At 70.2% G+C, this 57671-nt stretch carries 48 protein-coding genes and 2 pseudogenes (1 of these 50 running past the window's edge); 25 read left to right on the top strand and 25 right to left on the bottom strand.

Annotated features, from left to right (window positions below):
• From BSZ36_RS05440 to BSZ36_RS05415, 6 genes are all read left to right on the top strand, one after another.
• Positions 1 to 2266: the 3' portion of a DNA translocase FtsK gene (locus BSZ36_RS05440; RefSeq protein WP_094546772.1), read on the top strand. The gene continues 386 nt to the left of window position 1, outside the view; the window shows 2266 of its 2652 coding nt (coding positions 387–2652); its start codon lies beyond the left edge, outside the window; it ends in the stop codon at positions 2264 to 2266.
• A gap of 88 nt (positions 2267 to 2354) precedes the next feature.
• Positions 2355 to 3485, top strand: a complete 1131-nt coding sequence (locus tag BSZ36_RS05435; RefSeq protein ID WP_094546770.1) for a 5-(carboxyamino)imidazole ribonucleotide synthase — start codon at positions 2355 to 2357, stop codon at positions 3483 to 3485.
• A gap of 128 nt (positions 3486 to 3613) precedes the next feature.
• Positions 3614 to 4192, top strand: coding sequence for a LemA family protein (locus BSZ36_RS05430; protein WP_094546768.1), 579 nt, complete (start codon positions 3614 to 3616; stop codon positions 4190 to 4192).
• A gap of 63 nt (positions 4193 to 4255) precedes the next feature.
• Positions 4256 to 6268, top strand: a complete 2013-nt coding sequence (locus tag BSZ36_RS05425) for a M48 family metalloprotease (RefSeq protein WP_094546766.1) — start codon at positions 4256 to 4258, stop codon at positions 6266 to 6268.
• 79 nt (positions 6269 to 6347) lie between these two features.
• Positions 6348 to 6836, top strand: a complete 489-nt coding sequence (purE, locus tag BSZ36_RS05420) for a 5-(carboxyamino)imidazole ribonucleotide mutase (protein WP_094551179.1) — start codon at positions 6348 to 6350, stop codon at positions 6834 to 6836.
• A gap of 193 nt (positions 6837 to 7029) precedes the next feature.
• The gene (locus BSZ36_RS05415; RefSeq protein WP_094546764.1) at positions 7030 to 8073 is read left to right on the top strand and encodes an NADP-dependent oxidoreductase; all 1044 of its coding nucleotides are present in this window, start codon (positions 7030 to 7032) and stop codon (positions 8071 to 8073) included.
• Positions 8074 to 8169: 96 nt separating this feature from the next.
• On the opposite strand, the gene BSZ36_RS05410 is transcribed toward BSZ36_RS05415, so the two are convergent.
• From BSZ36_RS05410 to rfbB, 11 genes are all read right to left on the bottom strand, one after another.
• On the bottom strand, positions 8170 to 8373 hold the full coding sequence (locus BSZ36_RS05410) for a hypothetical protein (protein ID WP_094546762.1): 204 nt from the start codon (positions 8371 to 8373) through the stop codon (positions 8170 to 8172).
• A gap of 190 nt (positions 8374 to 8563) precedes the next feature.
• A complete protein-coding gene (locus BSZ36_RS05405; RefSeq protein ID WP_143536778.1) occupies positions 8564 to 8935 on the bottom strand; it encodes a hypothetical protein in 372 nt (123 codons plus the stop codon).
• 1647 nt (positions 8936 to 10582) lie between these two features.
• Positions 10583 to 11671 (bottom strand): non-hydrolyzing UDP-N-acetylglucosamine 2-epimerase, encoded by a 1089-nt coding sequence (wecB, locus tag BSZ36_RS05395; protein ID WP_094546756.1) that lies wholly within the window; start codon positions 11669 to 11671, stop codon positions 10583 to 10585.
• A 202-nt stretch (positions 11672 to 11873) separates the two neighbouring features.
• The gene (locus BSZ36_RS05390; RefSeq protein ID WP_094546754.1) at positions 11874 to 12449 is read right to left on the bottom strand and encodes a hypothetical protein; all 576 of its coding nucleotides are present in this window, start codon (positions 12447 to 12449) and stop codon (positions 11874 to 11876) included.
• A complete protein-coding gene (locus tag BSZ36_RS05385; protein ID WP_094546751.1) occupies positions 12446 to 13036 on the bottom strand; it encodes an archaeosortase/exosortase family protein in 591 nt (196 codons plus the stop codon). Before BSZ36_RS05385 ends, BSZ36_RS05390 begins: the two co-directional genes overlap by 4 nt.
• A gap of 21 nt (positions 13037 to 13057) precedes the next feature.
• Positions 13058 to 14215, bottom strand: coding sequence for a glycosyltransferase family 4 protein (locus tag BSZ36_RS05380; protein ID WP_094546749.1), 1158 nt, complete (start codon positions 14213 to 14215; stop codon positions 13058 to 13060).
• Positions 14216 to 14289: 74 nt separating this feature from the next.
• Positions 14290 to 15156, bottom strand: coding sequence for a sulfotransferase domain-containing protein (locus BSZ36_RS05375; RefSeq protein ID WP_143536776.1), 867 nt, complete (start codon positions 15154 to 15156; stop codon positions 14290 to 14292).
• A 77-nt stretch (positions 15157 to 15233) separates the two neighbouring features.
• Complete coding sequence (locus BSZ36_RS05370) at positions 15234 to 16406, bottom strand: glycosyltransferase family 4 protein (RefSeq protein ID WP_094546745.1); 1173 nt, start codon at positions 16404 to 16406, stop codon at positions 15234 to 15236.
• Positions 16399 to 17874, bottom strand: coding sequence for a lipopolysaccharide biosynthesis protein (locus tag BSZ36_RS05365; protein ID WP_281253137.1), 1476 nt, complete (start codon positions 17872 to 17874; stop codon positions 16399 to 16401). Before BSZ36_RS05365 ends, BSZ36_RS05370 begins: the two co-directional genes overlap by 8 nt.
• Before the next feature lie 121 nt (positions 17875 to 17995).
• On the bottom strand, positions 17996 to 18874 hold the full coding sequence (rfbA, locus tag BSZ36_RS05360) for a glucose-1-phosphate thymidylyltransferase RfbA (RefSeq protein ID WP_094546741.1): 879 nt from the start codon (positions 18872 to 18874) through the stop codon (positions 17996 to 17998).
• 26 nt (positions 18875 to 18900) lie between these two features.
• On the bottom strand, positions 18901 to 19956 hold the full coding sequence (gene rfbB / locus BSZ36_RS05355) for a dTDP-glucose 4,6-dehydratase (RefSeq protein WP_094546739.1): 1056 nt from the start codon (positions 19954 to 19956) through the stop codon (positions 18901 to 18903).
• Between the two features lie 101 nt (positions 19957 to 20057).
• On the opposite strand from rfbB, the gene BSZ36_RS05350 reads away from it, so the two are divergent.
• Positions 20058 to 20762, top strand: a complete 705-nt coding sequence (locus BSZ36_RS05350) for a metallophosphoesterase family protein (protein ID WP_094546737.1) — start codon at positions 20058 to 20060, stop codon at positions 20760 to 20762.
• A 172-nt stretch (positions 20763 to 20934) separates the two neighbouring features.
• Here the strand turns inward: BSZ36_RS05350 and BSZ36_RS05345 are convergent, their stop codons facing one another.
• The 3 genes from BSZ36_RS05345 to BSZ36_RS05340 form a co-directional block, all read right to left on the bottom strand.
• Entirely contained in the window at positions 20935 to 23151 is a 2217-nt protein-coding gene (locus BSZ36_RS05345) for a T9SS type A sorting domain-containing protein (protein WP_094546735.1), read from the bottom strand.
• A gap of 68 nt (positions 23152 to 23219) precedes the next feature.
• A complete protein-coding gene (locus BSZ36_RS20135) occupies positions 23220 to 23414 on the bottom strand; it encodes a PID-CTERM protein-sorting domain-containing protein (RefSeq protein ID WP_425442634.1) in 195 nt (64 codons plus the stop codon).
• A 230-nt stretch (positions 23415 to 23644) separates the two neighbouring features.
• Complete coding sequence (locus BSZ36_RS05340) at positions 23645 to 24883, bottom strand: BaiN/RdsA family NAD(P)/FAD-dependent oxidoreductase (RefSeq protein WP_094546733.1); 1239 nt, start codon at positions 24881 to 24883, stop codon at positions 23645 to 23647.
• Between the two features lie 117 nt (positions 24884 to 25000).
• Between BSZ36_RS05340 and BSZ36_RS05335 the strand changes: the two genes are divergently transcribed.
• Entirely contained in the window at positions 25001 to 27469 is a 2469-nt protein-coding gene (locus BSZ36_RS05335; protein WP_094546731.1) for a M14 metallopeptidase family protein, read from the top strand.
• A 216-nt stretch (positions 27470 to 27685) separates the two neighbouring features.
• Here the strand turns inward: BSZ36_RS05335 and BSZ36_RS05330 are convergent, their stop codons facing one another.
• The 4 genes from BSZ36_RS05330 to BSZ36_RS05315 form a co-directional block, all read right to left on the bottom strand.
• Positions 27686 to 29209: a M20/M25/M40 family metallo-hydrolase gene (locus BSZ36_RS05330; RefSeq protein ID WP_094546729.1), complete on the bottom strand. Its 1524-nt coding sequence runs from the start codon at positions 29207 to 29209 to the stop codon at positions 27686 to 27688.
• A 159-nt stretch (positions 29210 to 29368) separates the two neighbouring features.
• Positions 29369 to 31363, bottom strand: coding sequence for a heavy metal translocating P-type ATPase (locus tag BSZ36_RS05325; RefSeq protein WP_094546727.1), 1995 nt, complete (start codon positions 31361 to 31363; stop codon positions 29369 to 29371).
• On the bottom strand, positions 31360 to 32250 hold the full coding sequence (locus tag BSZ36_RS05320; RefSeq protein WP_094546725.1) for a universal stress protein: 891 nt from the start codon (positions 32248 to 32250) through the stop codon (positions 31360 to 31362). Before BSZ36_RS05320 ends, BSZ36_RS05325 begins: the two co-directional genes overlap by 4 nt.
• Positions 32247 to 33257, bottom strand: a complete 1011-nt coding sequence (locus BSZ36_RS05315) for an Acg family FMN-binding oxidoreductase (RefSeq protein ID WP_094546723.1) — start codon at positions 33255 to 33257, stop codon at positions 32247 to 32249. Before BSZ36_RS05315 ends, BSZ36_RS05320 begins: the two co-directional genes overlap by 4 nt.
• 224 nt (positions 33258 to 33481) lie before the next feature.
• Between BSZ36_RS05315 and BSZ36_RS05310 the strand changes: the two genes are divergently transcribed.
• From BSZ36_RS05310 to BSZ36_RS05280, 7 genes are all read left to right on the top strand, one after another.
• A complete protein-coding gene (locus BSZ36_RS05310) occupies positions 33482 to 34429 on the top strand; it encodes a universal stress protein (protein ID WP_094546721.1) in 948 nt (315 codons plus the stop codon).
• A 5-nt stretch (positions 34430 to 34434) separates the two neighbouring features.
• On the top strand, positions 34435 to 34938 hold the full coding sequence (locus BSZ36_RS05305; protein WP_143536775.1) for a hypothetical protein: 504 nt from the start codon (positions 34435 to 34437) through the stop codon (positions 34936 to 34938).
• A 4-nt stretch (positions 34939 to 34942) separates the two neighbouring features.
• Positions 34943 to 35875 carry a universal stress protein gene (locus BSZ36_RS05300; RefSeq protein ID WP_094546718.1) on the top strand — a complete coding sequence of 311 codons (933 nt, stop codon included), beginning with the start codon at positions 34943 to 34945 and terminating at the stop codon, positions 35873 to 35875.
• Complete coding sequence (locus tag BSZ36_RS05295; protein WP_094546716.1) at positions 35872 to 37062, top strand: universal stress protein; 1191 nt, start codon at positions 35872 to 35874, stop codon at positions 37060 to 37062. The genes BSZ36_RS05300 and BSZ36_RS05295 overlap by 4 nt, the downstream gene beginning before the upstream one ends.
• Positions 37063 to 37084: 22 nt before the next feature.
• The gene (locus BSZ36_RS05290) at positions 37085 to 38692 is read left to right on the top strand and encodes a sensor histidine kinase (protein ID WP_094546714.1); all 1608 of its coding nucleotides are present in this window, start codon (positions 37085 to 37087) and stop codon (positions 38690 to 38692) included.
• A gap of 1 nt (position 38693) precedes the next feature.
• Positions 38694 to 39359, top strand: coding sequence for a response regulator transcription factor (locus BSZ36_RS05285; RefSeq protein WP_094546712.1), 666 nt, complete (start codon positions 38694 to 38696; stop codon positions 39357 to 39359).
• Positions 39360 to 39496: 137 nt separating this feature from the next.
• The gene (locus tag BSZ36_RS05280; protein ID WP_094546710.1) at positions 39497 to 41281 is read left to right on the top strand and encodes a potassium/proton antiporter; all 1785 of its coding nucleotides are present in this window, start codon (positions 39497 to 39499) and stop codon (positions 41279 to 41281) included.
• 31 nt (positions 41282 to 41312) lie between these two features.
• On the opposite strand, the gene BSZ36_RS19660 is transcribed toward BSZ36_RS05280, so the two are convergent.
• Complete coding sequence (locus BSZ36_RS19660) at positions 41313 to 43238, bottom strand: adenylate/guanylate cyclase domain-containing protein (RefSeq protein WP_218827565.1); 1926 nt, start codon at positions 43236 to 43238, stop codon at positions 41313 to 41315.
• Between the two features lie 283 nt (positions 43239 to 43521).
• Positions 43522 to 44466 (bottom strand): annotated as a pseudogene (locus BSZ36_RS19825) (ligand-binding sensor domain-containing protein); the annotation flags it as partial.
• Positions 44467 to 44887: 421 nt separating this feature from the next.
• On the opposite strand from BSZ36_RS19825, the gene BSZ36_RS05270 reads away from it, so the two are divergent.
• Positions 44888 to 46012 (top strand): S8 family serine peptidase, encoded by a 1125-nt coding sequence (locus BSZ36_RS05270; RefSeq protein ID WP_179271032.1) that lies wholly within the window; start codon positions 44888 to 44890, stop codon positions 46010 to 46012.
• On the opposite strand, the gene BSZ36_RS05265 is transcribed toward BSZ36_RS05270, so the two are convergent.
• Genes BSZ36_RS05265 through BSZ36_RS19985 form a run of 3 tightly spaced genes read right to left on the bottom strand, consistent with a single transcriptional unit; the run spans position 45957 to position 46722 of the window.
• Positions 45957 to 46415 carry a group III truncated hemoglobin gene (locus BSZ36_RS05265; RefSeq protein WP_094546704.1) on the bottom strand — a complete coding sequence of 153 codons (459 nt, stop codon included), beginning with the start codon at positions 46413 to 46415 and terminating at the stop codon, positions 45957 to 45959. The two genes, BSZ36_RS05270 and BSZ36_RS05265, sit on opposite strands and share 56 nt — an antisense overlap.
• A gap of 3 nt (positions 46416 to 46418) precedes the next feature.
• Entirely contained in the window at positions 46419 to 46604 is a 186-nt protein-coding gene (locus tag BSZ36_RS19655) for a cupin domain-containing protein (protein WP_218827564.1), read from the bottom strand.
• Positions 46597 to 46722 (bottom strand): hypothetical protein, encoded by a 126-nt coding sequence (locus tag BSZ36_RS19985; RefSeq protein WP_281253136.1) that lies wholly within the window; start codon positions 46720 to 46722, stop codon positions 46597 to 46599. Before BSZ36_RS19985 ends, BSZ36_RS19655 begins: the two co-directional genes overlap by 8 nt.
• Positions 46723 to 46975: 253 nt before the next feature.
• On the opposite strand from BSZ36_RS19985, the gene ccoN reads away from it, so the two are divergent.
• The 9 genes from ccoN to BSZ36_RS05220 all read left to right on the top strand — a co-directional run bounded on the left by ccoN (position 46976) and on the right by BSZ36_RS05220 (position 56202).
• Positions 46976 to 48499, top strand: coding sequence for a cytochrome-c oxidase, cbb3-type subunit I (gene ccoN / locus BSZ36_RS05255; protein ID WP_094546702.1), 1524 nt, complete (start codon positions 46976 to 46978; stop codon positions 48497 to 48499).
• A gap of 215 nt (positions 48500 to 48714) precedes the next feature.
• The gene (ccoO, locus tag BSZ36_RS05250; RefSeq protein ID WP_094546700.1) at positions 48715 to 49527 is read left to right on the top strand and encodes a cytochrome-c oxidase, cbb3-type subunit II; all 813 of its coding nucleotides are present in this window, start codon (positions 48715 to 48717) and stop codon (positions 49525 to 49527) included.
• Position 49528: 1 nt separating this feature from the next.
• On the top strand, positions 49529 to 49774 hold the full coding sequence (locus BSZ36_RS05245; RefSeq protein ID WP_094546698.1) for a cbb3-type cytochrome oxidase subunit 3: 246 nt from the start codon (positions 49529 to 49531) through the stop codon (positions 49772 to 49774).
• 2 nt (positions 49775 to 49776) lie between these two features.
• Positions 49777 to 50421, top strand: a complete 645-nt coding sequence (locus tag BSZ36_RS05240) for a c-type cytochrome (protein ID WP_094546696.1) — start codon at positions 49777 to 49779, stop codon at positions 50419 to 50421.
• Positions 50422 to 50572: 151 nt separating this feature from the next.
• Positions 50573 to 52006, top strand: a complete 1434-nt coding sequence (gene ccoG / locus BSZ36_RS05235; protein ID WP_094546694.1) for a cytochrome c oxidase accessory protein CcoG — start codon at positions 50573 to 50575, stop codon at positions 52004 to 52006.
• A 221-nt stretch (positions 52007 to 52227) separates the two neighbouring features.
• Positions 52228 to 52389, top strand: coding sequence for a hypothetical protein (locus BSZ36_RS19260; protein WP_179271031.1), 162 nt, complete (start codon positions 52228 to 52230; stop codon positions 52387 to 52389).
• Positions 52390 to 52592: 203 nt separating this feature from the next.
• Entirely contained in the window at positions 52593 to 55010 is a 2418-nt protein-coding gene (locus tag BSZ36_RS05230; RefSeq protein ID WP_143536773.1) for a heavy metal translocating P-type ATPase, read from the top strand.
• Positions 55007 to 55162, top strand: coding sequence for a cbb3-type cytochrome oxidase assembly protein CcoS (gene ccoS / locus BSZ36_RS05225; protein WP_094546690.1), 156 nt, complete (start codon positions 55007 to 55009; stop codon positions 55160 to 55162). Before BSZ36_RS05230 ends, ccoS begins: the two co-directional genes overlap by 4 nt.
• The gene (locus BSZ36_RS05220) at positions 55159 to 56202 is read left to right on the top strand and encodes a hypothetical protein (protein ID WP_143536772.1); all 1044 of its coding nucleotides are present in this window, start codon (positions 55159 to 55161) and stop codon (positions 56200 to 56202) included. The genes ccoS and BSZ36_RS05220 overlap by 4 nt, the downstream gene beginning before the upstream one ends.
• Before the next feature lie 43 nt (positions 56203 to 56245).
• On the opposite strand, the gene BSZ36_RS05215 is transcribed toward BSZ36_RS05220, so the two are convergent.
• Both BSZ36_RS05215 and BSZ36_RS05210 read right to left on the bottom strand, forming a co-directional pair.
• Positions 56246 to 56944, bottom strand: coding sequence for a sulfite exporter TauE/SafE family protein (locus BSZ36_RS05215; protein ID WP_094546686.1), 699 nt, complete (start codon positions 56942 to 56944; stop codon positions 56246 to 56248).
• 155 nt (positions 56945 to 57099) lie between these two features.
• Positions 57100 to 57671: pseudogene (locus BSZ36_RS05210) on the bottom strand (hypothetical protein); the annotation flags it as partial.

The raw sequence follows: 57671 nt of genomic DNA, 5'->3' as shown, positions 1-57671 counted from the left end.
TGCAGGTGCGTTTTTCCTCGCCTGCCTCTTCGGGTGGATCGACGCCCGAGTGGACACGCCGTTGGACCTGTGGAGCGGCGCGCTTGGGACCGGCGTCGCGGGCTGGATCGAAGGTTTGGTAGGCCCCGTCGGGGCGTTTATCGTCCTCGCTGTCGCGGTCATCGTCGTCGTCCTGCTGGTGTACGACCGCGACATCCAGTCCTCGCTTGATCGCGCCGAGGGCGCCGTCGGCGGCATCACGGCGGGCCTGACGGGCACGTGGGCGTCCTACCGCGAGGGCGCGCAGGAGCGCAAGGAGCTCCGCGCCAAGGCCCGCGAGGAGCGCCAGAAAGAGCGCGAAGCCGCCCTCAAGGAGCGCCGCGAGTCCAAACCCAAACGGGAGCCCAAGCCGAAGCGCGAGCCCAAGCCTCTGGCGCCCGCTCGTGCCGCCACCCCTCCGCCCGCTCCCGAGCGCGAGGCCGCGCCTCCGCCAGAGGTCCCGCGGACGCAGACGCGCACCAGCGCGCCAGAGGCCGAGCCGCAGGACGTATCGGACCGCCTGTTCGCCAACGCGCAGCCGGTCGATGAGTCGCTGGTCGATGCGCTCGTGGGCGAGCAATTCGGCGCCGGAGCAGCCTCTGGCGAGGAGCCGCCGCTCAACGTCCACGGCCCCATTGAGGAGGAGACGGCCGACCTCGACGCCGCTGGCGGCGACGCCAGAGGTAAGGTGCGCCCGGACGAGCGCGAGTTCGCCTACGACTACCCGAGCATCGAACTGCTGGAGATGCCCGGCGAGGGCGCCGAGATCGACCTCGACGAGATCGAGGACAACAAGCAGATCCTGCTGGATAAGCTGGAGACGTACAACATCCAGATCAGCGAGATCGACGCCGTCGTGGGCCCCACGGTGACGCGCTACGAGCTGACGCCGGCCCCTGGCGTCAAGATCAGCCGCATCACGGCGCTGGAGAACGACCTCGCGATGGCGCTCGCCGCGGCAGGAATCCGCATCATCGCGCCGATCCCCGGCAAGAGCTCCATCGGCGTCGAGATCCCGAACCGGTCGCGCGAAATGGTGCGGCTCCGGCAGACGCTGGAAAAGAAGAAATTCCGCGACGCCGGCCGCGGCGGCGGCATGGCGCTGCCGGTCCCCATCGGCAAGACCATTGAGGGCGAGACGCACCTCATGGACCTTGCGAAGATGCCGCACTTGCTCATCGCGGGGGCCACAGGCTCGGGTAAGTCCGTTGGCCTCAACACGCTCATCATCGGGCTCCTCTACGCCAAGCACCCCGCGGACCTGAAGTTCGTGATGGTGGACCCGAAAAAGATCGAGCTCAACGGCTACGCCACGCTCCTCAACCACTTCGTGGCCATGCCCGAGGACGCCGAGGACCCGATCACGACCGACTTCGCGCAAGCGGCTGCGGTCCTCCGCTCCTGCGAGCGCGAGATGGAAATCCGCTACGACCTCCTGGCCGAGGCCGGCGTGCGCGGCATCGAGGAGTACAACAAAAAAGTGGCCGCTGGCGAGACGGCCGACCTCGGCAAAAAGCATCGGCACCTGCCGTACATCGTCGTCGTGGTGGACGAGCTGGCCGACTTGATGATGACGAGCGCGAAGGAGGTGGAAGCGCCGATTGCGCGTCTGGCCCAGATGGCCCGCGCCGTCGGCGTCCACCTCGTCCTCGCCACGCAGCGGCCATCGGTGGATGTCATCACGGGACTCATCAAGGCCAACTTCCCCAGCCGCATCGCCTACCAGACCTCGTCCAAGATCGACTCCCGTACGATCATCGACGGCGGCGGCGCCGAGCAGCTCGTCGGCAACGGCGACTGCCTCTACATGAACGGAAGCCGCATCATCCGCCTCCAGGGACCGTTCGTAAGCGTGGGCGAGGTGGAGCGCATCGCGGACTTTATCGGCGCGCAAGACGGCTCTGGCCCCTACCTCCTTCCACCGATGGAGCCCGGCTCGGACGCGCCAGAGGGCTCAGCCGGCGCCAACATCGACGACCGCGACGACCTGTTCGAGGACGCCGCCCGCGTCATCGTCCGCTCCCAGCAGGGCTCCGTCTCGCTTCTCCAGCGCAAGCTCTCGGTCGGCTACACGCGCGCCGCACGGCTCGTGGACCAGTTGGAAGACGCCGGCATCGTCGGCGAGTTCGAGGGGTCCAAGGCCCGCGAAGTCCTCGTCGGCAGCGAGAGCCAACTGGACGCGCTCCTGGCGGGCGAGACCAACGTAGACGACGTGGCGCCTGACGTGCCGTTTGACTTCCCGTCGTGACAGGGTATGCGGTGCGGGGTACGAGGTACCCTGCTCGTTGCAGCCTCTGTCCAAAGCCGTCCCTCGTACTCCGCACCCCGTACCCGCCATGACGCTCGGCATCCTCGGCGGCGGTCAGCTTGGCCGCATGAGCGCGCTCGCCGCCATCCGCATGGGCATCGACGTGCGCTTTCTCACGCCGCCCGCCTCTGGCGGAGGCACGCCCGGTCCCGTCGCGCCGTTCGCAAACGTCACCCTCGCGGACTGGACCGATCCCGCTGTTCTCAAGGCGTGGGCGTCGGGCTGCGACGCCATCACGGTCGAGAGCGAGTGGGCACCCGCGCAGGAGTGCGCCGATGCGGCGCCGGACGTGCCCGTCCGGCCGCACCCCAAGACGCTGCGCCTGATCCGCCACAAGGGGCGTCAGAACGACGCGCTCCGCGACGCGGGCCTGCCCCTCCCCCGCTACGCCAACTGCGCCACGCCAGAGGCCGCGCACGAGGCCGCCCGCGCCTTCGGCCTTCCAGTCGTCGCGAAAAAGTACGAGGGCTCCTACGACGGCTACGGCAACGCGACCTGCCGCACGCCAGAGGAACTAGAGCAGGCCTGGGCCGACCTCGCCTCTGGCGACGGGATGCTCGTCGAAGCGTTCGTTCCGTTCGAGGGCGAGGTTTCCGCGCTCGTGGCCCGGCGCGAGGGCGGCGAAACGGCGGTTTACCCCATCATCGCGAGCGAGCACCGCGAGCACCAGCTGTGGGCCGCGCACGTTCCTGCCGGGCTCGCGCCAGAGGCCGAAGCGCGGGCCCGCGAAGTGGCGGGAGACGCTATCGCGGCGGTCGGCGGCGTGGGACTCTTGGCGGTCGAGATGTTTTGGATGCGCGACGGCAGCGTGCTCGTCAACGAGATCGCGCCGCGGCCGCACAACACGGGACACCTCACCATCGAAGCGTGCGGGGGCTCGCAGTTCGAGAACCACGTCCGTGCCGCGTTGGACCTGCCTCTGGCGGACCCGAGCCTGCGCGTGCCTGCGGCGTGCATGGTCAACGTGGTCGGCACGCGCGAGGGGCCTCTGGCGCCGGACTACGCGGCCGCGCTCGCGGTCTCGGACGCGGCGGTGCACCTCTACGGCAAGGCCGACTCGCGCCCGCGCCGCAAGCTGGGGCACGTGACCGCGACCGGCGAGACGCCAGAGGCCGCGCGCGAGGTGGCGGAGCGGGCCGTCGCGGCGCTCGGGCTGTAAGCCTCTGGCGGAGGCAGGTTTACACCGCCCGCCTGTCGCGAGGGCGTGACGCCGGAGGCCTCTGGCGGGGCCGGCTGCACCTCTGCGCGCCAGAGGCCGAAACCAGGGGGACGCCTCCCCTTGCCGCCATGACCTACGCCCTGATCGCCTTTGCCCTCGTGCTCGCCGTTGGCGTCGCGCTGCTCTACAACAAGCTGGTGCGGCTGCGCCGCGCGGTCGAGAACGCGTTTGCGCAGATCGACGTGCAGTTGCAACGCCGGCACGACCTGATCCCGAACCTCGTGGAGACGGCCAAGGCGTACCTCGCGCACGAGCAGGCCACGTTCGAGGGCGTCGCCCGCGCCCGGTCCCAGGCGCAGATCGCGCGCTCCGAGGCCTCGCCGACCGATGCCCCGTCGATGCGCGCGCTCGCCCAGGCGGAGTCCGGGCTGGGCGCCGCGCTGGGCCGCCTGATGGCGGTAAGCGAGGCGCACCCCACGCTCCAGGCCGACGCCCAGATGGCGGCACTGCACGAGGAGCTGGCCTCGACCGAGAACCGCATCGCGTTCTCGCGCCAGGCCTACAACGACTCCGTGACGCGCTACGACGTGAGCGTGGAGTCCGTCCCGGGCGTGTTCGTGGCCGGACCGCTGGGCTTCAAGCCCGCCGAGAGCCTCCTCGAAGCGCCGCCAGAGGCCGCCGTCGCGCCTCGCGTGGCCTTCGCCTAGGCCCCTCGCCTCTGGCGGGCCGCCGCCGCGCCAGAGGCCCCACTTCCCCCGGCCTCTGGCGCGATGACCGTCACGATGGACTTTCTCCAGGCGCAGCGCCGCGCGCAGTACGCCTCGCGCCTGCTGCTCGCCGTGTTCGCGCTGTACGCGCTGGGCGCCGGGCTGGCGTACCACGTGGTCATGCGTGGCATCGTCGAGCGGCTGTCGGCGCACCTCGGCGCGTTCGAGGTCTGGGGGCCTCTGGCGGCGTGGCTGGTGCCCGCCGCCTTCGTGAGCTTTATGGTCGCCAGAGGCGTGAGGACGTACCGGCACCTCGCCGACCCGGACGAGACGCTTTCTGAGGCGGGCGCGCGGCCCGTCGCGCTGCGGCCACAGGCCCGGGATGAGCGGCGGGTGCGCAACGTGGTGGAAGAAGTCGCCGTCGCGGCGTCGATGCCCGTTCCGTCGGTCTGGATCATGGACGGCCAGGGCGGGCTCAACGCGATGGCGGCGGGCGCGGGCGAGCGCCAAGCGGTGATGTTCACCGACGCGGCGGTGCAGGAGTTCTCGCGCGACGAGTTGCAGGCCGTAGCGGCGCACGAGATCGCGCACCTGGCCTCTGGCGACACGCGGATCAACACGCTCACGGCTGCCTTCGTGGCGGGAGCGGGCGCCGGCATGGCGCCGTTCCTGTGGGTCGGCGGCAAGGTTCTCGGCCTGCTCGTGCTGCTTCTCAGCAGCGTCGGCGGCGACTCGCGGCAGGGCGACACCCAGGGACTGCTCTCGGTCCTCATCCTCGGGATCGGCGCGCCGATCCTGCCGATGTTCCTCATCACGGCCGCCATGAGCGGGTCGCCGGTCCTGAACTCGGTCTGGATCCTGCTGACCGGGCTCGTGCCTCTGGCGGGGATCGGCTTTGCAGGCCACGCCGTGGGGACGCTCCTGACGGTCGCGCTCTCGCGGCGTCGCGAGCACCACGCCGACGCCCTCGCGCTCCAGCTCACGCGTCACGCCGAAGCGCTGTCGTCCGCGATCCGCCGCGTGGCTCGGCAGCCCATGAAGGGGCACGTTATCACGCCCGAGCGCGCCCGGCTGGACCACTTCTTTTTCGCGAGGCCGACGACCGACCCACCCGCGCTGTCCCTCACCGAGGCGCACCCCGACCTCGGCGAGCGCGCGCGTCTCGTCGCCGGTCATGCCCCCGACCTTCCGCTCGCCTCGCGACGCGCGACCCGCCAGAGGCGGCCACAACCGCCCCGGCCGGGTGCCGGCGTCGGTGCGCTGCGCTCGTCGCTGGCCGTGCTCCCGGCGCCGCTGCTCGACGCCTGCCACGACGCCGCCCGTGCGCCTCTGGCAATTCTGGCAGTTCTCGCCGCCGAGGGCGAGACGCCAGAGGCCGACGCACGCCACGCCATCACGGCGGCCGCATTCGACCCCGATGCGGTCTACGCGCTCAAGAGCGGACTGCGGGCAGGCGCCGACCTGCTTCCGGCCATTGAGGTCGCGATGCCTGCGCTGCGAGACCTGGACGGCGCGGCACGCGAGCGCCTCGCCACGGCGGTACGGGCGCTGATCGCGGCGGATCAGAAGACGACACTCGCCGAGCACGCCATCCTCCAGATGCTGCGTTGGGGGTTCGCCCCGCCGCCAGAGGCCTCGGGCGTGGGCAAAGCGCTCGGCGCCGAGATCAGCCGGGCCAGCGACGTGCTGTTTGCCTGCATCGCGAGCGTGGGCTCGCCTCTGGCGTCGGCCCAGGCGGAGGCCGTCGCCGCCGGGCAGGCGGCGCTTCGCGCCACGCTCTCGCTCCCGGCGCCAGAGGCGGTCCCCGCTGCTCCGTTCGCGCACCTGGATAGCGCGCTGGACGTGCTCCGCCGCGCCTCTCGCGTGCAGCGCCACGCCGTCCTCGACGCCGCGCACGCGGTCGTGGCTGCGGATGGCCGCACGCTCCGCGAAGAGACCGCGCTGCTGCGCGCAGGTGCCCTCGCGATGGGCGTGGCCTGCGTGGTCCACCCGGAGCCTCTGGCGCCCGAGAACGAGCGCTCGGAACAGGCGCCAGAGGCCGTCCGCGAGACAGAAACGCCTCTGGCGGCGGCGTAGCACGCGCGGACTCCCGGGCACGCTAGCTTCCGGCACACCGCCCCCACTTCCCGTGCCCGATCCCCTCGTCGGCATCGCGATGGGCTCCGAGTCGGACTGGCCGACGATGGAGGCCGCCGCGGAGATCCTGACCCAGTTCGACGTCCCCTTCGAGTGCCGCGTGCTCTCGGCCCACCGCACGCCAGAGGCCATGACGGGCTACGCGCTTTTGGCGCGCGAGCGCGGGCTCAAAACCATCATCGCTGGCGCCGGCGGCGCGGCGCACCTGCCGGGCATGATCGCCGCGAGCACGACGCTGCCCGTTATCGGCGTTCCCGTCCAAACGCGCGCGCTGGACGGCATGGACTCGCTGCTCTCCATCGTGCAGATGCCCGGCGGCGTGCCGGTCGCGACGGTCGCCATCGGCGGAGCCAAAAACGCCGGGCTGCTGGCCGTCCAGATCCTCGCGACGGCCGACGAGCCTCTGGCGACGCGCCTAGACGCGTACAAGCGCGAGTTGAAGGACCTCGTCGCGGGCATGGACGACCGCGTGCGGCAACACGGCGCGCTCACGGAGCCGCGGTCCTGACGCCAGAGGCCTCTGGCAACATGCCGCGACTAGCCTCTTTCTGTGCGCCAGAGGCGGAGATCTCTGCGCGGTAGGTGGGGCGGCCAGCAAGATTTGGAGGAGGGAAACTGGATGCGCTTCCAGGGGGAACGCCCGTGCGCGGCGCCCCGTCCGCGCCATCAACACACGCCGGGATCCGCTTCCCACCTTCCACATGTCCCAGACCATCGACACCAACCGCCGCGTCGTTCTCGCATCGCGGCCCGTAGGCGCGCCCACGCCGGACACCTTCCGCCTTGAGAGAGAACCCATCCCGTCGCTCGAAGACGGCCAGGTCCTCCTGCGCACGGTCTACCTGTCGCTCGACCCTTACATGCGCGGGCGCATCAGCGACGCCCCCTCCTACGCGGCGCCGGTCGAGATCGACGGCCTCATGGTCGGCGGCACCGTGTGCCGCGTGCAGGAGTCGCGCCACCCGGAGTACGCCGCAGGCGACTGGGTGCTGGGCTTCGCCGGCTGGCAGGACTACGCCGTATCTGACGGAAAGGGCCTGAGCAAGCTCGACGCGACGAAGATGCAGCCCTCCTGGGCGCTCGGCATCCTCGGGATGCCCGGCTTTACCGCCTACATGGGCCTGACCGACATCGGCCAGCCGAAGGCGGGCGAGACCATCGTCGTCGCCGCGGCCTCTGGCGCGGTCGGCTCCGTCGTGGGTCAGGTCGCGAAAGAGCTGGGCTGCCACGTCGTCGGCATCGCCGGCGGCTCCGAGAAGTGCGACTACGTGGTGGAGACGTTGGGCTTCGATGCATGCCTCGATCACAAGGAAGACGACCTCCCCGAGCGGTTGGCCGCCGCGTGCCCGGACGGCATCGACGTGTACTTCGAGAACGTGGGCGGCAAGGTCTTCGACGCCGTGCTGCCGCTGCTCAACCCGAAGGCGCGCATCCCGCTGTGCGGGCTTATCGCGAACTACAACGCCACGGAGCTTCCCCCCGGACCGGACCGGATGTCGGTCCTGACGGGCGCGTTGCTCAAGAAGCGCATCCGCATGCAGGGCTTCATCGTCTTTGACGACTACGGCCACCGCTACGGCGAGTTCTTGGAGGCTGTCGGCCCGTGGGTAGCCCAGGGCAAGCTGCACTACCGCGAGGACGTGATCGACGGGTTGGAGAACGCCGGCGAGGGCCTCACTGGGATGCTCGAAGGCCGCAACTTCGGCAAGCTCGTCGTCCGGGTCGGACCCGACGAGCTCAGCTAGACGCCCGAGTGCCGAGCGGAGACCTCTGGCGGCAGGCGCGTGGGAGCCTCTCAAGCCGAGTGCTGCCCCCGTCCGCCAGAGGCCTCCAGCGGCGGGCTACACCGGCCCGCCGCCGCTGATCTGCCTGCGACGGAGCGTGATGTCAAGCCCGATCCCGACCGCTGCAACCGCCAGTGCCACGAAAAACGCCACGCGCTCGGCGATCCCGGCCTCTGCCCACCCTGAGCCGAGGAAGCTGATCAGTCCAACGGCTCCGAGACCGAGCCCTGCTAGGAGACGTGCGAGAAGACGTTCGCTCATTGGATCGAGGCCCGAGTTGGAGTCTGCTCGGGTGGTGTACCAGGAGGTGTTTCGCCCGCAGCACGCGGCGAGCGTAGAGGGAAGGGCGAGGAATGTACGGCTGGGCCGCCAGAGGCCTCTGGCGAACGCGCCGAGCCGGGGCGTGCGTCCGTCCTGCAGGCGCGGGCGGTGCCTCTGGCTGGCGCGTTTTCTAGTGCGTCACCAACTGAGGATGTCTTCTCCCCCTCACGGCCAGTACGATCGTGCGCGGCCTGTACGGGTACGTAGCGCCACCATCTTCTTTCACGAGCGGGTTCAGGCGAAGCGCAGCCAAGAAAGCGTGCTCCGTCTCTGTTTTCGCCTCCCTCAGCGAGACGGCTGTGGTGTCGACTCCCCGTACCGGGGGGCCCCACTCAAACTCAGCGGATGAGACGCGCCCCTCACTTCCAATCACCGCCGTAACGGTAAGTTCAGACCCCTCTAGCAGAGCGTAGGCAAGCGGCGGGAAGCCAAAATCGGCCTCAATCTCCGGGAGTCGGTATCGGCGGCTCACGCCGTCCTCGTCGATGAAAGCAGTCGTCACGTCTACGGCCATCGAGAGATCTCGAGCTTCCAGCGCTCTGAGTATAGAGGGGGCGGTTGCCTGGAAAGGCTCCGCTCTACTCGTGCCGTTTGGGACCACCTGAGTACACCCTGCGACCAAGATGCCGGTCAGAAAGATCAGTGTACAGGACCGAAGCAGCATACCGATTTGGCGCCCAGACGCGGCGCGACCGAGCGAGGGGCGGGAGCGCGCAACGTACGGCCGCGACGCCAGAGGCCTCTGGCGGATTGAAGACGCCGCGGCGTGCTGTCAGACTGCAGCGGCGAGTTAGGCGGCTCGCTGGCGGTCTTTCACGACCTCACCCCAAACAGTCCTCCATAGAAACGGAGTCACTACAAACAAGGTGGCTGCAGCCAATACAGCTGCAGGCCATGAGATGCTGAGATCTACAGGAAAGAGTTCGAATGCCGCGTTGGACGCGAGAGTGCACACCACGAACACGATCCCAAGCCGGATACCGACAAACTGGGGTGGATCAGCGGTCAACCGATCCATTCGAACAGCTACGGCTACAAGAGCTAGGAACAATGCCACCCCGAAGTTGACGCCCGCGACGCTCAATCCGACGAGGTATAAAAGCGCCTTCAGGGAGACCGCGACCGTCACGAAGGTGAAACCGCCTAAGAGATAGCTGCCTAGTCGCATTGATTGTTCGGGCCGCCTAACAGTGGACCGCTCAGCCGCCCCAAGCTGAGGGCTGGCGGGTGGGGCGAAGCGCAGGACAAGCCGATGTCACGGCCAGAGCGAGCGCGCTCGCGCTTGGGGTCGGCCTGCAGCGGTGGGTTCTGTGGCCGGAATGACAGCTAGTTGAACCAGAGAACAACGCGGACCTCATCAGGCGGACCGTATGACCGAAGACGAGGGACCGAGACCTCGAGGAAGTGCCGACAGGACTCACGGTACGTTCGGGCGGTCGGGTGGGCGAAATCCTGGATACGGCTCCGAACTGCGTCGTTTGGGAGTCTCCCGACTTCTCCCAATCGGCGCCCTCAGGTGGGACCCCGACCGTCCGCCAGCCTCGCGCCTCGCCGCCGGGCTCAAGCGCCATGCAGCGGGAGGTGGTCTCGATCACCTCGCGGTCCCAATCGTAGGCCTCGATCTCGTGGACCATGAGCCAACTCCACCCGAAGGCGTCGTTTCTTTGGTACTCCGCCTCCGCCCGCGTCTCATTCGTCACGTCATCGGGGAGGCCCCGGGGCTGGGCGACCGGCTCGATAAGGTACTGACCGCCAGCCACGACACCGAAAGCGAGGGCGTCGTACAGATCGCGGTTCCGTCCGTCATAGATCGTCTCGCGGACGAGCGCTGGGTAGTTGGCTTCCCACCCCGGCGTCTGCTGGACGATTGCCATCCACTCCTCGTCTTCCCGGAACGGGTTTGGCACGAGTGGCTCGGCCCGCCCCCACTGGCGGGCTGAGCGGCGGCGTTCAGCGAAAGTGTATAGGTCAGTTCCCACGAAGAGCAGCGATGCGGGAGGCCACAGAACAAGCATTAGTGCGCGCCACGCCAGATAATCCCGACGCCGCATGACCCATACTACTCGCGCACGTCCCCCCTAACAACGCCCCTCTGGCGTCGCGCTACACCGCGCCGCGTACACACGCCGGACCTCTGGCGCCAGAGGTCTCAGCCTTTGCACCACATCATCAGGTCGTCCGCGATGCGAGCCCCCGCGTGTCCGTCCCACAGCGGCGGAACCTCGCCCACCTTGCCCTCCCCCGCGAGGATCGCGTCGACGCCTCTGGCGACCTCCGCTTCCGCCAGAGGCAGCAGCGTGTTCGTCCCGATCTCGACGGTGCTCGGCCGCTCCGTGCTCGGCCGCAGCGTGAGGCACGGCACGCCTAGCGCCGTCGTCTCCTCCTGAATCCCGCCGGAGTCCGTGACGACCACCGCCGCACGGTCCATGAGCGCGAGGAAGTCCAGGTAGCCCTGCGGCGCGATGAGGTGCACGCCAGAGGCGGCCTTCAGCCGTGCCAGCAGCCCGTTCGCCTCCAGCCTCTGGCGCGTGCGCGGGTGCAGCGGGAGGACGACGCGAAGCCGCTCGGCCAACGCCTCCACGATCCGCACCACCTCCGCCAGGGGCTCGGCGCGGTCCACGTTGCGCGGCCGGTGCATCGTCACGAGCGCGTAGGGCGCTTCGCCCACGTCGACCGCCAGAGGCCTCTGGCGAGCCGCGGGCCGGTGCTTGAGCAGCGTGTCGATCATCACGTTGCCCACAAAGGCCACGCGCGCCTCGTCGATGCCCTCACGCGCGAGGTTGTCCAGCCCGCTCTGCTCCGTCACGTAGAGCCGGTCGGCGAGGTGGTCCACGCAGATGCGGTTCTGCTCCTCGGGCATCTCCCTGTCACCCGAGCGGAGCCCGGCTTCCACGTGCGCCAGAGGCACGTGCCGCTTGGCCGCCACGAGCGCCGTCGCCAGCGTGGAGTTCACGTCGCCCACGACGACGACGGCCTGGGGCGCCACCTCCTGCAACACGGACTCGAACGCCAGCATCACGCGCGCCGTCTGCTCGGCGTGGCTGCCGCCGCCGACGCCGAGATAATGCTCCGGCTCAGGCAGGCCGAGGTCGCGGAAAAAGACGCCGCTCATCCGCTCGTCGTAGTGCTGCCCGGTGTGGACCACCACGGACCGCGCGCCTCTGGCGACGAGCGCCTCGTGAACGGGCCCCACCTTCATGAAGTTGGGCCGGGCACCGACAACAGAGAGGATGGTCATGGGGTACGGGGTACGGGGTACGGGGTACGGGGTACGGGAAGATCGCGGTTGCGTGGGCCTCTGGCCTCCGGGGGTGATGCGTACTGCGTTATGCGTAAGAGTATCCGGACGGACCGCTGCCGGCCGGTTCCGAACTGGGGCGTGCCTGTTCGTCACTGTTACTCGCTGACATCCTCTGGCGCCAGAGGACACTCGCCACTGGCTACTGGCCGCTCCCCACTGCCTGCCCGTCCTCCGCGCGAATCTCCTGCGCCTTGCCCGCGAGGAACAGCAGCAGCGGGACAGTCAGGCTCACGCCCTCGCTGACGTAGGTCCGCGCGAACTCGTGCACGTCGAAAAACGACGCGAACCAGCCGATGGCGAGCGCGAACAGCGCGACCGTCCCCAGCCCGAGCACGGCGTGGTAGGCCAGGAGGTAGAGCCAGTATGGGCGCGTCGGGAAGGCCACGATCAGGAACATGGCCGGAAGCAGAAAGATGATCCCGGCCGGGGCCGCCCACACGATGCCCTCAATGTTGGGGTCCAACTCCTCGCCGCGTGGTAGCACGAAAACCGCCTCGGCGCGGCGCTCTGGCTGCACCACGTCGAACGCCCGGCTGCGCGGCGTGTCGATGGCCGCGAACACGGGATAGGCCACGTGCTGCGCGAACACCTCGCGCGCGGGGCGGATGGCCACGAGGTAGCTCACGAACAGTAGCCCCGCGAACAGCAGCCCCCACAGGCGCGGGTGCCGCTCAACGGTACGACGGAACACGTTCAGCCTCTGGCGTGGCGTCATGCCGTTGCCAGAGCGGGCGAGCCCGAGGGCGTGGGCGGCTCGCCAGAGGCCCCGCCGTCCCCACCATCGGCCTTGGGCTCGCCCCAGTGCGCCCACACCACCCACAAGAGGAAGATCACAACGTAGAACACGAACAGCGCATGGAAGCCGTGGACCGAGTCGAACATGGACGGGATGTGATGCGAGACCATTAGCAGGATCGCGCAGCGCAGCACATTGGTCACGATCAGCGCGAGGACGCCGAGCGGGATGAACAGCGCGCGGCGTGCCCACGAGCCGGGGTACGCAGTCACGAAGCCGATAAACAGGCTCAGCGCAGAGAGCCCGTTGCACCCGTTGGCGATGTTGACGCCAGACTCGCGCGTGATCCAGACCACCCGACCGTCCGCGAACGCGGTGTCGTAGAACGGGTGCAGCACGCCTGCGGTCATGCTGGCGACGCTGTGCGAGAGCCACGTGTCCAGGCGGCCATCGGGCAGCAGCCAGAGGTCGTAGACCACGAACCAAACCGCGTAGCAGGCCACCATCTTCGCGAGGAAGATGGACAGCGAGCGGTGAGTGGCGAGAATCTGTCGGGCGGCGTCCACGCGGTCAGCGGTTGCGAAGCGCTAGGATACGGCCTCTGGCGACGCGGAGACGCTGGTGAGAAAGCCCGGGGCGGTCTTCCGGTAGACCTCAAACGTCTCCTCGATCACGGTCGTGGTCGAAAAGCGGCGGACGGCGAGAGCGCGGGCGTTCGCGGCCATCCTGCGCCGGAGGTCCCGGTCCCGCAGGAGTTCGAGCAGCGCCTCCGAGAGCGCCGTGGCGTCGCGCGGGCGCACGAGCAGACCCGTTTTGTGGTCGATCACGATCTCGCGGCAGCCCGGGATGTCTGTTCCCACGAGGGGGCGGCCAATGGCAGCGGCCTCGATGAGGACACGCGGCACGCCCTCGCCGTAGCGAGACGGAAGGCAGACCACGTGGGCCTGCTGCAGCGTCGCGTTCATCGCCTCCTGGAAGCCCCACCACTCCACGTGGCCGGAGCCGGTGATCCGCTCCATGTCCTCGCGCGTGACCGCGTCCGGGTGCTCCTCGTCCAGCGATCCCACGAGGACGAACCGAGCCAGAGGCAGGTGAAACCGGACGCGCTCGGCGGCGCCCGCAAACGTGCCGACACCTTTGCTCCAGAGCATCCGTCCCGGCAGCATCACCACCGGGTCGCCCTCGGGCTCAGGCGTCATTGCGAACGCGGAGATGTCCACGCCGGAGCCCTTGATGAGGTGGTTGGGCACGTCCTCTAGCACGCCAGAGGCCCGGAGCGTGGCTTGATCGTCGGGGTTCTGGAAGACGACGTTGCTGCCTGCGAGGGCGCGGCGCAGGACGGGCAACAGGCCTCGGCGGATGGTGCGGGCTTTCAGGCCGTCGCCGCTAAACGCGTAGCCCAGCCCCGCGATGGCGTTGATGACGTGCTCAATTCCGGCGCGGCGGGCGGCGAGCGATCCCAGCACGACAGCTTTGAGCGTGAAGTGATGCACCATGTCGGGCTGCACCTCGCGGTAGAGCGCTTCCAGACGCCGGACGGCCGCGAACTCCGAGACTGGGTTAAGCCCCTGGCGTGAGATCTCGACGGCCCGAAACTCGTACCCGTCGGCTTCCAGCCGCTTGGCGAACTCCCCGCGCGGCGCCGCCATCACCACTTCGTGGCCCGCCACGCGCAACGCGTGCGCGAGGTCCTGACGGAAGTTGTACAGGTACCAGTCGGTATTGGCGAGGAAAAGAATGCGCATCGATAAGTCCCGGCGGAGCCGGCTCTGGGTATCGGCAGAAAGCTAGCGGACCCAAGCGCTTCCCTCTGGACCGCTCACGCCTCTGGCGAGCCGCCCGGAGACGCCGTGCAGCTCCAGCCGGTCTCGCGTTGCAGGAGGCGCTCCACGTACGCCACGTGCGGGGCGTAGCGGTCCGCAAGCCTCTGGCGGACCCCGGCCGAGACCTCCGGCGCCTCCCCGCCGCGGTAGACGCGGTTGAGCCCCAGCCTTTTGCCCGCGGCGACAACGCGGTGCAGGCGGGCCGCATGAAGCGCTGCCACGGCCCCCGCAGCGACGCGAGCGAGCGCCGGAAATCGCGTCCCACCGCCTGCGTTCACGCGCCGGCCAGCTTCTGGGGACGGCGCCAGAGGCGCGAGTCCCGCCCAGTCCGTCAGCGCGCGCAGCGTGGCGTCCGGCGTTGCAGCGACGTCCTGGAGCAGCGCGACGTAGACCCGCTCTCGGCCTAGAGCTCCGATCCACCGCTCAACGTGCTCGGCGTAGTCGCCTGCGGTGAGGATAGAGGGGAATGCGGAGGCCGCTTCCCAGAGGTCCGCGCCGACGCGGCCGCGGGCGGCGTGGTGGCGGTAAAGCGAGACGGCCCGCTCGACGGGATCGCGCAGCAGGATCACCGCGCGAACGCCGGGCGCGACGCCACTAACACGACCGGGCGCCTCTGGCACGTCGAACAGCGTTGGCGCCACCTCGGCCCACCCGACGCCAGAGGCGTGGGATTCCGCCTCGGGCGGGAAATGGCGGCGGTAGTCGTCCAACCCGCGTGCCCAGTGGCGGTCAAAAAAGAATGTCTCCTTGACGTGTGCGGGCAGCGCGAGCGCGGGGTGACGCCGGAGGTGGGTATCCAGCCACGTCGTTCCGCTCCGTTGCGGACCGACGCCGAGAAGGCGAAGAGGGACGGTCTCGCTCATCGTGCGGTGCCCCACCGCGAGGGCAACGCGGCGCCAGAGGCGGAAAAAGGCGCGGAGGTTGGCTGCATCTCGCCAAGCTAGCGGGAGCCCCGCGCGGCGGCCTCGGCTCGCAAGAGGCCCAGAAGCGCGCGAGCCGTCTCGCCCGACGTGAACCGGGCGGCGTTTGCGCGAGCGCCATCCGAAAGCCTCTGGCGCAGACCAGAGTCCGTCAGGACCCGCGTGAGTTCGCGCGCGAGGGCGTCCACGTCGCCAGAGGCCACGAGGCGTGATGAGGCGGCGCCGACCGTGTCCAACCCGTCCAGGCTGTAACCGACGAGCGGCACGCCTGCGGCTCCGGCCTCGATCCACGTGATCCCGAAACCCTCCTCCACACTGGGCGACGCCAGGACCCACGCCTCGGCATACAGTCGCGCCTTCTCGGCGTCGGTGACGTGCCCGTGGAACACGACGGGCAGGCCTCTGGCGCGCGATTCGAGCGCCGCGCGGTCGGGTCCGTCGCCGGCGAGTACGAGTTGGGCATCCGGGACCTCACGGGCGACCTGCCGGAACGCCTCGATCACGTCGTCCACGCGCTTTCGCGCGAGGTGGAGAGCACCCAGGTAGAGGACCGTCGGGCGGGCGGCACGAGGGGCGCCGCGAGCCTCTTGCGGCCGGATCGGTGGCGGCAGTACGTGGATAGACGCTTCGCGAAGGCCGAGCCCGCGTACTGCCCTCGCGGTCCGCTCGCTGGGCACGACGAGAGGCGTGCGCCGGTACGCCAGAGGCAACAGCGTGCGGTCGAGCGCGCCCGCGGCGGCACCCTCTCGCCCGCCTCTGGCGCCGTGGACGTGGTGCTTGAGCGCGACAAGCGGCGCGTCGGGTAGCCACCACGGCAACGCCAGAGGTAGTGACATGAGGTTTTCCAGGACAGCATCGGCGAGGAGGGCGTGGGCACGGGCGGCCCGAAGCAACGGCCGAACGCGCCGAGAGGGAGATCCGACGCGGTAGACCTCGATGCCGTCCACCTCTTCGCGCGCAGGCAGCAGCCGTCCGCTGGGCAGCCGCTCCTGCGCGCACACGAGCGAAACCGCGTGTCCCTCTCGCGCCCACGCGCTGCCGACCGACCGCACGTACTCCTGCGCGCCACCAGAGCGGCCAGCGCGTGTCGGCCCGCGGAGCGAGACGATGAGAACGCGCATGGGCGCGAGGTCGCCAGAGGCCTGGAGCGACGCGCCTCTGGCGCCGCGGACATCGGGGGCGGGCTTACTCATGCTCGGACGGAGGCTCGTCAGAGGTCCCGCCGTCGTCCCCGAGGCGGGCGAGGTAGGCCGTCACCGCCGAACGCAGCCAGCGGCCGTGCCGGCCGATCAGGCCTGGCGCGAACGCGAGCGCAACGAGACCGACGCTCCCCAGGACCGCCGCGCCCGTTACAAGCGTGGCGATCGGCGCGATCCCGGCGCCCCGCAGCGGCACCACCGCCGCGTGCGCCAAAAGCCCGCCGATCCCGGCGATCATCGCGCCTGGTGCCATTCCGCGCACGAGAGGCCAGAGCGTCCCGTCCGTCTCGCGCACCGCCACGGCCGTGCTCATCCCGAAAAACACTACAACGGCTCCCACGACGCCAGTGGCCACGCCTTCCAACCCGTACGGCCAGCCCACCAGCGCTCCGATCACCACGAGCACCGCGTACAACCCTTGCAACGCTGCCGCGACGTAGATCCGCCCTCGCGACTCCAGGATCGTCATCCCCGTTTTGTACGCCGCACGGAAGAACATCCCCACGGCGAGGATCCGCAGCGGCGCCACTGCCCCGCCCCAGTCCGGCCCGAGCGCTACGTACACAACCTCTGGCGCAAGCACTGCCGCCGCTGCCGCCAGAGGCAGAAGAAACAGCGCGAGCAACGACGTGGTGCGATACAGCGTCGCGCGGAGCGACGCCGTTCGGTCCTGCGTTTTGGAGAGGATCGGGAAGAGGACGCCGCTAAAGCTGCCCGCGAGAAAGCTGGCCGGCAGCGCCATCATCTGGTACGAGCGGTTGTACAGGCCGAGCGCATTGGCGCCGAGCGCGCGGCCTACCACGAGGGCGTCGCCCTGCCGCGCGAGGCTATTGAGCGCTCCCTGGAGTACGACGCCGCCGCTGAACCGCGCGATGTCGCGCGCGGCCTCTCGCGTCGCGCCGAGAACTGGGTGCGGAAAGCGAATCACGAAACCCAGCGCACGCAAGAGGCTCTGTGCCAGCCGCCCGCCGACGAGCGCCCATAGCCCGTACCCGCTCAGCGCGAGTCCGATGCTCACGCCCCCTAGCCCGATCACGTCCGCCACCGCGCGGATCACGACGGCATCGCGAAAGGCCAGATCCCGCAGTTGACGCGACTGTGCGACCGCACTCAGCCCGTCGAACACGAACAGCAACGCGAGCGCAGGAAGCACCTGCGCCAGAGGCGGCATCGCGAAAAACCGCGCGGCCAGAGGCGAGAGCGCCCAGACCACGCCGAACAACCCCAGGCTCAGCCCTGCCGAGAGCCAGAACGCGCTGCTGAGGTGGGCCCGCGTCACGCGTGAGCGCTGCACCAGTGCCGGCGTCGCCGACGCGCTCACGATCTGCGCCACGATTTCCACGACGACGAGCGCCGCCCCCACGATGCCGAAGTCCGACGGGGGCAGCAGCCGCGCGAGAACGGCCGTCACCACCGCGCCGACCACGAACAAGAAGACGCGGTCGGCGGACATCCACAGCACACCGCTGAGGGCCCTCTGGCGGAGGTGAGGCGTTACCACAGCACCGCCCCTTGCCTCTGGCGCCAGAGGCGGGGGCCTCCAGACGTTCGGAGATCCCGCGTGAGGCGCGTGAGCGGGCGGCTCACGAGCGGTCCTCCCGTTTTGCCAACTCGGCCAAGGCCTCGCCGTACGCGGTTCCGGCGAGGCCGTCGGCCAAGCGAGCAAGTTGCGCCGCGTCGATAAAGCCCATGCGGTAGGCCACTTCTTCCGGGCTCGCGATGAGTAAGCCCTGGCGCGCCTGAACCGCGTGGACGAACGCGCTCGCGTCCAACAGCGACTCGTGCGTCCCGGCGTCCAGCCACGCCACGCCGCGGCCCATGACCTCGACCTGCAGGTCCCCGCGCTCCATGTAGGTGCGGTTCACGTCCGTGATCTCCAACTCACCTCGCGCGGACGGCGTCAGGCCTCTGGCGACCTCCACCACGTCCGGTCCGTAGAAGTACAGCCCGGCCACGGCGAGGTTTGAGCGTGGCTGAGTCGGCTTCTCCTCCAGATGGACGGCCCGGCCGCCTTCGTCCAGTTCCACCACGCCGTAGCGCTCCGGATCGCGCACGGGGTAGGCGAACACGCACGCGCCAGAGGCCAGTTCGGCGGCGCGGCGCAGGCCTGCCGTGAGGCCACTGCCGTAGAAGATGTTATCGCCCAAGATGAGGCAGACCGGCTCCTCCCCCACCCACTCCGCGCCGATGCGAAACGCGTCGGCCAGGCCGCGCGGCTCGTCCTGCTCGGCGTAGGCGAACGTCATGCCCCACGCCTCGCCGGTCCCGAGCAGCTCGCGGAAGTCCGGCAGCGCCTCTGGCGTCGAAATCACGAGCACGTCGCGAATGCCCGCCAGCATGAGGGTGCTGAGCGGGTAGTACACCATCGGCTTGTCGTAGACCGGCAGGAGCTGCTTGCTCTGAATGAGGGTCAGCGGCCGGAGTCGGGTGCCGTGGCCTCCGGCGAGGAGAATGCCTTTCATGGGGGAGGCGCCTCTGGCGCCAGAGGCTAGCGGTCGGTGTACTGCGTCGCGATCCAGTCGTCCAGGTCGTTTTCGCGCGCGATGGCGGCGAGCCACTCGCGGTTGTCGAAGATCCACGCGACGGTCGCGTCCAGTCCGGTGCTGAGAGTGTGGCGCGGCCGCCATCCTAGATCGCGCGCGATGGCCGTCGTGTCCATCGCGTAGCGGCGGTCGTGCCCGGGCCGGTCGGTCACGAACTCGACGAGGCGCACGTGTGGCGCGCCCTGCGGGTGCCGCTCGTCCAGGATGCCGCAGATGCGGTGCACGAGGTCCAGATTCGTCGGCTGGTTCCCCCCGCCCACGTTGTACGTCGCGCCAGAGGCCGCGCGCGTGAGCACCTGCCAGATGGCCTCGCAGTGGTCGCGCACGTAGAGCCAATCGCGGACCTGCTGGCCGTCGCCGTAGATCGGGATGGTGCGGCCGGAAAGCGCCCGAAGGATGGTGAGCGGGATCAGCTTTTCGGGGTACTGGAACGGGCCGTAGTTGTTGGAGCAGTTGGTGATCGTGACGGGCAGCCCGTAGGTACGGGCGTAGGCTCGCACGAGGTGATCGCTCGCCGCCTTTGTCGCGGAATACGGCGAGGATGGATCGTAGGGCGTCGTCTCCCGAAACGCCGGGGCCTCTGGCGTGAGATCGCCGTACACCTCGTCGGTCGAGACGTGGTGGAAGCGCACGTCTTGCCGGTCGCCCCACGCCTCTCGCGCGGCGTCGAGTAGTTGGAAGGTGCCCACGACGTTGGTCTGAACGAACGCTGCCGGTCCCAGAATGGAACGGTCCACATGGCTTTCTGCCGCGAAGTGCACGATTCCGTCGATCTCATGCTCCGCCAGAAGCCGCCGCACGATCTCCCCGTCCGCGATGTCGCCCTGGACGAACGTATGCCGGGGGTCCTCCACCAAGTTGGACCGGCTCCCTGCGTACGTCAGCGCGTCCAGCGTTATGAGCCGCACGGAGGGATCCGCAGCCAACGCCACGCGCAAAAAGTTGGCGCCGATAAACCCGGCGCCGCCTGTGATGAGAAGTGCGGACGGTTGGAAGCTCACGGCGTCGTGGGGGGAGGCGTGAAGATACCGGCCCCCTCCGCCTCTGGCGGCACGCGCCAGAGGCCTCTCGGTAGCTTGGCGCCCCTCTCTCCTGTTTCGACGTGCGCCTCGCCATCCTTTCTGATATCCACGCCAACCTGGAAGCCCTCAAGGCGGCTCTGGCAGAGGTGGACCGTCGGGGTGTAGACGCCATCGTGTGCCTGGGAGACATCGTCGGCTACGGGCCAGATCCCGCGCCGTGCGTGGACCTCGTGCGCCAGAGGTGCGCCGCCGTCGTGCTCGGCAACCACGACGAAGCCGTCGCCTTTGACCGCAACCTCCGATACCTGCCGAAAGACGGCGAGACGGCCGCGCGTCTACACCAGACGCTCCTCTCGGAGGATCAACTCGCATGGCTCCGAACGCTGCCACTCCGTGTTCGGAGCGGGTCGACCGTTACGCTTGCGCACGCCGCGCCCTTGAATCCGTCGGAGTGGCCGCGGCTCGACAACTACGGCCTCCTGAAGGCGCAGTTCGAGGCGTTCGACACTGACGTGTGTTTCGTCGGACACAGCCACCGCCCGGCTGTCGTCGCGGAATCCGTCGGCGTCCACCGCGTTCGCAAAGGCCACCGATACCTCATCGACGTGGGGAGCGTCGGTCAACCGCGCGACAACGACCCTCGCCTCTCCTTCGGCCTGTTCGATACCGAGGCCTTCGAGTTTGAGCACGTGCGCGCGCACTACGACCTCGCCAAGACGTCTGCGCGGATCCGCGAGGTGGGCCTGCCCGCTGAGATCGCCTCGCGCCTGCAGCGGGGCATCTAGACCTCTGGCGACGAGAGTGCGGGAGTGAAGGTGGTTCACGCCGCACACTATGGTTGCCTGGCTGAGTATGCCACGCGACGCATGGACGCGCCTCTGGCGCCAGAGGCTCAAACAAAACGCGCCCCCCAGCCGAAGCCAGGGGGCGCGAGATCCGACGAGTCGGAGGGGTCGACTAGCGAGTCACCGTGAGGCGCTGCGTCAGCGAACCGTTCTCACCCTGCGCGCGGACGACGTACACGCCAGCGGCGAGCGAGGTCGTATCGAGCGTGAGCGTCTTCTGGTCGCCAGAGGCGAGCGGCCCGTCGTGGAGGACGGCGACCTCGCGGCCGAGCGCGTCGTAAACGGAGGCGCGCACGGACTCCGAAGCGCCAGCGGTGAGGACGAGGCGGGTCGCGCCAGAGGCCGGGTTCGGCATCGGGGCGGACAGCTTCATCGCGCCAGAGGCGACGGGCTCGTTGGAGACGACGTTGGACGGCGAGATGACGACCGTGAAGCGCTCTGCGCCAGCGGCCCACTCCTCGGTCGTGGTGGGTGCGCTGAACTCGTAACGATCAGCCGTTCCGAGGTCAACGCTCGTGCCCGCCTCGTTGTCGCGAAGGATGACGTTCCAACCGGTGGGGAGCAGTGACGCGTCCCACGTGATCGTAAACGTTCCACCCTCCGTCGTTACGAAGGACATCGGTACGCTGTGCGCCTCGGTGATCGACTTCGGCATCGAGTAGACCGCCTGCGCCCACGGATTGCCGTTGTTCACGCCGATCGGCGCGATGAACGCGTAGGTCTGGTTCATCGACGTCACGTTCGTGCCATCGAACCGGTCCCACTCGAATGTCGCGTTATCGGAGAACCGGAACAGCGTGGCCGTGTCGAGGACGCCCTTACCGCTCGTCGTCGTGCCCTCCATCGTGAAGGCGAGGCGGCCTTCTACAGTGTTCTTGGCAACCGTTCCTGCGGCGATACGTGGCCGCTGGAAACCAGAAGGCAGAGCAAAGTTGACATCGTCATCGCTGTTGGTCGCAAGCTCAACGAAGAACCCGTTCAAGCGTCCAGAAGCGTCACCGTTGTTATCGAACGGGTTTGCGGGGGTTGCCGTGCGCAGTTCGTACGACCCCGTGATCGTCACGCTGTTCGACTGCGATGTCCCAACAGTCGGGTTCCAGATGTACACGTTGTCCTGAATTACGCTTGCGTCTGCGTTGTTCGTAGGCGTGACTCCACCAAGGGCGTACGGGTATGCGTACGGGTTACCAATGAAGTAGAACCGCGAAAGCACCGTCGGGGAAGGGCTCGGCGTTGGGTTACCTGGTGGGATGTACTGCTGCACTGCACCAACCGTGAGGTCGTACTCTCCCCCATCAATGAATGGGTCTGGAGGAGACACATCGAACGCGAGGCTAAAGCTCGGATCCGCGAGGTCCCGGCTGAAGCTGGTCCCGTTTCCGCCGGCTGTGGTGGCGAGGTCATAGAAGTACCAGAAGAACCCGGCGCCTGGCAGCAACTCTTCGTCGGTGCTCGTAGGCGGCGCGAAGGAGTTCAAGAGATCCTGCGTGCTCTCACCACGAGCACTCGTAAGAATGTTCGCCCCTGCAGCAGGGTACTGAGCAGGGCTTGTAGCACCGGCAGGCACTCCCTGAACCAGGTTCACCGCCGCGATGTCGTTCACGACAAAGGGAGTCGCTCCGTTGAAGCCTGGCATGGCCAGCATGCGCCAGCCCTGATCATCGCTGTTCCCGAGGCTTCCCTCAACGCCTTCGACGGCAGCGGTCTCATCGACCGTTACACGTCTGGGCCCGTTAACACCTGGGCTTGGAGCGAACACGTAGAAGGTCTTTGAAATGCCGTTGCCCTCTCCGTCTCGAATGAGGCGCTGGAAAGACACATCGCCTGGGCTAACCTCACCGAAGCCCTCGTCGTACTGGACAGTCTCGCCGAGACCAGCGAGGAGCACCGTCGAACGCGACTGGTTGCCCTGCGAGTACACCGCAGCGTCTACGAGGTTCGTAGTCGTGACGGGCGTTCCGTTTGGGAAGTCCGCTGCATCCCCGGTGTACACAGCGATGGCATCGGGGCCGTTCTGGAGGCTTGCCGGGAAGTCTGCCTGCGTTACAACGACCAACCCGTTTGCGTCAGTCGTATAGGTATCGAGGTCAATGCGAGCGTAGGAAACGCCGCCGCTTCCGTTAAAGAAAACCAGCACGTAGCCGGTAAGGGCAGTGTTGGGGGCCCCTGGCGCGTAGAGCTCTACAAACTCGTCGTTGCCGTCACCGATCGTGCCACCGTCGGCACCGAAGGGGTCTGGATCGAACTCGCTGATGTAGAGCCCTCCTGCTACCTGAGCAGATGCGAGAGCAGGCACGAATGCCAAGAGGAACAGTAAAAGTCGCTTCATGTCGGTATTGAGTTCGGGTAGATCGAAACCGCGATGCACTTCTGAGAGCGCGTCGCGGGTCAGTCGGTTTAGTCGTTCTTTTGAGCGCGAAGCTTCTTCGCTGCGTATCCAGCACCTGCGAGCGCGAGAAGCCCAAGGCCTCCATCCAACGGGACGTTCGGCGGTGGGGGCGGCGGGGGAGGTGGCCCAGGACCAAAGTTGTCCTCCGACGCTTCGGAAGTGCTCTGGGACGACGAGGCCCAATCGGGGACGCTCTGGGACATGGCAGCGCTAGACACCAGGAGGGCTAGGGCTACGAGGAGAGTACGGAGGTGCATGTAATAGACGGGGTGTGCGAGAACCTTAAGTAGACAGCATACGCCTTAGATCACGCGTGTTTCCGTGTTTGGGCGTTATCAATCTGATATTCCGGCTTCTCCCTATCCCGGCACTGTCGCCCGACCGCGAGACTCTGACAGCCCCTTGCGAAGCAAAGCGGATGACAAACTAGTGGTTAGCCTCTGGCGCCAGAGGCAACACCGGCGGCGCGGCCGGTGCTCCACGCCCACATGAAGTTGTATCCCCCGATCGGTCCAAAGGCGTCGAGGATCTCGCCACACAGAAAAAGGCCTGACTGACGACGGCTCTCCAAGGTGACCGGATCGACTTCGGAGAGCGTGACGCCACCGCCGGTGACTTCGGCCTTTTTGTAGCCCTCGTCGCCCGTCCACGGGAGCGGGTACTCCGTGAGCACGCGGACCAGCCTCTTGCGTTCGTCGCGGCGGAGATCGGCACGCGCGCGGTCTCCAGGCACCTCGGCTTCCGTGAGGAGCGCTTCAGCCAGCCGGTTGGGCAGTCGGTCGCGCAGCGTGGTGAGCACGAGGCCAGCCCCCGGCTCGCGGAAGGCACGGTCCCACGCGTCAGCGTCCCAGTCGTCCCACTGCACGCGGACCTCCTGCGCGTCGCCTCTGGCGCGGGCGAGCGTCGTGAGGTGCGAGACGTCGAGTACCGACGGGCCGCTGTAGCCGCGGTGGGTAAAGAGGAAGCCGCCTCTGGCGCGGATGCCGTGCTTGCCGGCGGGCGCGTGAACGTGCACATCCAGGGAGACGCCCGCCAGAGGCGCATGGACGGCGGGATCGGTCAGGAGCGGCGTCAGCGCGGGGTAGGTCGGCTTCATCGCGTGACCGAGGGATTCGGCGAGGCGGAGGCCGAACCCATCCGAGCCGGTCTTGGGGACCGAGAGGCCACCGGTCGCGAGGACGACGCGCGTCGACACAAGTGGCTCGCCGTTCGCGATGTCGACGCGCCAGAGGCCCCCTCTCGCCTCTGGCGGCGTGAGCCCAGACACGCTGGATTCGAACGAGAACGTGGCCCCAGCGCGGAGGGCCGCCGCGAGAAGGCCATCACGCACGTCGGTCGCGCGGTTGGAGGCGGGAAACAGCTTGCCCGTCTCGGCTTCCATCGCGAGCGGAATGCCGAGGTCGTCCTCGAAAAAGGCGCGCTGTTCCGCCAGAGGCCAGCTCAGCAGCATCCGACGAAGGGTTCGCGCGGACGAAGCGGTGACGTAGCGGCTCGGGTCCACCTCGGACGGGAGCACGTTGCACCGCCCCCCCCCGCTCACGACGATCTTTTTGCCGCCCTTGCGCGAGCGCTCAACGACGTGGACGCTCGCGCCCTCGCGCGCCGCAAAGATGGCCGCCATGAACCCCGCGGCACCGGCACCGACGACGACGACATCGAACTGAGAAGGCATGGGAGCAGCGGGAGACCACGCAAGATCGCCCGGGCCTCTGGCACGCCTCACGACGAGATCGCGAATCCGGCGGCGCGGTGCGGATAGCTTGGCGCGAGTTCACTCCCCTTTTGCTCCGTGCTTCGTCTCGTCGCTTTCCTGTTTCTCGCCTCTGGCGCCGCCGCCCAGGTCCCCACGCCAGAGGCCTTTCTGGGCTACACGCTCGGCGAGCGGTTTACGCCGCACCACCGCGTGATCGACTACGTCGGCGCCGTCGCGGAAGCCTCACCGCGCGTGACGATGGAGACGTACGGCGAAAGCGTCGAGGGCCGCCCGCTGGTCACGTTGACCGTCGCGGCCGAAGGCGTGGACGTGGAGGCTGTCCGCGCCTCGCGCCTCTCGTCCGCCAGAGGCGCCGCCACGCCCCTTATGCCGGTCGTGTGGCTGAGCTACAACGTGCACGGCAACGAGAGCGTGAGCACCGAGGCCGCGATGGCAACGCTTTACCGCCTGGCCTCTGGCGACCCGGCCGAGACCGGGCTGGACCGTGTGGTGGTGATCATGGACCCGTGCCTGAACCCGGACGGCCGCGAGCGCTACGTGAGCGGCTTCCGCCAGAGGGTCGGCGCGCGCGTCAACGCCGCGCCAGAGGCCTGGGAGCACGACGAGTCCTGGCCAGGTGGGCGGTTCAACCACTACCTCTTCGACCTCAACCGCGACTGGGCGTGGGGCACGCAGCCGGAAACGCGGGCGCGCCTGGCGGTCTACCAGCGCTGGCTCCCGTCCGTCCACGTGGACTTCCACGAGCAGGGCGTGGACAGCCCGTACTACTTCGCGCCGGGCGCCGAGCCGTTCCACGCCGCGATCACGCCGTGGCAGCGCGAGCTACAGGACCTCATCGGCGACGGCAACGCACGCGCCTTCGACGCCGACGGACGGCTCTACTTCACGCGCGAAGTCTTCGACCTCCTCTACCCCGGCTACGGCGACACGTGGCCGACGTTCAACGGCGCCGTCGGGATGACCTACGAGCAGGGCGGTAGCGGGCGCGCCGGCCTCGCGATCGTCACCGCCGAGGGCGACACGCTCACGCTCGCGGACCGCATCGCGAACCACCGCGACACCGGCCTCACGACCGTCGCCACGACGGCCGCCAACGCCGAGCGCGTCTCGCGCGAGTTCGCCGACTACTTCGCCAGAGGCACCGACGCCTCTGGCGTCACGGCCTACGTCGTGCGCGGATCGGCCGACCGGATGCGGGCGCTCGTGGACCTCCTGATCCTGCAGAGCATCTCGTACCATACGGCGACGGAGCGGCAGACGGCTTCCGGGCTCGCCTACGCTGGCGGTCGCCAGAGGCCGGCACGCGAGACGTGGACCGTCGAGCCCGGCGACATGGTGATCCCGCTGGATCAGCCGCAGGGGGCGCTCGCGAAGGTCCTCTTCGAGCCCGAGCCCGCCCTCGCGGATTCCCTCACTTACGACGTGACGGCGTGGGCGCTACCGTACGTCTATGGCCTGGACGCGATGGAGACGAGCGGGTCCGTAGCGTCGCTGACGCCTGCGCCGAGCCCTTCGGCGCCGTTCGCAGGTGGACCCACGCCGTACGCCTACGTGCTCCCCTGGGACGGCCCGCGCGCGGCCGCGGCCGTCGCCGGCCTCTTGCGCGATGGCGTCAGCGTGCGCGTGGCGCCGGAGGCGTTCGAGGTGGACGGCGAGCGGTTCGCCAGAGGCGCCCGCATCGTCACGCGCGCCGGCAACGAGGGGATGGGGCGGCGCTTCGACGAGGCCGTCCAGCGGGCCGCCAGAGGCCAGCGCCTCGTCGCGCTCTCGACCGGCCGCGCGGCCTCTGGCGCCGATCTCGGCTCCAACCGCGTCGGGTTCGTCGGCGCGCCCGTCGTGGCGGCGCTGACGGAATCGCCCGTCTCGCCGACGGCGCTGGGTGAGGTCTGGAGCCTGTTCGACCAGACGTGGGCCTACCCGCTCACGCTTCTCGGCGCCGGCAGCTTTAGCACGGCCGACCTCGACGACGTGGACGTGCTCATCCTCCCCGACGGCGGCTACGGCTCCTGGCTATCGGAGGACCGCGCGAAGGATCTCCGCGACTGGGTGCGCGCCGGAGGCCGACTCATCGCGATGGAGGGCGCCGCGCAACGTCTCGCGGGCCGAGAGGGCTTCGGTCTGACCGCGCGCAAGGCTCCTGCCGCCGACACCTCTGCAGCGTCGCGCCTACGTCGCTACGAGGACAGCGCCCGCACGCGCGCCTCTGGCGACACGCCTGGCGCCGTCTACCGCGTGCAACTGGACGACTCCCACCCACTCGCGTACGGCTACCCGGACTGGATGTACGTGCTCAAGCGCGACGCCTCGCCGTACGATTTCCTCACGAGCGGCTGGAACGTCGGCGTTGTCCGATCGGGCATGCCAGCGGCCGGTTTCGCCGGGACCGTGGCGCAGGAGCGGTTGGAAGACTCCCTCGTCTTCGGCGTCGAAAACATGGGCCGCGGCGAAGTGGTCTACCTGCTCGACTCGCCCCTTTTCCGCGGCTTCTGGCGCGATGGCGAACTGCTGTTCGCCAACGCCGTCTTCGGCCTGGGCGCGGAGTAAATCGCGGGAGTGTCGGCGGGGAGGAGTTCGCCTCTCCCCTCTTCAACGCCAGAGGCCGCGCCGCCGGAGCCTCTGGCGCCAGAGGCTTCCGCGTCTTCTCCGCGACGGCAGGCATGGGTCCGCCCGCCTCTTGCGAAGCGTTCGCCCGGAAACACGAAAGGGGCGGCCTCTGGCGAGACCGCCCCTCACACGCTTACCTCCCTCAACCCCTCAGACTCAGTTCCGGGGCTCGCGCTGCGGCGCGCGGCACGGGCCGAAGTCGCGGTCTCCGGGCAGGTTCGCGGTTTCGCGCGTCATCCGCTCCGGGTCCTCGCTCGCCATGTAGACCAGCATCGCGGTCAGCGTGGCGTTCTGCTTGAGGTCGTCGAACACGATCTTGTCGTACGTGTCCAGGTTCGTGTGCCACGTGTACTGCCGGTACTCGTCGTACGGCGACTGCAGGCGGAGAACCGGCGCCTCGGCGCAGACGAACGAGGTATGGTCGCTGCCGCGGTTGTTCTGCTCACCCGGCACCTCGACCGTCACCTGAGCCTGAATGTCGGTCGGGACGGCGGCCATCCACTTGGGGAGGTGCTCGGCGGTGTCCAGGAAGCCCTGGCCCTCGATCCGCTCAAAGCGCCACGTCCCGTTGTCCTGGTTGAAGCCGACCTGGAGGCCCGCGACGACCTCCGGGTGGTCCTCGCGGAACGAGCCCGAGCCGATCAGGCCCATCTCCTCCGCGCCCCAGTGCCCGACGAGGATCGTCCGGCGCGGGTTGGGGTAGTGCTCCTTCAGGATGCGCATGGCCTCCAGCATCGTGATGGTGCCCGTGCCGTTGTCGGTCGCGCCCGTGGCGGCGTGCCAGGAGTCGAGGTGCGCGCTCATCAGCACGTACTCGTCGGGCAGTTCCGTCCCGCGCATCTCCGCGATGACGTTGAACTGCGGGACCACGCCAGAGGCCTCGGCCTCGGCGTTAACGCGGATGCTCGGCGTGTGGCCGGATGCCGCCAGGCGCGCCAGAAGCCCGTAGTCCTCGCAGGACACGTCCAGGGCCACGGCGCGCTGGTTCGTGGTGCTGAACACCTTGTTGGCGCCCCAACCGCCGGACCACCGCGAGTTCAGCGTGCCCGCGATGCCCGCGGCCTCCAAACGCTGCAGGCCATCCCGGCCGAGCGCCTGCAGGCGGCCCCGCCACTCCTGGCGCAGCTCGCCACGGAGCGCTTCCAGCCGCTCGATGGTTTCGGGGCGCGCGTTGGCCTCCAACTCCTGCATCGCGCGGCACATCGGCTCCGGCGCGTCCAACAGGATGAACTTGCCCGAGAGCGTCGCGAGCCATCCATCGACGGCCTCTGGCGTGAGGCCGGCGGGCGGCATCACCACCTCGCCTTCCACGGGCCCGTTGGTTGCGGGGCTCCAGGCCATGATCTCTGTGACGAGCGGCTGGACGCGCGGCGAGGTCATCTCGGCGTGGAGGGCGCCGGCCCGCCAGCTGTTCCACGTGCCGTACTCCTCTTTACGCGCCGTCACCCCCCACTCGCCGTACGTCTCCAGCAGCCACGCCTGAGACTGCTCCAGTCCGGGTGAGCCCGCCAGGCGCGGCCCGATCACGTCCACGAGCATGTGCGCCAGAGGCTCGGTCTGGGAGTTCTCCATCCCCTCGGCGTAGATCGCGCGGATCACGGGGTCGTCGGTCGGGAAGTGCTGGGCCAGCGCCGCGGGCGCGAGGAGCACGAAGGCGAGGAGGAAAGCGGAAATGCGCATGGGAGAGCGGGGTGCGTGCGGGAACGGGACGTGCCCGAAAATAGCCAGCCGCGGGGAGCGCGCGGCGGGCCTCTGGCGACCGAGAGGACGGGCACGAGATGCACCGCCCAAACCCGTCACTCAGGACTCACGACCTCTCCACGCCAGAGGCCTCTGGCGCTAGCGCCGGACCGCCAGAAGCCGGAGCCCGTTGAGCGAGACGAGGACGGTGCTGCCCTCGTGCCCCACCACCGCGATGGGCAGCGCGAGGCCGACGGTCAGGATCAGCATCACCATGACGGCGATGGCCGCGAGCGAAACACCGAGGTTCACCGCAAGCGTCCGCCGCGCGCGACGGCTGAGGCGGAGCGCGAAGGGCAGCGCGAGGAGGTCGTCGCCCATGAGCACGAGGTCGGCCGTTTCGAGCGCGGCGTCGGTGCCGGCGGCGCCCATCGCGACGCCGAGCGTGGCCGCGGCGAGCGCCGGCGCGTCGTTGACGCCGTCGCCCACCATGGCCACCGGGCCGACCGACGCCTGGAGGCTCCGCACCAGGTCCACCTTCGTCTCCGGCAGCGCCTCCGCCACCACGGCGTCCACGCCGACCGCTCGCCCGACCGCCTCCGCGACGGCGCGATTGTCCCCTGTCAGCAGCACGATGCGCTCCACGCCAGCCTCGCGAAGCTGACGGATGGCCTCTGGCGCGCCGGTCCGCACCGCGTCCGCGAACGCGGTCACGCCGATGGCGCGCCATCCCACGACCCCTTCCGTCTCGGATTCGTCAGGGGCCTCTGGCGCCAGAGGCCGCCCGCTCTCGGCCACGGCGACGACAACGGCGGTTTTGCCTTCCGCCTCCAGGCGCGAGACGGTGCGCTGCGCGTCGGACCATCGTGCGACGCGGCGCTCGGCATAGAACCGCGCGTTGCCGACGGCGACCTCGCGCCCGTCCACAACCGCCGAGACTCCGCGGCCGACGCTTGCCTGGAAGCCGCTGGCGAGGGGAACGTCGAGCCGGTGCTCGCGCGCGGCCGTCACGGTCGCCGCCCCCAGGTGATGCTCGCTCGATGCCTGGACGGACGCGGCCAATGCCAGCACCTCGTCGGCGCGTTCGCCCTCGCACGCGACCACGTCCGTCAGCCGGTGCTGGCCCGTTGTGAGCGTGCCCGTCTTGTCGAACACGACGGCGCGGACGGTCCCAGCGGCCTCGACATACGCGCCACCTTTGAACAGCACGCCGCGCCGTGCCGCGGCAGCGATCGCGCTGAGAACGGCCGCTGGCGTCGAGATGATGAGCGCGCACGGGCTCGCGGCGACCATGAGCGTCATCGCGCGGTAAAACGCCGGGCGGAACGCCTCGCCCCACGCCAGAGGCGGAAGCGCGATGGCGATAAGCGTGAGCGCGATCACGCCCAGCGCGTACGGTTGCTCGAACCGGTCGAGGAGCCGCTGCGTTTCGGCTTTTTCGCCTTGCGCCTGCTCCACGAGCTGGATCACGCGCGCGATGGCGGAGGCGCCAGCGGCCGTCGTTACGCGCACGTCCAGCGCACCGCCGCCGTTGACCGTCCCCGCGAACACGGCGTCGCCGGGGTTCTTCTCGACGGGCACGCTCTCCCCCGTCAGCGAGGCTTGGTCCAGCAGGCTCCGGCCCGTCAAAACCTCCCCGTCCAGCGGGACGCGGTCCCCGGGCTTCAGCCGGATCGTCTCGCCGATCTCGACCTCCCCGACGGGAAGCTCGACGAGTGCGCCATCGCGACGTACAAGCGCCACGTCGGGCCGGAGGTCCATCAGCGCTCCGATGGCCCGGCGACTACGGCCCAGCGCGATGTCCTGGAGCAGGTTCGAGAGCGAGAACAGGAACAGCAACATTGCGCCCTCGAACGGCGCCCCGATGGCCAGCGCGCCCACGGCCGCGAGGATCATCAGCAGGTCGATGTCCGCCCGCCTCTGGCGCAGCGCGCCCAGCCCGGCGCGGAGCCCGTCCCAGCCGCCGAACGCGTACGAAACGGCGTATGCGCCCCACGCCAGAGGCCCCATCCCCATTCGCTCGGCGGCGAACCCCACCACTAAGCCCGTCAGCGCGAGCGCCACGAACACGGCCTCGCGCCGCCACCCCACCGCCAGAGGCCCGGTCGGTGCGGCCTCTGGCGGTGGAGTAGACACGGAGCGCGATGGTGTCATTCGATCCTGGCGGCAGAGCCCTCCCCCTGGTGCCTGGCGACAAAGACGGGGCACGGGGCGTGCCGGATCACGGTCTCCGAGACGCTACCGAGAAGCGCCCGGCGCACCCCCTCGCGGCCGTGGCTGCCCACCACGATGAGGTCGGCCCCGATCTCTTCAGCCGTCTCCGCGATCACCGCTGCCGGGTCTCCTTCGCACACCCGGGACACGACCGCCGGCACTCCCTCACTGCCGAGTTGACCTTCTAGCCGTCCGAGCCCGAGATGCGCCCGGCGCGACGCCTCAGACGCCTGCGGATGGAGAAGGCTGGGAGCGACGACACGAAGAAGGTGCAGCCTCGCGTGATAGGCGCGGGCGAGCCGAGCCGCCCACGCGGCTTCTGGCGGGATGGGATCGGCGGTATCCAGCGCCACCAGGATCTCCCGAAACGCCGACGCCCCGCCGTTGGCGTCCGGCCGGACCGTGAGGACGGGGCAGCGAGCGTGCCGCACAACAGCCTCGGCGATGCTCCCGAGGCGGGCGCGCGCCACGCCGCTTCGCCCATGCGTGCCCATCACGATCAGGTCGGCCGGGAGGTCGGCGGCGTAGCGCAGGATCGCCGCCGCAACGTCGGAGGCCTCTCGCTCCTCATGCACGAGGTCGATCGGGCGGAGCGGCTCGGCCTCTGGCGCCAGAGGCAGCCCGAGGTCGGCGGCCACGTCCTCAGCCGTGACCACGAGGTCGTCCACCCAGTCCAAGGGCGGGAATCCGGGAGTCTCGCGGACGTGGAAGTCGTACAGCGTGGCCCCGAAGCGATCCGCGAGCCACGCCGCGTGCGTGAAGGCTCCCTCGGCACACGCCGAGAGGTCGGTCGGGAACAGGATGCGGCGGATGGAGGGATCGGTCATGGTGAGGCGGGGCTGGTCAGGACGTCGCTCACGCCGCGGCGTTGGGAGCCCCCCAGGTCGGCGGCGAAGCCGACGCGGAAAAGGACGTGGGGCCGCTCCCCGCCTGCGAACACCGCGAGCCGGCCGCGGAGAGGCGGCACCTCGACGGGCTGGTTCAGGTAGGACGCTGAGACCTCATGCAGCGCGGCCGAGAGGAGGACGTGCTGGAGCGCTTCGCCGGCCCGGATCCACGCCAGAGGCGAGTCGTCGGGCGTAGAGAGGAGGAGCAGGGCGGGCGCCGTGGCCGCGAGCGTTTCCGCCTGCCGGGCAAAGCGGCTGGGATCGGAGCGTAGGTACGAGACGCGGTCCAGGCCCGCCTGCACGCGGTCCGGGACGCCGTCCACGCGGGGGTCCTGGTTGCCGCGGAGCCAAGCGTGGAGTTCGTCGGCCATCGCGCGGTCGGCGCCCTGAAGCCGGACGGCCTCGCCCACGAGCGCCCCGATCTCGGTTTTGTCCTCGCGCTTCTCTACAACCGTGAGGCGCGCGCCTTCCGCCTCGGCCGCGTTCTGGAGAAAGCGCAGAAGCCCCGAGGGAAGCGGCGTGTCGGCGAACCGGCGCCGGTTGGTGTGCCGGTGCTTGACGGCCCGGAACAGCGCCTCTTCGTGGTCCGTGGCGCGCGCCGCGCCGGCCAGGCGGACGCGCGCCAGGAGGTCCGGCCGGTCCGGGTCCGGCATGCGCTCCACGACCGTCGCAAACCCGAAGTGCCGCGCGGCAAGCCGCAGGGTGAACAGTGCCGCCCCGCACGAGAGGATGAGCTCTCGCCCCTCGGGATCGACGTGCGTGAGCTGCCGCGTGCGGTCGGCAAAGAGCAACACCGCCTCTTTCTCGATGGCGAACCGCCACGGCTGGGTGTTCATCACGCTCGGCGCGAGGACGGCCCAGTTCAGGAGCGCTTCGAGTTGCTCCGCCAGAGGCGCCCCGGTGGGGAAGTCGGCGTCGGTCGCGGCGCGGGGGGACGTACGGGTCATGGCAGAGATCGCGTGGAAGTGAGGCCATCCTACGGGGCCAGAGTCCGGCCTCTGGCGCGGCTCCCGCCAGAGGCGGCGTGCTCCAGACGGGGCTCGTCGTGTGGGGGAATCCCGCACACGGCGCGCGAGATGCCCGGCTGGCCCCGGCATGGCTCCGCGTCTGCCCCCGCTTCCGGCCGCAGCTGCCGCACCCCACTTTGTGCGCACGCTCCGCCCTCCCTCTGATGCGCCGTCTCCTCGTCCCGACCGACTTTTCCGACTTCGCGCAAGAGGCCCTCCGCATGGCTCTCACCCTGAGGCGGAAGACGGGCGCCGAGGTGTACCTGCTGCACGTGGCCAGCCCGACGCCTCTGGCGCCAGGGGACCTGGGAGGCGTCACAGGGCCATTCGGCGGGGGCACGCACGCCAGCGGCCCTCACGAGGACGGCCTCCGCGCCGCACTGCGCCAGCAGGTGGAGATCGCAGGCGAGGCGGCCTCTGGCGTGTCGCGCGCGATCCGGTACTCGTACGCCGTCGCGCCAGCGGTGCTGACGTACGCCGAGGAGATCGACGCCAATGTGATTGTGACGGGCACGCATGGTCGGCGCGGCCTCCGGCGCTTCATGCTGGGCAGCGTGGCGGAAGAGCTGGCGCAGACGGCCCCGTGCGACGTGCTCGTGGCGCCGACGCGGACGATCCCCTTCTCGGCGCACCCCGCGCGGCGCATCCTCGTGCCGGTGGACCTGCAGGAGGGCACGGCGTCGCTTCTGGCGTTCGCGCGGCACCTCGCGCGTGAGGTGGGGGCCAAGCAGGTGGACCTACTTCACGTGCTGGAGCCCCTCCCCTATCCCATCGGCTGGCTGGACGATGCCGTCCTGGACATCGTCCCGACCGTCCGCGAGCGCGCCACAGAGGCTCTCCGCGCGGCGGCCGAGAGCGCCGGATTCCAAGATCCCGGGGTGTACGTGGAGCGCGGCTCCCCGGCATCCGTCATCGGCCGCGTGGCCGACGTGCTGGACTCCGAGCTGATCCTCGTCGCGCCGCGTCAGCAAGGGCGCGTGGCGAAAGCCCTCCTGGGCTCGGTCGCCGGCGGCGTGGTGCGCGCGGCCGCACGGCCCGTGCTCGTCGCGCGAAGCCTGCTGGCGCCAGAGGCCTCTGGCGACCCCTCGGAATACACGTCCGCTACCGCCTAGCCGCCATGTCACGCTCTTCCCTTCGCTTCGCGCTTGCTCTCGCCATCGGCATGTTGTTGGCGTGGCAGGCCCCGCGCGCCCAAGAACTCCCCGTCCCCGTGGTCGGCCACGCCGATGACGTGGCCCGGCTCGCGGGCGTCTGGGAGGGCGGCTACACCAGCGACGAGACCGGCCGTCACGGCACGCTCCGCTTCGAACTCACCGCGGGCGACGCGCACGCCGTTACGCGCCTCGTGATGGTCCCCGTCGCGACGCCAGAGGACCCCGCGCCCGAACCCGTCGTGCTCACGCTGCACCTTGTGGAGGTGGACTCGGTCACGGTTCGAGGGGTGCTCCGGCCCTACGACGACCCCGAGTGGGACCTCCCGCTCGAAACCCACTTTGTCGGCACGCTCGGCGGCGACGGCATCACCGGCGCCTTCGACTCCCTCCCGACGAGCGTCGACACGATTCCCACGAGCGGGCGCTGGTGGGCCACTCGCCAGAGGCCTCTGGCGCCCGAACTCTAACCCCATGCGTGACCTCCAAACCCTCGTCGTTGCGACCGACCTCTCGCCGGCCTCCGCCCCCGCGCTCAGGCTCGCCGCAGACCTCGCCCGGCGCACCGGCGCCGACCTCCACATTCTGTACGCCCAGATCGTGTTCCGGATGGATCTGGGGCTGAAAGACGGCCCGCACACCCTGCAACGCGTCCGCGTGGAGACGTTCGTGGCGCAGTCGCTCGGCCTCTCGCGCGACGCGCTGGACGCGATGGGCCCGACCGTTGCCGTCGCCAGCGGCACGTCGGCGCAGAGCGTGATCCTGGACTACGCCGAGGCCTCTGGCGCCGACCTGCTGGTGGTGGGCACGCACGGGCGGACGGGCGTCGGGCGGCTGCTGCTCGGGAGCGTGGCCGAGGCGTGCGTGGTGCGCGCGCCGTGCGCCGTCCTCACCGTCCCCTCTGGCGCGATGGGCGTGGCGCCGGGCCCCGAGGCGCCGATCATCGTGCCCATCGAGTTCTCCTCGACGAGCGAGCGGCCTCTGGCGGTCGCCCGCGCGCTGAGCGCGGAGACGGGCGCGCCGATTGAGCTCGTCCACGTCGTGCGGACCGCCGGCCCTTACCCCGACCTCGTGCCCGACTACTTCTCGGTCGTCGACTACGACCCCGAGGAGGACGCCCGCGTGCGCCAGAGGCTGGAGCAGTTCGGCGGCGAGGCGCACCCGCGTGCCGTTCACGCGCTCATGGGCGACCCCTCACGCGTGATCCCCCACTTCGCCGACTCCATCGGCGCGGGCATGGTGGTCATGGGCACGCACGGGCGGCGAGGGCTGGGCCGGGCCGTGCTCGGCAGCGTCGCTCAGGCCACGCTGCGGCGCGCCACCTGCCCCGTGCTCACCATCAAGGCCGCAGATCTCGCACCCACCACGATCTGCCCCGTAGGCACCCTCCCTTCCCTCCTGTCATGATCGAGATCCAGACCCTCCTCGTCGCCACGGACCGTTCCGACATCGCCACCAAAGCGCTCACGCTGGGCGAAAACCTAGCCTCGCGCCACGGCGGCACCCTCCACGAGTTCCACGTCGAGCTCGTCCCCCCGGCGGGACGGTTCCAGCGCTCTCCCGATGTGGTCCGCGAGATGACGGACGAAAACCGGATCGCGATCACGCGGCAGGCCGTCTCGGCCGGCGAAGCCATCGTGGCGTATGCCGCCGAAATATCGGCCGACCTCATCGTGATGGGCACGCACGGCCGGGGCGGCTGGGACCGGATGGTCCTGGGCAGCACCGCTGAATACGTGCTCCGGCGGGCGCCCTGTCCCGTCCTGACCGTCGGGCCACAGGCCGATTCCTTCGCGCGCGGCCCGGTGATCGCAGCGGTCGCCTTCGGCGATGACGAGGCGAACGTGATCGAGACGGCCGCCGGGTTCGCACACGCGCTGGGCACGCGGCTGGTCGCATTCCATGCCGTCGAGCCTGTGATCCTGCCCGCGCCCTACGCGATGGAGATCGGCGACCTGGGGCTGGACCGCCTGGTGGGCGACGCCCGCGAGGCGATGGCGGAGCGGATGCGCGAGCGCGTGACGCTCCCCATCGCGAGCGAGGCGCTCGTGCGCGCGGGCTCGCCCGAGCACGACGTGCTGGTGCTCGCGGACGAGATCGGCGCGAGCCTCATCGTGCAGGGGACGCACGGCCGCAGCGGACTGGGCCGGACCTTCTTCGGCAGCGTCGCCGAAGCCATCGTGCGGCGCTCACCCGTCTCCGTGCTCACGCTCCCGCTCGGCGCGCGGCCTCTGGCGATCACCGACCGCGACGCGCTCACCCGCTCGGCGCCTCTGGCGCGCGAGAGCTGGGGCACGACGCTCGAAAGCCTCTCGGAGCGCGCCGAAGCGGCGCCCTGGGCCGTCACCGTCGGCGTGGTGGGCCAGGACGCCAGAGGCACGCTGCTGAACGGCGTGCGCCTGCATGGGCTGGCCTACGACCCCAACGACGACGCCATCGACGTGCTGGCGGACGGGATGGACCACCGCATCGTGCGGCCTCTGGCGGTGCGCCTCTCGGGCGGCGGCGGGGAGGAGCCGTTCACGCTGGAGGTGATCCGGCGCGACGGCGCGCGCGAGCGGATCGAGGCCGAGCCGCTCGCGATCCCGGCGTGAGCGTCTGTCCTAGCTTGGCCGCATGAGTTTAGACGCCCTCCGCCCGGACCTCGCCGTCCCCCTCGCCGAGCTCGCCACGGCTGCGCTCGCAGACGCGGCCTTTGGCAACGCCGACGTGCTGGCCCGTTCCACCGTCGAGGCCGTCGCCGAAGCGCTCGGCGCGGGCGCCGCCGTCTTCTCTGGCGGCAACCTGGACGCCGGGACGCGCGCGCTCCACCTCGTCGTCGCCTCTGGCATTGAGCCGCCAGAGGCCGCGATCGCGTTCGAGGGGCCGTACGCTGAGGCGCTGGCGCACGACGCGCCCGTCGAGTCCGAGCACCTGCCGGGGCTCGGCGGCCCGGCGACGCTGCTGCGCATCGGCTCCAAGCACGAGCCTCTGGCGCTCCTGGCCGTCCTCGGGCGGCGGCTGGACGACGACGAGAAAGCGTTCGTCCGCGCGGCGGCGTCCGTGCTGCACTCGCGCCTCGCGCTGGACCGCCAGAGGCACGACCTCGCCGAAAGCCAGGACCGCGCCCGTGCCGTCGTCGAGACCTCGGTGGACGGCGTCATCACCATCGACGAGCGCGGCCGGATCGAGACGTTCAACCCCGGCGCGGAGCGGATTTTCGGCTACGACGAGGCCGACGTTCGCGGCCAGAACATCCACGTGCTCATGCCCGAGCCGTACCACTCCGAGCACGACGGCTACATCGGCGCGTACCTGGAGACGGGCGTGCGGCGCATCATCGGCATCGGCCGCGAGGTGACCGGACGGCGGGCCTCTGGCGCGACGTTCCCGATGGACCTCGCCGTCAGCGAGGTACGCCTCGCGAGCGGCGCGCGGATGTTCGTCGGCCTCGTGCGCGACATCTCGGAGCGGCGCGCGCTGGAGCAAGAGGTGCTCCGCATCGCCGAGGACGAGCGCCGCCGCATCGGCCAGGACCTACACGACGGGCTGGGCCAAACGCTGACCGGCATCGGGCTTTTCGCCAGAGGCCTCGTGCGCCAGCTCGATCGCGAGGACTCCGGCTCGGCCGAGGCGGCCCGCCACGTGGTCGCGGTCGTGGACGAGGCCGACGCCCACGCCCGCCTTATCGCGCGCTCGCTGGTGCCGGTAGAGCTGGAGGAGAACGGCCTGGCCGCGGCGCTGGAGCGCATGGCCGAGCGCGCCCGCCAGCTGTACGGCGCCGAGGTCCGCGCGGAGTCCGAAGGCTCGGGCGTGGACGGCGCGGCCGCGCTCTCCGGCGTCGCCGCCACCCACCTGTTCCGCATCGCGCAAGAGGCCGTCTCCAACGCCGCCCAGCACGGGCGCGCGCAGTCCATCCGCGTGCGCCTCATCCGCGGAGCGGACCAGCTCCGCCTCCGCGTCGAGGACGACGGCGTCGGCTTTAAGGAGTCGCTGCGCCCAGGTGGCGTGCTCGAAACCGAGGATGGGCTCTCGCCAGAGGCGCCCCCCACGCGGGCCTCTAGCGACGCGGCCTCTGGCGTCACGCGCAGCGTCTCGGCCCCCGCGCGCCCGGCCGACCACCGCGGCATGGGCCTCCGCATCATGCACTACCGCGCGCACCTCGCCGGGGGCACGCTGGAGATCCGTCCGGGCGCCGAGCGCGGGACGGTCGTGACCTGTACCGTTCCCCTTTCCCTTGCCTGACATGACCCGCATCCTCCTCGTCGACGACCACCCGCTCCTGCGCCAGGGTCTCGCGATGACGCTCGGCGCCGAGCCCGACCTCGAGATCGCCGCTCAGGCTTCGGACGCCGAAGAGGCGCTCGACCTCTACGACAGCGCCGCGCCCGACTTCGCGATCGTGGACATCTCGCTACCGGGCATGAACGGCCTGGAGCTTCTCAAGCACCTCCTCGCGCGCGACCCCGACCTCCCCGTTCTCGTCGTCTCCCGCCACGACGAGGAGCTCTACGCCGAGCGCGCCGTCCGCGCAGGCGCCAGAGGCTACGTCTCCAAGCTCCGCGCGGGCGACGAGATCGTGGGCGCGGTCCGGCGCGTGCTCCGCGGCGGCATCCACCTTTCGGAAGAGCTCAAGGACAAGTTGCTCTTCGGCGCCGCGATGGGCCGCAAGGACGCGACGCAGTCGCCGCTGGAAGTGCTGAGCGACCGCGAGCTGGAGGTCTTCGAAATGACCGGGCGCGGGATTCCATCGCGCGAGATCTCCGAGCGGCTGCACCTCAGCGTCAAAACCGTCGAGAGCTACCGGGCGCGGATCAAAACAAAGCTGGGTCTCGCGAACGGGACCGAGCTCATGAAGCACGCCGTGGCCTGGGTGGAGGGCGAGGGCGCCGGGCGTAGCCCAGAGGCGTAGGCCTCTGGCGCCAGAGGCGTGGCGAGACGGCGCTCGGCACGGCGTCCACACGAGAAACGGGTACGCGCCAGAGGCACCAACGGTGGGGACGCCCGTAGAGGGTTGTTTTCGCTCCCTCTCCGCCTCCCTCTCACGTCATGCCGTCTGTCGCCGCCGGGATGCTCCTCGTCGGGGCGCTGGTCGCCCTCGGCGTCGCGTCGAGCCGGATTTCTGCGCGTCTCGGCTTGCCCGTTCTCGTTCTGTTTATGGGCGTGGGAATGGCGGCCGGCTCCGAGGGACTCGGTGGCGTGGCGTTCGAGGACTACGCGCTCGCGAACGGGTTGGGTACGGTGGCACTCGCGCTCATCCTGTTCAACGGCGGGCTGCAAACGAGCCTCGCCTCGGTCCGCACGGCGTGGCGGCCCGCGCTCTCGCTCTCGACCGTCGGCGTGGCGCTCACGGCGGGCTTGACCGGCCTGGCGGCGGCCTGGGTGCTCAACCTCCCGCTCCTGCACGGCATGCTCTTGGGCGGCATTGTCGGCTCGACGGACGCCGCGGCGGTGTTCTCCGTCCTCCGCGCCAGCGGCCTCAAGCTTCCCGATCGGCTCGGAGCCACGCTCGAGGTCGAGAGCGGCTCGAACGACCCGATGGCCCTGTTCCTCACAGTCGGGCTGACGGGGTTGGCTGCGGGGACAGCCGGATCGGTGGGGTCGCTCGTTCTTCTGCTTGTGCTGCAGTTCGGCGTCGGGGCCGCCGTCGGGCTCGGCGTGGGGCGGGTGGCGTCGTGGGCCGTCGAGCGCGCCGGGCTGGACGCGCCGGGGCTCTACCCCGTGCTTGCGGCCTCCTTCGGGCTTATCGCCTTTGGAGGCGCGGCCGTCCTAGGCGGCAGCGGCTTTCTCGCCGTCTACCTCGCGGGGATCGTGCTCGGCAACGGCCGCCTCGTGTTCCGGCGCGGAACCCTTCTCGTCCTCGACGCGGCGGCGTGGCTGTCCCAGATCGCGCTGTTCGTGCTGCTGGGCCTGCTCAGCTTCCCGAGCCGCCTTATCGACGTGGCGCCAGAGGGGCTCGCGATCGCCCTCGTGCTCGTCTTTGTCGCCCGGCCTCTGGCGGTCGCCGCGTCCGTTCTCCCGTTCGGGTTTGACGCGCGCGAGGTTGCGTTCCTCTCGTGGGGCGGCCTCAAAGGCGCCGTTCCCATTACCCTCGCCACGTTCCCACTCTTGGCTGGCGTGGAGGGCGCCGAGCTGCTGTTCAACGTCGTGTTCTTTGTCGTGCTGGTATCGGCGCTGGCCCAAGGGTGGTCGCTCTCCGCCGTAGCGCGGCGGCTGGGAATCGGCCGCCCGGCCGACCCTTCGCCGCCGGTCAGCGTCGAGATCCACGCGCTGCGGCACCTCAACGGAGACGTGGTCGATTACACCGTGCCCCCCTCGGCTCGCGTGGCCGGTCAGGCGCTCCGCGACCTCGCGCTGCCCGACGGGGCCGCCGTTATGCTCGTCGTGCGCGGCGAGGCCGTCATCGTCCCGCGAGGCCCGACGACGCTGCGCCCCGGCGATCACGTGTTCGTCGCCGTGCGGTCCGATCTTCAGCCGCTCGTGGACCGCCTGTTCGATCCGGCCGCGGAGACGCCGCCTCTGGCGCCCGGCCTCGCCATCGAGTTCGCCCGCTCCGCCACGCTTGGTCAGCTCCACCGCTTTTTTGGCCTACCCGCGCCGACGTGGTCGGAGCGGACGCTGGGCGAGGCGCTCGGCGGCGACGAGCCCCGCGTCGGGCCGTTCCGCCTCAGCCCCGGCACCGAGCCGGACCTTGTCCGGCTGCTGGTCGAGCCCCCAGCGCCTCCTCCCGACGCGGCGGTAGAGAGCACCGACGCGGCGACGGGGGACTCAGGCGCCCTACCCTCCGACGAAACGCCTCTGGCGCCGAAGGTGGATTCTGAACCTCCGGCGTAGGCATCACCGAAGTCCCGCCAGAGGCATGGGATCAAACGGGCGGGCTCCCAGCGAGTCCGTCGCCTCCGGCAACGTCTACCGGGAATGCGCGAACGGTGCCATCGATGCCTTTCAGCGAGAGCTCCTGTGCCTGGCCAAACGCGAACGCCTCTGGCGCAAGCGAGCGGATCTCGCCAGAGGCCAGCACACCGCCGGGCGCGCAGGCGCTCTCCAGCCGCGCCGCGAGGTTGACGCCGCGGCCGATGGCGGTGAACTCCACCAGCTCGTCCGAGCCGAAGTTGCCGACAGTCACGTCGGCCTGATGGAGCCCGATGCGGAGGTCCAACGGGTGCGCCATGCCGCGCGCGCGCCAGTCCGCCAGAAGCCTCCGCATGGCGCGCTGCATCTCGACGCCCATCGCGAGCGCACGCTGGGCCTGCTCCTGAGGCGCCATGGGGTCGGCGGCGCCGAAGAGGACCATGATGCCGTCGCCCATGAACTTGTCCAGGGTGCCGCCGTGATCGTCCACGAGGGCCACCATTACGTTGAGGTACTCGTTGAGAAGCGCGGTGACGGCCTCTGGCGGCATCGCCTCGGAGAGGCTCGTAAAGCCGGCGAGGTCGGAGAAAACGATGGTCACGCGGCGACGCTCGCTGGCGACTGTCACGTCCTCCTCCTGATTGAGAATCTTGTCGACGACCTTTTTGGGGAAGTACTTCCGAAGCCGTGAGCCCCGGACGATTTCCGAAAGCTGCTCTCTCACCTTGTCCTGAAGCGTGGCGTTGAGGTTAGAGAGCTCGCTGTTGAGCCATTCCACCTGCGCCTTCTCCTCGGCCAGCTCGCGCGTACGGGCGTCCACGAGGCCCTCCAGCTCCACCGAGCGGGCGCGTAGCCGCGCCGTGCGCAGGCGGTAGGCTCCGAACGCGAGGCCAAGCGCGGCGAGCACGCAAAGCGCGAGGAACCAACCGGTTTGCCAGAAATGAGGCTTTAGTCGGAAGCGGACCGTCGCGTCGGTCTCGCTCCACACGCCGTCGTTGTTGGCGGCCTGGACGCGGAAGGTGTAGTCGCCGGGCGCGAGGTCCGTGTAGAACGCCTCCCGGCGGGACCCGGCCTCCGTCCAGCGCTCGTCGCGGCCGTCCAGCCGGAAGCGGTGGCGGACCTGGGCCGGCGCGAACGTGCTCAGCCCCGCGTAGTCCAGTTCGAACTCCGCTGCCCCCGGGGCGAGCACGATAGGGGCGCCGCGGAGCGGGACGGGCTCACCGTCCACGACAAACCGCTCGATGGAAACCGGCGGCGGCCGGTTGTTGCTGCGGATGCGGCCCGGGTCGAGCGCGGCCACGCCGCCGTTGGTGGGGACGTAAAGCGTACCGTCCCGGGCGATGGCGCCCGCGGGCTGGCTGCCCCCGTTGGCCTCCGCCGAGGGGAGCCCATCGGCACGGCCGAACAGCGCCAGAGGCGCCCGCGTGTTGTTGCGCGCCGCCGCCTCCAAGGCCTCTGGCGCCACGCGCACCACGCCCCGGTTGGACGTGATCCAGAGGTACCCGCTAGCGTCTTCGAGGACCTGCGGGACGATGTCGGACGGGAGCCCGTTGACGCCCCCCACGCGGAGCAACTCGCCGGTCGCGGGGTCGAGGCGGAGGAGGCCGCCGCCGTCCGTTCCGGCCCAAACGGCGCCACTCTCGCGCGCGTGGATGGTGAGCACGTTGTCGGCCTCGGTCCCCGCGACCGGCTCAGCGGTGGCGCCCTCGACGTACCGCAAGAGGCCCCGCCCGTAGGTCCCGATCCACAGTGCGCCGTCTGCGCCAGAGGCGATGGAGGCCACCGGGGCGTCTACGTCGCCGCGTGGCTCGAAGGCCGTGTCGGTCCACACGTGGAGGCCCGTTCCCGTGCCCATCCAGAGGCGGCCGCTCGCGTCCTCCGCTAGCGAGATCACGAACGGGTCCGGAAGCCCGCGTCCTTCCGCGAGGCAGTTCAGCACGCGCCCCCCGCGCACCCTGCACAGGCCCTCCGCCTCGATCCCCGCCCAGACCGTCCCATCGCGCGCGGCGTAGACTGCCGAGACGTCGTCGGCGAGGAGGCCGTCGGCGGAGGTCAACGTTCGCTGGACGCGGCCTCTGGCGACGTACGCGAGCCCCCGTGGTGCCGACCCACACGCCTTCGCGCGGGTCGGCTGAAACGGTATAGGCGCGGTTGTCAGGGAGCCCCTCGCGCGAGGTGATGGGCGTAAACGGGGCGTCGCGGAGCCGCGCGAGGCCGCCGCCGGCCGTCCCGACCCAGAGGCTCCCCTCGTGGTCGCGCAGGAGCGCGAGCACGACCGAGAGGTCGGCGCCAGAGGCCGCGTCCAACGTTGAGCGCTCGGCGCCTCTGGCGCGGACGAGCCCGCCCCCCGCCGTGCCGACCCACAGCGTCCCGAGGCGGTCGACGAGGAGCGCCTCGGTCTCGAATCCGCCCGTGGCGTCCGCCTCAGGCCTCTGGCGCAAGACGCCACCGCGGAGGTAGCCCAGCGGGTGATCGCTCAGCGGGCCGATCCACAGCCCGCCCCGGGCGTCGGCGGCCAACGCCCCGACGGGCTCGGCCGCGGCGCCCCCGGCGGGCGTGTAGGACCGGATGCGCCCGCTGCGGATGCGCGCCAGCCCTCCGCGCGTGCCGACCCAGACGCCCGCCGCGTCGGTGAGCAGCGCGCGGATGTGCGCGTGCGGCAACCCCTCCTCGGTCCCGAAGCACTCGATCTCCGCCTCGGCCTCTGGCGGAGCCGCCGGGCGTCGGCACAGACCGTCAAAAGTGCCGATCCAGAGGGTGCCGTCGGCGCCAGAGGCGAGGGCCCCGACGGCCGGGTGCGGCAACGCCTCTGGCGCAGCGACGACGCGCACGGCAAGGTCGCGGTCCACGTAGGCGAGGCCGCCGCGCCGCGTGCCGACCCACATGCCGCCTTCGGCGCCGGGCGCGAGCGCGCGGATATCGGCGTTGGGGAGCCCGCCTGGACCGCGCGCGATGGGCGTAAACGTCACGCCGTCAAAGCGGACCAGCCCTTCCTGCGTTCCAAACCACAGGTAGCCGTCCGAGGACTGAGCGGTGGCCTCCACGCGGCTCTGGGGCAGCCCTTCTTCGTTGCCCCACGCGTCGGCGACGTACTGCGTCAGCGCCTTGCCCGGAGCCAGGTCGGCCAGGGTTGCGGGCTGCGCGAGCGCGAGAAGCGGGAGCGCCATCGCGCACGTGATCACGCACGCACAGCGCCAGAGGTGGCGGGTCATGGAGGCGGTGGAGCCTTCTCCCAACGATAGCCACGCCAGAAGGTAGCCACACGTGGCAACGCGCCGGCGTGTAGGAGAGGCGCCGACACATCCTGGCGAAACACACCTACTTGTACTATCGTGGGGCCATGTCGATGCTTCCGTGAACAGGCGTTTCGTCTGCACTCCACCCTCTCGGCTTAGTCACATGCGGTTTCTCTTCCCCTGTGCCCTGTGCGTTGCGCTCCTCGTCGGCTGCGATGCAGCAGGCCCCGCCTCGGGTGACGGTGCCCCATCCTCGGTCGCAGAGTTTTCGGTCGCAGAGTCGGCGGGCAAGCTCGGTCTCCTACGCTCGCCCTCTGGTACGACGGACCTGTTCGTCACCTTCGTGTCGAGCGTGATCAACCCTCTCGTCGCCTCCGACGAGGTCTTTCGAGGACAGGACGTGCGCCGCCGTGGCTACATCCAGGACAGCACGCCGGGCGTCGCGATAACCGTCTCCAACCGCGATCTCGCGCTCATCACGACGCTGCTTGAGATCAATCCCCTTGTCGCTTCGGTCGAGTTCGACATCTCGTTTGCGCTGCCTTCCCTCGGCGACCCCTACGCCCCATTGCGGCACGATTACACGGGAGGCCTCCGAGACCTCGCTCTCGGCGCGGACCCCACGTTTAGCGGCCAGATGACGCCGTGGAACATCGAGATGGTCGGCGGGCACCGCTCGTCCGCGGCCTCTGGCGACGGCACCGGCACGGTGGACGTAGACGTGTACGTCATCGATAGCGGCGTGGACCACCCGGACGTTCACGTCGTGGAGTCCGCCACGTTCTTCCAAGAGGGTGCCGGCCCCGGCTCCTCGCTCCACGGCAACCACGTCGCGGCTATCATCGCGGCAAAGGATGACGGCAGCGGCACGGTCGGCGTCGCTCCGGGCGCCCGTGTCCATTCGCTCGATGTGTTCGACGCCAGCGGCCAGGCTCGCATGAGCCAGATCCTGGCGGCGCTGGATCACGTGATCGCAGCCAAACGGGCCGACCCGTCGCGCCCGATGGTGATCAACATGAGCCTGGGCGCGAGCACGGGCACCACGGAACACAACGCGCTGGACCGCGCCGTGGAAGTCGCCCTCGCCGAGGGAATCACGGTCGTGATCTCGGCCGGAAACGACGCCACAGACGCCGCCCTCGTCTCCCCAGCGCACGTCGAAGACGCCATCACGGTAGGCGCCGTGGACTCCCGCCACCTGTTCGCGTTCGATTTCTCCAACCGTGGCCGCCGCGTCGACGTGCTCGCCCCCGGCGTCCGCGTCGTCTCCGCCGCCGATGGTAGCCGTTTCGCGCGCCTCGACGGCACGTCGATGGCCGCACCTCACGTCGCTGGAGCCGCTGCGCTGATCCTCGCGAAGGCCCCCGGCGCCTCCCCAGACGCCGTGCAGCAGACCATCCGGCGCACCAGCCGCAACACGGTCAATTCTCGCGCCCCTCAGACGACCGGTCGGACGCTCTGGCTGGCTCGCCTCTAGCCTCTGGCGCACGGACCTCTGGCTCGGCATAGTCCAAGGCGGCGTCTTTCCGCCAGAGGCCGAGCTTGCCCTGGAAAACGCCCGCGATCTGCTCGGCCCGGGCCTTTAGCAGATCGGCCTGCGCGCCGGCAAACAGGTCGTCTACCGTCCGATGGAAGCGACGCACCCAGTGCGCGAAATGCTCGCGCGAGAGGCCCGGCATCCGGGCGTGGGGCGCAAAAGGGCGGCCGCGGTACGCCCCGGTCTGAAACACGCTGGACGACCAGAAGGAGACCATGCGGGGCAGGTGCGCGTCCCAGTCCAGCCCCGCGAAGTACGGGCCCAGCACCAGGTCCGTCTCCATTCCGCGGTAGAAGGCAAGAACAACCGAGCGGACGTCGTCCTCGGTTTGGAGATCGGTCATGGGTCAGGCCGCTAGCGTGACGAGAAGCATCCGCATGGCCTCTGGCGCGTAAACGCTGTGCGGGACCGCTGCCGGCAAGTAAATCGCCTCGCCAGAGGCGAGCGTGTGGGGCGTTCCATCGATGGCCACCTCCGCCGTTCCGTGCAGCACGACGAGCAGCGCCTCCCGAGGCGTCGAGTGCTCAGTCACCACCTTCGCCCGCGGCAACGGCGAAGGTGGTGACCGAGCCCCCCACCGCTTTGAGCAGGAGGCGGCTTGCAATGGCGCCGTCTAGGAAGTCGGGGTCGGTGAAGAGCGAGGTGGTCATCGTTCAGACTGGATGGCCCTAGCATCGGCAGCGGCCCCACATTCTTCTGCGAGCGCGGGCCGCGACCTCGCGCCGGGCGCTTTCCGACCGCGCTGTGGGCACGGCCCCTACGCGCGTTTCCCGCAGCGGCGCCTGTAGGGCTCACCCCTACGTCCCGCCGCGGGGGCTCCCGGTGCGCGGTGGCAGGGGGGCACGGCACGGCGCGCGCCAGAGGCTGGCGATCCTCGTGGCGTTCGCTCACCTGCCGCCCTGTATGGCCGAGATCACCACGCCCCTCCCCGCCGCTGGCGGGGTCTCCTCCCACGCCTCTGGCGAGCGCGCCAGCGGCGCGACGGCCTCGCGCTTCGAGGTCTTCTCCTACGACGACCGGATCGTGCGCTACTTCGTCGTCGCGACGACGATCTGGGGCTTTGTCGGGATGCTCGTCGGGCTGCTGCTCGCGATCCAGCTGCCGTTTCCGGGCGCGAACCTGGGCGAGTACCTCAGCTTTGGCCGCTTGCGCCCGCTGCACACCAACGCGGTGATCTTCGCCTTCGCGGGCAACGCCATTTTCGCGGCCATCTACTACAGCACGCAGCGGCTGTGCAAGGCGCGGATGTTCTCGGACACGATGTCCAAGATCCACTTCTGGGGGTGGCAGGCCATCATCGTGAGCGCCGCCATCACGCTCCCGCTCGGCATCACGACGAGCAAGGAGTACGCCGAGTTGGAGTGGCCCATCGACATCGCGATTGCCGTGGTCTGGGTGGTGTTCGCGGTCAACTTCTTCGGGACGCTCTGGCACCGCCGCGAGAAGCACATGTACGTCGCGCTGTGGTTCTACATCGCGACGATCGTGACCGTGGCTGTGCTCCACATCGGCAACAGCCTCGCGTTCCCGGTCTCGCTCACGAAGAGCTACCCGATCTACAAGGGCGTGCAGGACGCGCTCGTGCAGTGGTGGTACGGCCACAACGCCGTCGCCTTTTTCCTCACGACGCCGTTCCTGGGCCTGATGTACTACTTCCTGCCCAAGGCGGCGGAGCGGCCCGTGTTCTCGTACCGGCTGAGCATCGTGCACTTCTGGAGCCTGGTGTTCATCTACATCTGGGCCGGCCCGCACCACCTCAACTACACCGCCGTGCCGGAGTGGGCCGCCACGCTCGGCATGGTGTTTAGCGTTATGCTCTGGATGCCCTCGTGGGGCGGCATGATCAACGGCCTGTTCACGCTCCGCGGCGCGTGGCACAAGCTCCGCGACAGCGTCGTCCTCAAGATGTTCGTCGTCGGCATCACGTTCTACGGCATGGCCACCTTCGAGGGGCCGCTGCTCAGCATCAAGACCGTCAACGCGCTGAGCCACTACACGGACTGGAACATCGCGCACGTGCACAGCGGCGCGCTGGGCTGGAACGGGTTCATGACCTTCGGGATGATCTACTGGCTCGTCCCGCGCCTCTGGCGGACGCCGCTGTGGAGCCAGAAGCTGGCGAACGCGCACTTCTGGATCGGCACGATCGGCATCCTGCTCTACGTCATCGCGATGTACGCCTCTGGCGTGACGCAGGGGCTCATGTGGCGCGCCTTCGACCAGGCCGGCCGCCTGGTCTACCCCGACTTCACCGAGACCGTCGTGCAGGTGATCCCGATGTACTGGGTGCGCATGATCGGCGGGTCGCTGTACTTGCTGGGCGTCGTGCTGATGATGGTCAACGTGTGGAAAACCGTCCGCCGCGCGCCAAAGGAGCTCCCCGATCCCGCCGTCGCCGTGCCTCGCCAGAGGCTCGCAGAAGCGTGATTCGTACCGCGTGAGGGGACGCACCGTGAGCCCCTCGCGCCCCACCGAGCCCCGCACTCCGCCAGCGGCCTCTGGCGCCTTCCGCCTAGCCGTTTCCAACCGGTGTCATTGCGAGCGTAGCGACGCACTCTCAAAACGCCGAGCACACACCCAGATCGCCACGTCGCTTCGCTCCTCGCGATGACACCTGCGGGTTTCTTCCGCCCCTAGACCCCATGTTCAACCGACTCATCCGCGCGAACGGCCGCCACCGACGCCTCGAAGGCTGGCCCCTCGTGTTCACCATCCTCACGACCGGCGCCATCCTGGTCGGCACCGTCGTCGAGTTCGCGCCCGTCTTCCTCGTGGGCGGCGCAACCGAGCCTCTGGCGACCGTCCACCCGCCGACGCCGCTCGAACTGGCCGGCCGCGACCTCTACATCCGCGAGGGCTGCAACAACTGCCACAGCCAGATGGTGCGGCCGTTCCGCCAGGAGGAGATCCGCTACGGGCCGTACACCCGCGCGGCGGAAACCGTCTACGAGACGCCGCACCTCTGGGGCTCCAAGCGCACCGGCCCGGACCTGATGCGCGTCGGCGGTAAGTACCCGCACCTGTGGCACGTGCGCCACATGGAGAACCCGCGTTCCACGAGCCCGGCCTCCATCATGCCGCCGTACCCGCACATGCTCACGCGCGAGACGGACTTCGAGTCGCTGCCCGGCAAGATGCGCGGCCTCCGCCGCCTCGGCCTGCCGTACACCGACGCCGAGATCGAGAACGCCGTCGCGCTGGCTCAGGCACAGGCCGACTCCATCGCGGCCGACGTGGTAGCGCAGGGCGGCCCAGACCGGCTCGCGCGGAAGGAGATCATCGCGCTCACGGCCTACCTCCAGCGCCTCGGGACCGAGTTCGACGGCTCGCCCGCCGAAGAGGACCGCGAGCTCCACGAAGAGCAAGAGGCCATCGAGGTGCTGACCGACGCCGCCACGCCAGAGGCCACGCCTGCCCAAGCCTCTGGCGCCGCCCCCTCCCCTCGCGCCAACTGACATGAAAGAAACCGTCCGCGCCCTCGAAACCGGCGCCCTCGCCGAGATCGCCGTGATCGCGTTCATGGTCGCCTTTGTGGCCGTCTGCGCCTACGCCTTCCTGCTCTCCAAAAAGCAGCGCGAGGACCTGAAGAACATGCCGCTCGACGACGCCATGCCTGCACCCGACGCCCCCGACGCGCACCCGCGCCCCCCGGCCTCTGGCGACGGCAGCCCATCCTCCGACGTCCCCCTCCTCGCCCTCTAGCCGTGAGCGACGCCTCCCCCCGCCCCGACGCCCCCGCCGATTCCTCCCACGTCCTCCCCGACGCGGCGCTGGGCGACACCAACGACCTCCTCATCGCGGGCCATACCTACGACGGCATCCGCGAGTACGACAACCCCATGCCGGGTTGGTGGACCGCGCTCTTTATCGCGGGCGTGCTCTTCGCGCCGGTGTACCTGCTCGGCATCAACGTCTTCGGGTTCGTGGACACGTACGAGGAGGACCTCGCGCAGGGCCAGGCCGACCTGGCGGCCCGCGCGGCCGCCTGGGCCGCCAGCGGCCCCGCCTTCGAGACCGACGCGCGCGCGCTCAAGCGCTACGCCGACGATCCGCTCATGGTGGCCGCTGGCGCCGAGGTCTTCGCCGGCACCTGCGCCTCGTGCCACGGCGCCGAAGGCCAGGGCGCCATCGGCCCCAACCTGACGGACGCGTACTGGCTCCACGGCGGCGCGCCAGAGGAGATCTACGAGGTCCTGAACGTGGGCGTTGTCTCCAAGGGGATGCCCGCCTGGGGCGAGTTGCTCTCCGACGAGGAACGCGCGCAGGCGACGGCCTATATCCAGTCCATCCAGGGCACGACGCCGCCCAACCCGAAGCCTCGCGAGGGCACGCGCTACGAGGGCATCTAGCCTCTGGCGACGGCGTGAGCCTCTGGCGCCAGAGGCGTGTAGGGCCCGCCCCCACACGCCGCGCCGGGGCGCACCGGCCTCGCCTCTGGCGTGCGACCGGCGCCCCGCACGCGCACCGGCCGAGAGCTTGCGAGAAACCCTCCCGCCCTCTGTGTCTGGCTTCGTTCCGCTCTCCGACGTCTCCGTCCTCGACCCGCCCGAGGACGTCCTCACCACGCTCCACGCCGACGGCCGCCGGAAGTGGATGTACCCGACCGAGAGCCGGGGCAACCTCTGGCGCAAGAGGCTCGTGCTCGGCTGGGCACTGATCGTGCTATTCGTGGGGCCGCCCCTCGTGAAAATCGGCGGCAAGCCGGCGGTCCTGCTGGACGTGGCGGCGCGCGAGTTCACGTTTTTCGGGACCACCTTCTACCCGACGGACACGCTCTATCTGATGCTGTTCGGCATCAGCGCGCTGCTCTCCGTCGCATTGCTGACGGCGCTTCTGGGGCGCGTGTGGTGCGGGTGGGGCTGCCCGCAGACCGTCTACCTGGAGTTCGTCTTCCGGCCCATCGAGCGCCTGATCGAGGGCAACGAGAACGTGCGCCAGAGGCGCGACGCCCGCAAAGACCCGACCTGGGATCGCCTCTGGCGCAAGGGGCTCAAGTGGGCAGTCTACCTCGCGATCTCGGTGGCCCTCGCGCACGTGTTCGTGAGCTACTTCGTGGGGTGGGAACGCCTCGTGCGATGGATGACCGGCCCGCCGGCCGAGCACTGGGGCTACTTCGTGCTCATGGGCGCCACGACGGCGCTTGTCGCCTTCGACTTCGGCATCTTCCGCGAGCAGATGTGCACCATCACGTGCCCGTACGCGCGCTTCCAGAGCGTGCTCATGGACCCGGACTCGATGATCGTGGCCTACGACCCGGGCCGCGGCGAGCCGCGCGGGCGGGGCAAGAACCGGGAGGCGGGGCCGGACGGGCAGCCCCTCGGCGACTGCGTGGACTGCTTCGCGTGCGTCCGCACCTGCCCGACGGGCATCGACATCCGCGACGGGCTCCAGATGGAGTGCGTCGCGTGCACGCAGTGCATCGACGCGTGCGACCATATCATGGACGCCACGAACCAGCCGCGCGGCCTGATCCGCTACACGAGCGAGAACGCGCTGGAGGGGCAGCCGACGCGCATCGTGCGGCCCCGGACGGCCATCTACGGCGCGCTCCTCGTCGCGCTCGTGACGCTGCTCGGGACCGGCCTCGCCACGCGGGGCTCGTACGACACCGACATCGGCCGCGCGGTTGGTGCCCCGTTTATGGAGCTCCCCGATGGGACGGTCGCCAACCGGCTCCGCGTGCGCGTGCACAACCAGACGCCCAAAGACGCCACGTTTACCGTCGAGGCCGTCTCGCCCTCTGGCGCCCAGACGCGCCTCGTGGGGCGCCCTCCCGTCCGCCTCGCCGCGGGCCAGATGACGCGCGCCGAGGCCTGGATCACCGTCCCGCCAGAGGCCTTCAGCGGCGGGACCGTCCCGACCGTGATCCGCCTCACCTTCGAGGACGGGACGACCGAGGACCTCCCGTTCACGCTTCTCGGACCGACGCGCTAGGCCTCTGGCGCTAGAGGCACACGAGGCGCCACGCCTTGTAGGGCCCTCCCCTACAGCCTCTGGCGGTCGCGCCCTGCCCCCTCGGGGAGGGACAACCGGCGCGGTGCAGGCGCCCGCCTCCCGATCCTGGCACCGCAGTCCACGCTGCCCCACCGTTTCCGCGACGCGACCTCATTGGCCAGTGCCAGCAGAATCGGACGGGCGGGCCCCACACCTCCACCATGACACCTGCCGAGTCCCGCACGCCGCCGATCATCCCGCCGCACATCGGCTGGCCGCTTCTCGTGATTCTGCTGCTCGTGATGAGCCTCACGGCCGGGGGCCTCACGATCTACTTCGCCCTGTCCGACGGCGGAGTGCAGCTCGTGGAGGACGCGCCGTGACGGGAACAGACACCTGGGAGGTAGGCCTCAGGAGAGGGCCGAAGGGGCCTCTGGCGCCAGAGGCGATCGCGCCCCCTCAAGAGGGAGCGGTGAGCGAGCCGTCGCTCTCACCGGAGGCCGGGTGCTCCCACTGCGGCCTGCCCGTGGGCACCCGCCCCATTCGGGAATCGGGGGAGGCCTTTTGTTGCACGGGGTGCGCGCTCGTGCGTGCGGCGCTGCGCGAGGCGGGCTTTTCGGAGACCACCGACCGGCTGCGCACCATCGGCGCGGGCGAGCGCCAGAGGCCTGTCGCGCCGGACCCGCTGGGCGTGCGCGAGCTGGACACGGAACGCTTCCTGGAGGAGCACACCAAGCAGCTCGACGGCGGATTGCGCGAGGCGGACCTGGTGCTGGACGGCGTGCACTGCGCCGCGTGCGTGTGGCTCGTGGAGCGGCTGCCGAGCGAGATGGAAGGCGTGGCCGAGGCCCGCCTGGACCTTCCGCGCGGTCGCGTCCGCCTGCGCTTCGACCCTGAGGCCGCGCCCCTCTCCGAGGTCGCCGGCTGGCTCGCGCGGTTTGGCTACGCGCTGCGCCCCACGCGCGGCAACGAAGGCCGCCAGAGGACCGACGCCGAGCGCGCGCTGCTCATCCGGCTGGGCGTGACGTGGGCGCTCGCGGGCAACGTGATGCTGCTCGCCTTCGCGCTCTACTCCGGCCTGGCCGACGCGGGAGGGCCTCTGGCGGCCGCGGCCAAGTGGGCCAGCCTCGCGCTCGCCGTCCCGGCCGTCGTGTACGGTGGGGCGCCGTTTTTCCAGCGCGCGTGGGCCAGCATGGGCCTGGCGTGGCGCGCGCGAGACGTGCGGCGGCTACACCTCGATACGCCCATCGCGCTCGGCATCCTGGTCGGCCTCGGGCACAGCGCGTGGGCGACGATCTCCGGGACGGGCGACGTGTGGTTCGATTCCGTCACCGTTCTGATCGCCGCGCTGCTCACGGCGCGCTACATCCAGCTCCGCTCCCGTCGCCTCGCGGGCGACGCGACCGAGCGGCTCCTCGCACTTCTCCCCGCGATGGCCCGCCGCGTGACGTCGCCAGAGGCTCAACCCGGGGACGCGGCCTCTTGCGAGGCCGTCCGCCTGGACGAACTGCGGCGAGGCGATATTGTGGAGGTCGCTCCCGGCGAGACGATCCCCGCGGATGGCGTGGTCGCAAGAGGCGAGAGCCGCGTGGACAACGCCGTGCTGACGGGCGAGAGCCGCCCGGTCCCCGTCGCGCCAGAGGCGAACGTGGCCGCTGGCGCGACGAATCTGACCGCGCCGCTGCACGTCCGCGTCGAGGCCGTCGGCGAGGACTCGCGGGTGGGGACGCTTCTGGCGTGGGTCCGCGAGGCAGATACGGGCCGCGCGCCCGTTGTGCTGTGGGCGGACAGGCTGGGCGGCGTGTTTGTGCTCGCCGTGCTCGGGCTCGCGATCCTCACCGCCGCCGTCTGGGCCGTTCTCGACGCCGGACAGATCGGCCTCCACGTCGCGGCGCTGCTCGTCATCACGTGCCCGTGCGCCCTTGGCATGGCGACGCCTCTGGCGTTCGCGGTCGCCGGCGGGCGGGCGGCACGAGCCGGGATCTTTGTCAAGAGCGACGCCGCGACGCAGGCGCTGACCGAGATTGACACCGTCGTCCTGGACAAGACCGGGACGCTGACCGAGGGCGCGATGCGCGTCGTCGATCACGTCGGCGATGCGGAGGCGCTCGCGCTCTCGGCGGCGCTCGAAGCGCACGTCGCGCATCCTCTGGCGACAGCCATCGCGCACGCGTTCGCCCTCGCGCCAGAGGCCGTGACGCGCGTCCAGGCCGAGAACGGCGCCGGCGTCCGCGGGACAGTAGACGACCGCGAGGTGCAGGTCGGCCGCCCGGACTGGGTGGCGAGCGGCTGCGGCGCCGCGCCCGAGCCTCTGGCGTCGGCGCTGCGCATGGCGGTAGCCGAGGGCTTCACGCCCGTCGCGGTCGCCGTGGACGGCCTCTGGCGGGCCGTTCTCGCCATTGGCGACGGACTGCGCATCGACGTGCCCGATGTGATCGGCGCGTTCCGCGCCAGAGGCCTGGACCTCCACATCCTCTCCGGCGACCACCCCGAAACAGTCGCGCACCTCGCGCGGGGGCTCGGCATTCCGGCCGCACGCGCGCACGGGGGCATCGCGCCAGAGGCCAAGCGCGACCGCGTGCGGGAGCTGCAAGCCGCCGGGCGGCGCGTGATGGTGGTCGGCGATGGCGTCAACGACGCCGCCGCGCTCCGCCAGGCCGACGTGGGCGTGGCCGTCGGCGGCGGCAGCACTGCCAGCCTCGTCGCGGCCGACGTGTTCCTGACGCGCGCGGGCCTCGCGCCGGTTCTCGCGGCGATGGACGCCGGACGGACGGCCGTGCGCACGGTCCGTCGCGCGCTTGCGCTCTCGCTGGGCTACAACCTGCTGGGCGCCTGCGCCGCCATCGCGGGGCTCGTCACGCCGCTTGTGGCGGCCATCGCCATGCCCGTCTCGTCGCTCCTCGTCGTCGGGATCGCTTTGTCGCAGCGGGCGCCAAGCCGCTCGCCAGAGGGCTCTGGCGGCGCCCCTCTCCCCTTCCGCAGCCCCACGCCCTCTACGCCGTGATCGTCCTGTACCTCCTCGTGCCCCTGGCGATCGCTCTGGCGGGCGCGGCGGTCCTCGCCTTCCGCTGGGCCGTCCGCGACGGCCAGTTCCACGACACCGACACGCCCGCCCTCCGCATCCTCCTCGACGACGACTCCACCTCGGACCGATGACCCTTACTGCCCCCAAGCCTCTGGCGCCCGCGATGGGCGCCGCCCTCGACGCCTCCGCCGCCACGTTCGCCTGGGAATCCGTGCCCGGCGCGATGGCTCGCCTCCAGGTCAGCGACAGCCCCGGCTTCGCGAACCCGATCCTCGACATTGACGCCGGCCCCGTCTCGGAGATCACGCTCACCGACGCGCTTGAGCCGACGCAAGAGGCGCGCTTCTGGCGCGTCGGCGCCGTAGAGGCCTCTGGCGAGACGGCCTGGAGCCGCCCGCGCCCCTTCTCGCTCCCGCCGCCAGAGGCGCTGCCGGGGGTCCGCTCCCAGGCGGAGAAAACGCAGCAGGCCGCGAGCCGCGCCGCCCGGGCAGACCGGAAGGCCGCGCGCGGGTCCACCGTCGTGCCGGAGCTGCCTCCGCCGCCGCCCCTCCCCCCGCTGCCAACCGGCGCCACGATCTCGGGCGACCCGTCTGCGACCGACTGGCGGCGCGTGCCGGGCGTCCGCGTGCACGACCACGAGGAGGCGGCCTCTGGCGAGGAGCCGCGCGTGCTGGGACCGCTCGGCGGCGCGATCGCGGACGGCGCGGCGGTGACCTTCCGCTGGACCGGCGTGCCCGGCGCCCGCACCTACGAGATCGAGGTCGGCCCCGATCTTTCCGGCCCCACCCTCCGCATGGGGGGCATCACCACGACCGAGTTGGCGCTGAACGGCGTGCTCCCGTCCGTGGGCGACCGGCTGTTCTGGCGCGTCCGCGCCGAGGAGGCCTCTGGCGCCAGAGGCCCGTGGAGCAAGTACGGCCGGTTTTACGCGGGCACGGACCTCCAGGCCATCGCCTACCACGACCGGCAGGAAAGCGAGCGCGCCTACGCCCGTCGCGTGCAGGATCACGCCGCGCTCCAGAAAACCGCAGACCTCGACCTCGTCGCGCCTCACCAGCGCCCCATCGACTCCGAGGCCGAGACGATGGGCTACGCGTTCTTTATCGCGATGCTCAGCGCCGGCATCCTCATGCTCCTGATCGTGGCGATCGGCGGCATGGTGGCGTGGTAGCGCCAGAGGCCTGCGGCAGGCCTCTGGCGGCGCCCGCGTGCTCCTAGTCGGCGCCCGGCACGCACATCCAGTCGTGCGCAGCCGGGGCGGGCGCTCCGAGGTCGACAGCCATCGCGGCGCGGCCGATCGTGAGAAGCCCGAGGCCGACAATGAGCACGCCGCCGGCCCGCTGAAGCCACACCCGGCGCTCCAGCGAGAGACGCGAGCCGAGAACGCCCGCGAGGCCCAGCGCGGGCAGCGTTGCCAGCCCGAACGCGGTCATCGTGAGCGCGCCGCCAGAGGCCGAGCCCGTCGTGGCGGCCTTGGCGAGCATCCCGTAGACGAGCCCGCACGGGAGCAGCCCGTTGAGCGCGCCCAGCGCCAGCGGCACGCCCGGCGAACGGCTCCGAAGCACGCGCCGCAGCGCGGGCCGGAGCCACCGTCCCACCACGTCGCGCCCCGGCTCGCGACCGATCCGGAGCACGCCGCACAGCCCGAGGCCGATCACGACGAGCACGAGCCCCATCGCAACGCTCACGACGATCTGCGCGCCAGAGGCCGCCGCCGACGCCGAGACGCCGATCAGTCCGGCCAGCGCGCCGAGCGCGGCGTAGGTCGCCGTCTTGCCCGCGAAGTACGCGCCCTGCCGCGCGGTGGCCGGCCCCGCGCCGCGGCTGAGGACCGCCACCAATCCCCCGCACATGCCCACGCAGTGCGCGCTGCCCAGGAGGCCTGCGGCGAAAACGGCGGCGAGGTCGAGCACGGATCGGGAGAAGGTGTCATCCCAACGTCGCCAGAGGCCTCTGGCGGCGGGGAGAGGCGCCCGCGCGTGGGGCTGTAAGGGGTTCCCCTACAGCGCCGGCCGGGAGCCGCCTTGCTCATCGCCGGCATCGTGCAAATCCAGGTTCGGCGAAAGCGTCAGGGACGCCAGCGCGAGACCTCGTCGACATCCAGGTGCTCGCCTCTGGCGGTGTGCCAGGCGGCTCCGCCAGAGGCCTCGTCGGAGAGAAGCAGGCGCGCCGCCAGAGGCCCGGCGTCGGTATCGATGGTCACGGAGCGGCCGAGTTCGGGAAACCGGTCGGCCGTTTGGACCCAGGCCTCTGGCGCGAGGACCGGGCTGGGGCTCCCCGCCGGTTCGGCCGGGTACACGAGCACGTCAGGGTCCACCCGTTCGGCGACGCAGGTCTCGCCAGAGGCCCATCGAAAGGCCGTGGCCGGCAGGCCGCGCTGGGTGGCGGCGAGGTAGGCCGCGAGCACGCGGGGATGGGCGCGGCGGTCGGGCGTCGCCGTGAGCGCCTGGTCCAACGTGGCGCGGGTCCAGACGTGGTCCTGCCACGTAAACGCGCAGCCTGGGCCCACGTGGGCGAACGGACGCGCCTCTGGCGGCGGCGGGAGGTCGAGCGGCGCGGTGTCAACGCCCAGGCGTTCCAGGGCATCGCGGAGCGGGATGCCGTCGCGCAGGGCGAGCACGACGGCGATCTCGCGAGGCG

Origin of the sequence: Rubricoccus marinus, from assembly GCF_002257665.1 — a bacterium.
In the GTDB taxonomy this organism is placed as follows: Bacteria; Bacteroidota; Rhodothermia; order Rhodothermales; family Rubricoccaceae; genus Rubricoccus; species Rubricoccus marinus.
Note: the sequence above shows the minus strand (reverse complement) of the source record. Positions and strands in the feature narration are given on the sequence as shown.

What these genes read in the sequence shown, in the direction of transcription:
- BSZ36_RS05435 (WP_094546770.1), top strand. Translation starts at nt 2,355, where the DNA reads ATGACGCTCGGCATCCTCGGCGGCGGTCAGCTTGGCCGCATGAGCGCG.
- BSZ36_RS05430 (WP_094546768.1), top strand. Translation starts at nt 3,614, where the DNA reads ATGACCTACGCCCTGATCGCCTTTGCCCTCGTGCTCGCCGTTGGCGTC.
- BSZ36_RS05425 (WP_094546766.1), top strand. Translation starts at nt 4,256, where the DNA reads ATGACCGTCACGATGGACTTTCTCCAGGCGCAGCGCCGCGCGCAGTAC.
- purE (WP_094551179.1), top strand. Translation starts at nt 6,348, where the DNA reads ATGGGCTCCGAGTCGGACTGGCCGACGATGGAGGCCGCCGCGGAGATC.
- BSZ36_RS05415 (WP_094546764.1), top strand. Translation starts at nt 7,030, where the DNA reads ATGTCCCAGACCATCGACACCAACCGCCGCGTCGTTCTCGCATCGCGG.
- BSZ36_RS05410 (WP_094546762.1), bottom strand. Translation starts at nt 8,373, where the DNA reads ATGAGCGAACGTCTTCTCGCACGTCTCCTAGCAGGGCTCGGTCTCGGA.
- wecB (WP_094546756.1), bottom strand. Translation starts at nt 11,671, where the DNA reads ATGACCATCCTCTCTGTTGTCGGTGCCCGGCCCAACTTCATGAAGGTG.
- BSZ36_RS05390 (WP_094546754.1), bottom strand. Translation starts at nt 12,449, where the DNA reads ATGACGCCACGCCAGAGGCTGAACGTGTTCCGTCGTACCGTTGAGCGG.
- BSZ36_RS05380 (WP_094546749.1), bottom strand. Translation starts at nt 14,215, where the DNA reads ATGCGCATTCTTTTCCTCGCCAATACCGACTGGTACCTGTACAACTTC.
- BSZ36_RS05375 (WP_143536776.1), bottom strand. Translation starts at nt 15,156, where the DNA reads ATGAGCGAGACCGTCCCTCTTCGCCTTCTCGGCGTCGGTCCGCAACGG.
- BSZ36_RS05370 (WP_094546745.1), bottom strand. Translation starts at nt 16,406, where the DNA reads ATGAGTAAGCCCGCCCCCGATGTCCGCGGCGCCAGAGGCGCGTCGCTC.
- rfbA (WP_094546741.1), bottom strand. Translation starts at nt 18,874, where the DNA reads ATGAAAGGCATTCTCCTCGCCGGAGGCCACGGCACCCGACTCCGGCCG.
- BSZ36_RS05345 (WP_094546735.1), bottom strand. Translation starts at nt 23,151, where the DNA reads ATGAAGCGACTTTTACTGTTCCTCTTGGCATTCGTGCCTGCTCTCGCA.
- BSZ36_RS20135 (WP_425442634.1), bottom strand. Translation starts at nt 23,414, where the DNA reads ATGTCCCAGAGCGTCCCCGATTGGGCCTCGTCGTCCCAGAGCACTTCC.
- BSZ36_RS05340 (WP_094546733.1), bottom strand. Translation starts at nt 24,883, where the DNA reads ATGCCTTCTCAGTTCGATGTCGTCGTCGTCGGTGCCGGTGCCGCGGGG.
- BSZ36_RS05330 (WP_094546729.1), bottom strand. Translation starts at nt 29,209, where the DNA reads ATGCGCATTTCCGCTTTCCTCCTCGCCTTCGTGCTCCTCGCGCCCGCG.
- BSZ36_RS05325 (WP_094546727.1), bottom strand. Translation starts at nt 31,363, where the DNA reads ATGACACCATCGCGCTCCGTGTCTACTCCACCGCCAGAGGCCGCACCG.
- BSZ36_RS05320 (WP_094546725.1), bottom strand. Translation starts at nt 32,250, where the DNA reads ATGACCGATCCCTCCATCCGCCGCATCCTGTTCCCGACCGACCTCTCG.
- BSZ36_RS05315 (WP_094546723.1), bottom strand. Translation starts at nt 33,257, where the DNA reads ATGACCCGTACGTCCCCCCGCGCCGCGACCGACGCCGACTTCCCCACC.
- BSZ36_RS05310 (WP_094546721.1), top strand. Translation starts at nt 33,482, where the DNA reads ATGCGCCGTCTCCTCGTCCCGACCGACTTTTCCGACTTCGCGCAAGAG.
- BSZ36_RS05305 (WP_143536775.1), top strand. Translation starts at nt 34,435, where the DNA reads ATGTCACGCTCTTCCCTTCGCTTCGCGCTTGCTCTCGCCATCGGCATG.
- BSZ36_RS05300 (WP_094546718.1), top strand. Translation starts at nt 34,943, where the DNA reads ATGCGTGACCTCCAAACCCTCGTCGTTGCGACCGACCTCTCGCCGGCC.
- BSZ36_RS05295 (WP_094546716.1), top strand. Translation starts at nt 35,872, where the DNA reads ATGATCGAGATCCAGACCCTCCTCGTCGCCACGGACCGTTCCGACATC.
- BSZ36_RS05290 (WP_094546714.1), top strand. Translation starts at nt 37,085, where the DNA reads ATGAGTTTAGACGCCCTCCGCCCGGACCTCGCCGTCCCCCTCGCCGAG.
- BSZ36_RS05285 (WP_094546712.1), top strand. Translation starts at nt 38,694, where the DNA reads ATGACCCGCATCCTCCTCGTCGACGACCACCCGCTCCTGCGCCAGGGT.
- BSZ36_RS05280 (WP_094546710.1), top strand. Translation starts at nt 39,497, where the DNA reads ATGCCGTCTGTCGCCGCCGGGATGCTCCTCGTCGGGGCGCTGGTCGCC.
- BSZ36_RS05265 (WP_094546704.1), bottom strand. Translation starts at nt 46,415, where the DNA reads ATGACCGATCTCCAAACCGAGGACGACGTCCGCTCGGTTGTTCTTGCC.
- BSZ36_RS19985 (WP_281253136.1), bottom strand. Translation starts at nt 46,722, where the DNA reads ATGACCACCTCGCTCTTCACCGACCCCGACTTCCTAGACGGCGCCATT.
- ccoN (WP_094546702.1), top strand. Translation starts at nt 46,976, where the DNA reads ATGGCCGAGATCACCACGCCCCTCCCCGCCGCTGGCGGGGTCTCCTCC.
- ccoO (WP_094546700.1), top strand. Translation starts at nt 48,715, where the DNA reads ATGTTCAACCGACTCATCCGCGCGAACGGCCGCCACCGACGCCTCGAA.
- BSZ36_RS05245 (WP_094546698.1), top strand. Translation starts at nt 49,529, where the DNA reads ATGAAAGAAACCGTCCGCGCCCTCGAAACCGGCGCCCTCGCCGAGATC.
- BSZ36_RS19260 (WP_179271031.1), top strand. Translation starts at nt 52,228, where the DNA reads ATGACACCTGCCGAGTCCCGCACGCCGCCGATCATCCCGCCGCACATC.
- BSZ36_RS05220 (WP_143536772.1), top strand. Translation starts at nt 55,159, where the DNA reads ATGACCCTTACTGCCCCCAAGCCTCTGGCGCCCGCGATGGGCGCCGCC.